58 protein-coding genes, 10 tRNA genes, 1 rRNA gene, 1 riboswitch and 1 other annotated feature (1 of these 71 running past the window's edge) are annotated in these 56,156 nt (G+C 51.6%); of the genes, 23 read left to right on the forward strand and 46 right to left on the reverse strand.

The genetic code is table 11. The features are described 5' to 3' along the window. The 19 genes from KNP64_RS08685 to acpS form a co-directional block, all read right to left on the reverse strand. Positions 1-67, reverse strand: a 16S ribosomal RNA gene (locus KNP64_RS08685); the annotation flags it as partial. 101 nt (positions 68-168) lie between these two features. Continuing rightward, positions 169-245 (reverse strand) — tRNA-Ile (locus KNP64_RS08690). A gap of 10 nt (positions 246-255) precedes the next feature. Continuing rightward, positions 256-332: transfer RNA gene (locus tag KNP64_RS08695), tRNA-Arg, on the reverse strand. A 4-nt stretch (positions 333-336) separates the two neighbouring features. Continuing rightward, positions 337-424, reverse strand: a tRNA-Leu gene (locus tag KNP64_RS08700). A gap of 31 nt (positions 425-455) precedes the next feature. After that, a tRNA-Lys gene (locus tag KNP64_RS08705) sits at positions 456-531 on the reverse strand. Positions 532-540: 9 nt separating this feature from the next. Then, positions 541-612: transfer RNA gene (locus KNP64_RS08710), tRNA-Gln, on the reverse strand. Positions 613-619: 7 nt separating this feature from the next. After that, positions 620-695, reverse strand: a tRNA-Asp gene (locus KNP64_RS08715). 23 nt (positions 696-718) lie between these two features. Next, positions 719-794 (reverse strand) — tRNA-Val (locus tag KNP64_RS08720). Positions 795-800: 6 nt separating this feature from the next. After that, positions 801-875: transfer RNA gene (locus KNP64_RS08725), tRNA-Glu, on the reverse strand. A 26-nt stretch (positions 876-901) separates the two neighbouring features. Further along, a tRNA-Ser gene (locus KNP64_RS08730) sits at positions 902-993 on the reverse strand. Between the two features lie 9 nt (positions 994-1,002). Continuing rightward, positions 1,003-1,077, reverse strand: a tRNA-Asn gene (locus KNP64_RS08735). Positions 1,078-1,285: 208 nt separating this feature from the next. Beyond that, entirely contained in the window at positions 1,286-3,421 is a 2,136-nt protein-coding gene (locus KNP64_RS08740; RefSeq protein WP_371815324.1) for a Tex family protein, read from the reverse strand. 66 nt (positions 3,422-3,487) lie between these two features. Then, positions 3,488-4,288 carry an RNA polymerase sigma factor SigB gene (gene sigB / locus KNP64_RS08745; protein WP_021068185.1) on the reverse strand — a complete coding sequence of 267 codons (801 nt, stop codon included), beginning with the start codon at positions 4,286-4,288 and terminating at the stop codon, positions 3,488-3,490. Continuing rightward, positions 4,254-4,730, reverse strand: coding sequence for an anti-sigma B factor RsbW (rsbW, locus tag KNP64_RS08750; protein WP_021068184.1), 477 nt, complete (start codon positions 4,728-4,730; stop codon positions 4,254-4,256). The genes sigB and rsbW overlap by 35 nt, the downstream gene beginning before the upstream one ends. After that, positions 4,727-5,053: an STAS domain-containing protein gene (locus tag KNP64_RS08755; protein ID WP_128123185.1), complete on the reverse strand. Its 327-nt coding sequence runs from the start codon at positions 5,051-5,053 to the stop codon at positions 4,727-4,729. The genes rsbW and KNP64_RS08755 overlap by 4 nt, the downstream gene beginning before the upstream one ends. A gap of 141 nt (positions 5,054-5,194) precedes the next feature. Further along, complete coding sequence (locus KNP64_RS08760; RefSeq protein WP_029596222.1) at positions 5,195-5,545, reverse strand: type II toxin-antitoxin system PemK/MazF family toxin; 351 nt, start codon at positions 5,543-5,545, stop codon at positions 5,195-5,197. Between the two features lie 5 nt (positions 5,546-5,550). Further along, positions 5,551-5,829, reverse strand: coding sequence for a hypothetical protein (locus KNP64_RS08765; protein WP_034780874.1), 279 nt, complete (start codon positions 5,827-5,829; stop codon positions 5,551-5,553). Between the two features lie 129 nt (positions 5,830-5,958). Further along, positions 5,959-7,035, reverse strand: coding sequence for an alanine racemase (alr, locus tag KNP64_RS08770; protein WP_214793038.1), 1,077 nt, complete (start codon positions 7,033-7,035; stop codon positions 5,959-5,961). Then, on the reverse strand, positions 7,013-7,390 hold the full coding sequence (gene acpS, locus KNP64_RS08775; protein ID WP_214709353.1) for a holo-ACP synthase: 378 nt from the start codon (positions 7,388-7,390) through the stop codon (positions 7,013-7,015). Before acpS ends, alr begins: the two co-directional genes overlap by 23 nt. Positions 7,391-7,453: 63 nt before the next feature. Between acpS and KNP64_RS08780 the strand changes: the two genes are divergently transcribed. Further along, on the forward strand, positions 7,454-8,179 hold the full coding sequence (locus KNP64_RS08780; protein ID WP_214793035.1) for a rhomboid family intramembrane serine protease: 726 nt from the start codon (positions 7,454-7,456) through the stop codon (positions 8,177-8,179). 153 nt (positions 8,180-8,332) lie between these two features. Here the strand turns inward: KNP64_RS08780 and KNP64_RS08785 are convergent, their stop codons facing one another. From KNP64_RS08785 to KNP64_RS08795, 3 genes are read right to left on the reverse strand one after another with little or no spacing between them, the layout of a single operon-like run. Beyond that, positions 8,333-8,650: a hypothetical protein gene (locus tag KNP64_RS08785; RefSeq protein ID WP_214709349.1), complete on the reverse strand. Its 318-nt coding sequence runs from the start codon at positions 8,648-8,650 to the stop codon at positions 8,333-8,335. 33 nt (positions 8,651-8,683) lie between these two features. Then, positions 8,684-9,166 (reverse strand): hypothetical protein, encoded by a 483-nt coding sequence (locus KNP64_RS08790; protein ID WP_235420248.1) that lies wholly within the window; start codon positions 9,164-9,166, stop codon positions 8,684-8,686. Further along, positions 9,159-9,434, reverse strand: coding sequence for a 4a-hydroxytetrahydrobiopterin dehydratase (locus tag KNP64_RS08795; RefSeq protein ID WP_214709347.1), 276 nt, complete (start codon positions 9,432-9,434; stop codon positions 9,159-9,161). The genes KNP64_RS08790 and KNP64_RS08795 overlap by 8 nt, the downstream gene beginning before the upstream one ends. Positions 9,435-9,576: 142 nt before the next feature. Here KNP64_RS08795 and KNP64_RS08800 point away from each other — a divergent pair, with 142 nt between their 5' ends. Both KNP64_RS08800 and KNP64_RS08805 read left to right on the forward strand, forming a co-directional pair. Then, positions 9,577-10,110, forward strand: coding sequence for a cysteine hydrolase family protein (locus tag KNP64_RS08800; protein ID WP_214710649.1), 534 nt, complete (start codon positions 9,577-9,579; stop codon positions 10,108-10,110). A gap of 22 nt (positions 10,111-10,132) precedes the next feature. After that, the gene (locus tag KNP64_RS08805; RefSeq protein ID WP_214793032.1) at positions 10,133-11,578 is read left to right on the forward strand and encodes a nicotinate phosphoribosyltransferase; all 1,446 of its coding nucleotides are present in this window, start codon (positions 10,133-10,135) and stop codon (positions 11,576-11,578) included. Between the two features lie 41 nt (positions 11,579-11,619). On the opposite strand, the gene KNP64_RS08810 is transcribed toward KNP64_RS08805, so the two are convergent. Further along, positions 11,620-11,922, reverse strand: coding sequence for a hypothetical protein (locus KNP64_RS08810; protein WP_034780857.1), 303 nt, complete (start codon positions 11,920-11,922; stop codon positions 11,620-11,622). A 115-nt stretch (positions 11,923-12,037) separates the two neighbouring features. On the opposite strand from KNP64_RS08810, the gene KNP64_RS08815 reads away from it, so the two are divergent. Then, complete coding sequence (locus KNP64_RS08815; protein ID WP_034780942.1) at positions 12,038-12,511, forward strand: YwpF family protein; 474 nt, start codon at positions 12,038-12,040, stop codon at positions 12,509-12,511. Positions 12,512-12,585: 74 nt separating this feature from the next. Here the strand turns inward: KNP64_RS08815 and KNP64_RS08820 are convergent, their stop codons facing one another. The 3 genes from KNP64_RS08820 to KNP64_RS08830 form a co-directional block, all read right to left on the reverse strand. After that, entirely contained in the window at positions 12,586-13,062 is a 477-nt protein-coding gene (locus tag KNP64_RS08820; RefSeq protein WP_034780856.1) for a DUF456 domain-containing protein, read from the reverse strand. Positions 13,063-13,072: 10 nt separating this feature from the next. Next, positions 13,073-13,672, reverse strand: a complete 600-nt coding sequence (locus KNP64_RS08825) for a histidine phosphatase family protein (protein WP_138860038.1) — start codon at positions 13,670-13,672, stop codon at positions 13,073-13,075. A gap of 66 nt (positions 13,673-13,738) precedes the next feature. Beyond that, a complete protein-coding gene (locus KNP64_RS08830) occupies positions 13,739-14,674 on the reverse strand; it encodes an alpha/beta hydrolase (protein ID WP_214793029.1) in 936 nt (311 codons plus the stop codon). 173 nt (positions 14,675-14,847) lie between these two features. On the opposite strand from KNP64_RS08830, the gene KNP64_RS08835 reads away from it, so the two are divergent. After that, entirely contained in the window at positions 14,848-15,858 is a 1,011-nt protein-coding gene (locus KNP64_RS08835) for a metal ABC transporter solute-binding protein, Zn/Mn family (protein WP_214793026.1), read from the forward strand. A 412-nt stretch (positions 15,859-16,270) separates the two neighbouring features. Here the strand turns inward: KNP64_RS08835 and KNP64_RS08840 are convergent, their stop codons facing one another. The 5 genes from KNP64_RS08840 to KNP64_RS08860 form a co-directional block, all read right to left on the reverse strand. Beyond that, the gene (locus tag KNP64_RS08840; RefSeq protein WP_214793023.1) at positions 16,271-16,489 is read right to left on the reverse strand and encodes a hypothetical protein; all 219 of its coding nucleotides are present in this window, start codon (positions 16,487-16,489) and stop codon (positions 16,271-16,273) included. A 275-nt stretch (positions 16,490-16,764) separates the two neighbouring features. Next, positions 16,765-17,220: a DUF1877 family protein gene (locus tag KNP64_RS08845; RefSeq protein ID WP_034780851.1), complete on the reverse strand. Its 456-nt coding sequence runs from the start codon at positions 17,218-17,220 to the stop codon at positions 16,765-16,767. A gap of 84 nt (positions 17,221-17,304) precedes the next feature. Then, positions 17,305-18,753 carry an alanine/glycine:cation symporter family protein gene (locus KNP64_RS08850; protein WP_214764032.1) on the reverse strand — a complete coding sequence of 483 codons (1,449 nt, stop codon included), beginning with the start codon at positions 18,751-18,753 and terminating at the stop codon, positions 17,305-17,307. 183 nt (positions 18,754-18,936) lie between these two features. Beyond that, a complete protein-coding gene (locus KNP64_RS08855; RefSeq protein WP_214788373.1) occupies positions 18,937-21,405 on the reverse strand; it encodes a CoA-disulfide reductase in 2,469 nt (822 codons plus the stop codon). Then, complete coding sequence (locus KNP64_RS08860) at positions 21,402-21,707, reverse strand: rhodanese-like domain-containing protein (RefSeq protein ID WP_214710656.1); 306 nt, start codon at positions 21,705-21,707, stop codon at positions 21,402-21,404. Before KNP64_RS08860 ends, KNP64_RS08855 begins: the two co-directional genes overlap by 4 nt. 285 nt (positions 21,708-21,992) lie before the next feature. On the opposite strand from KNP64_RS08860, the gene KNP64_RS08865 reads away from it, so the two are divergent. From KNP64_RS08865 to KNP64_RS08875, 3 genes are all read left to right on the forward strand, one after another. After that, on the forward strand, positions 21,993-22,259 hold the full coding sequence (locus tag KNP64_RS08865; RefSeq protein WP_021068154.1) for a metal-sensitive transcriptional regulator: 267 nt from the start codon (positions 21,993-21,995) through the stop codon (positions 22,257-22,259). 66 nt (positions 22,260-22,325) lie between these two features. Further along, on the forward strand, positions 22,326-22,757 hold the full coding sequence (locus KNP64_RS08870) for a type III secretion system chaperone family protein (RefSeq protein WP_016509669.1): 432 nt from the start codon (positions 22,326-22,328) through the stop codon (positions 22,755-22,757). Positions 22,758-22,847: 90 nt separating this feature from the next. Next, positions 22,848-23,792, forward strand: a complete 945-nt coding sequence (locus tag KNP64_RS08875; RefSeq protein WP_251126384.1) for a DUF4003 family protein — start codon at positions 22,848-22,850, stop codon at positions 23,790-23,792. A 21-nt stretch (positions 23,793-23,813) separates the two neighbouring features. Here KNP64_RS08875 and KNP64_RS08880 read toward each other — a convergent pair whose 3' ends face one another. From KNP64_RS08880 to KNP64_RS08895, 4 genes are all read right to left on the reverse strand, one after another. Beyond that, the gene (locus tag KNP64_RS08880) at positions 23,814-24,536 is read right to left on the reverse strand and encodes a YwiC-like family protein (RefSeq protein WP_214793019.1); all 723 of its coding nucleotides are present in this window, start codon (positions 24,534-24,536) and stop codon (positions 23,814-23,816) included. An 80-nt stretch (positions 24,537-24,616) separates the two neighbouring features. Next, positions 24,617-25,252: a YitT family protein gene (locus tag KNP64_RS08885; RefSeq protein WP_128123164.1), complete on the reverse strand. Its 636-nt coding sequence runs from the start codon at positions 25,250-25,252 to the stop codon at positions 24,617-24,619. Between the two features lie 253 nt (positions 25,253-25,505). Further along, a complete protein-coding gene (locus KNP64_RS08890) occupies positions 25,506-27,629 on the reverse strand; it encodes an MMPL family transporter (RefSeq protein ID WP_214793016.1) in 2,124 nt (707 codons plus the stop codon). Positions 27,630-27,730: 101 nt separating this feature from the next. Beyond that, positions 27,731-28,522, reverse strand: a complete 792-nt coding sequence (locus KNP64_RS08895; RefSeq protein WP_034780841.1) for a hypothetical protein — start codon at positions 28,520-28,522, stop codon at positions 27,731-27,733. Positions 28,523-28,662: 140 nt separating this feature from the next. Here KNP64_RS08895 and KNP64_RS08900 point away from each other — a divergent pair, with 140 nt between their 5' ends. Next, positions 28,663-28,827, forward strand: a complete 165-nt coding sequence (locus KNP64_RS08900; RefSeq protein WP_021068148.1) for a YycC family protein — start codon at positions 28,663-28,665, stop codon at positions 28,825-28,827. Between the two features lie 15 nt (positions 28,828-28,842). Here KNP64_RS08900 and pulA read toward each other — a convergent pair whose 3' ends face one another. Next, a complete protein-coding gene (gene pulA, locus KNP64_RS08905; protein WP_214793013.1) occupies positions 28,843-30,837 on the reverse strand; it encodes a type I pullulanase in 1,995 nt (664 codons plus the stop codon). A 70-nt stretch (positions 30,838-30,907) separates the two neighbouring features. On the opposite strand from pulA, the gene KNP64_RS08910 reads away from it, so the two are divergent. Together KNP64_RS08910 and KNP64_RS08915 are read left to right on the forward strand one after the other, a co-directional pair. Continuing rightward, positions 30,908-31,399 (forward strand): YajQ family cyclic di-GMP-binding protein, encoded by a 492-nt coding sequence (locus KNP64_RS08910; RefSeq protein WP_034780837.1) that lies wholly within the window; start codon positions 30,908-30,910, stop codon positions 31,397-31,399. Then, the gene (locus KNP64_RS08915; RefSeq protein WP_034780835.1) at positions 31,396-31,974 is read left to right on the forward strand and encodes a metallophosphoesterase family protein; all 579 of its coding nucleotides are present in this window, start codon (positions 31,396-31,398) and stop codon (positions 31,972-31,974) included. The genes KNP64_RS08910 and KNP64_RS08915 overlap by 4 nt, the downstream gene beginning before the upstream one ends. A 37-nt stretch (positions 31,975-32,011) precedes the next feature. On the opposite strand, the gene argS is transcribed toward KNP64_RS08915, so the two are convergent. After that, entirely contained in the window at positions 32,012-33,694 is a 1,683-nt protein-coding gene (gene argS / locus KNP64_RS08920) for an arginine--tRNA ligase (protein ID WP_034780833.1), read from the reverse strand. A 52-nt stretch (positions 33,695-33,746) separates the two neighbouring features. Further along, positions 33,747-33,959 (reverse strand) — a binding site (T-box leader). Between the two features lie 152 nt (positions 33,960-34,111). On the opposite strand from argS, the gene KNP64_RS08925 reads away from it, so the two are divergent. Then, the gene (locus KNP64_RS08925; RefSeq protein ID WP_251126385.1) at positions 34,112-35,791 is read left to right on the forward strand and encodes a GGDEF domain-containing protein; all 1,680 of its coding nucleotides are present in this window, start codon (positions 34,112-34,114) and stop codon (positions 35,789-35,791) included. A 96-nt stretch (positions 35,792-35,887) separates the two neighbouring features. Then, a riboswitch (SAM riboswitch) is annotated at positions 35,888-35,983 on the forward strand. A 52-nt stretch (positions 35,984-36,035) separates the two neighbouring features. After that, the gene (locus tag KNP64_RS08930; RefSeq protein ID WP_214793010.1) at positions 36,036-37,337 is read left to right on the forward strand and encodes a Na+/H+ antiporter NhaC family protein; all 1,302 of its coding nucleotides are present in this window, start codon (positions 36,036-36,038) and stop codon (positions 37,335-37,337) included. Between the two features lie 21 nt (positions 37,338-37,358). Here KNP64_RS08930 and KNP64_RS08935 read toward each other — a convergent pair whose 3' ends face one another. After that, entirely contained in the window at positions 37,359-38,009 is a 651-nt protein-coding gene (locus KNP64_RS08935) for a TVP38/TMEM64 family protein (protein ID WP_214788353.1), read from the reverse strand. A 222-nt stretch (positions 38,010-38,231) separates the two neighbouring features. Between KNP64_RS08935 and trhO the strand changes: the two genes are divergently transcribed. The 4 genes from trhO to ald all read left to right on the forward strand — a co-directional run bounded on the left by trhO (position 38,232) and on the right by ald (position 42,303). Next, complete coding sequence (trhO, locus tag KNP64_RS08940) at positions 38,232-39,173, forward strand: oxygen-dependent tRNA uridine(34) hydroxylase TrhO (RefSeq protein ID WP_034780826.1); 942 nt, start codon at positions 38,232-38,234, stop codon at positions 39,171-39,173. Between the two features lie 117 nt (positions 39,174-39,290). After that, complete coding sequence (locus KNP64_RS08945) at positions 39,291-39,716, forward strand: divergent PAP2 family protein (protein ID WP_034780824.1); 426 nt, start codon at positions 39,291-39,293, stop codon at positions 39,714-39,716. 101 nt (positions 39,717-39,817) lie between these two features. Then, positions 39,818-41,041, forward strand: coding sequence for a PucR family transcriptional regulator (locus tag KNP64_RS08950; RefSeq protein WP_214793008.1), 1,224 nt, complete (start codon positions 39,818-39,820; stop codon positions 41,039-41,041). Positions 41,042-41,172: 131 nt separating this feature from the next. Beyond that, positions 41,173-42,303, forward strand: coding sequence for an alanine dehydrogenase (gene ald, locus KNP64_RS08955; protein WP_034780820.1), 1,131 nt, complete (start codon positions 41,173-41,175; stop codon positions 42,301-42,303). Positions 42,304-42,392: 89 nt separating this feature from the next. Here the strand turns inward: ald and murB are convergent, their stop codons facing one another. After that, positions 42,393-43,313, reverse strand: a complete 921-nt coding sequence (gene murB, locus KNP64_RS08960) for a UDP-N-acetylmuramate dehydrogenase (RefSeq protein WP_138860055.1) — start codon at positions 43,311-43,313, stop codon at positions 42,393-42,395. A gap of 154 nt (positions 43,314-43,467) precedes the next feature. Further along, entirely contained in the window at positions 43,468-44,118 is a 651-nt protein-coding gene (locus KNP64_RS08965) for a diacylglycerol/polyprenol kinase family protein (protein WP_214793005.1), read from the reverse strand. A gap of 149 nt (positions 44,119-44,267) precedes the next feature. Here KNP64_RS08965 and KNP64_RS08970 point away from each other — a divergent pair, with 149 nt between their 5' ends. Further along, a complete protein-coding gene (locus tag KNP64_RS08970) occupies positions 44,268-44,891 on the forward strand; it encodes a DUF1836 domain-containing protein (RefSeq protein ID WP_034780815.1) in 624 nt (207 codons plus the stop codon). A 67-nt stretch (positions 44,892-44,958) separates the two neighbouring features. On the opposite strand, the gene KNP64_RS08975 is transcribed toward KNP64_RS08970, so the two are convergent. Both KNP64_RS08975 and KNP64_RS08980 read right to left on the reverse strand, forming a co-directional pair. After that, complete coding sequence (locus tag KNP64_RS08975; protein WP_214793002.1) at positions 44,959-45,438, reverse strand: LURP-one-related family protein; 480 nt, start codon at positions 45,436-45,438, stop codon at positions 44,959-44,961. Between the two features lie 217 nt (positions 45,439-45,655). Beyond that, entirely contained in the window at positions 45,656-46,156 is a 501-nt protein-coding gene (locus KNP64_RS08980) for a restriction endonuclease (protein ID WP_233005248.1), read from the reverse strand. Between the two features lie 119 nt (positions 46,157-46,275). On the opposite strand from KNP64_RS08980, the gene KNP64_RS08985 reads away from it, so the two are divergent. Together KNP64_RS08985 and KNP64_RS08990 are read left to right on the forward strand one after the other, a co-directional pair. Then, positions 46,276-48,450, forward strand: a complete 2,175-nt coding sequence (locus tag KNP64_RS08985; RefSeq protein WP_214792999.1) for a PAS domain-containing sensor histidine kinase — start codon at positions 46,276-46,278, stop codon at positions 48,448-48,450. Then, complete coding sequence (locus KNP64_RS08990; RefSeq protein WP_138860057.1) at positions 48,447-49,517, forward strand: SDR family oxidoreductase; 1,071 nt, start codon at positions 48,447-48,449, stop codon at positions 49,515-49,517. The genes KNP64_RS08985 and KNP64_RS08990 overlap by 4 nt, the downstream gene beginning before the upstream one ends. Before the next feature lie 17 nt (positions 49,518-49,534). Here the strand turns inward: KNP64_RS08990 and KNP64_RS08995 are convergent, their stop codons facing one another. Next, positions 49,535-50,914 carry a TrkH family potassium uptake protein gene (locus tag KNP64_RS08995; protein WP_214792996.1) on the reverse strand — a complete coding sequence of 460 codons (1,380 nt, stop codon included), beginning with the start codon at positions 50,912-50,914 and terminating at the stop codon, positions 49,535-49,537. Positions 50,915-51,067: 153 nt separating this feature from the next. On the opposite strand from KNP64_RS08995, the gene KNP64_RS09000 reads away from it, so the two are divergent. From KNP64_RS09000 to KNP64_RS09010, 3 genes are all read left to right on the forward strand, one after another. Next, entirely contained in the window at positions 51,068-51,307 is a 240-nt protein-coding gene (locus tag KNP64_RS09000; RefSeq protein WP_021068128.1) for a hypothetical protein, read from the forward strand. Positions 51,308-51,393: 86 nt separating this feature from the next. Continuing rightward, the gene (gene motA, locus KNP64_RS09005; protein ID WP_034780808.1) at positions 51,394-52,176 is read left to right on the forward strand and encodes a flagellar motor stator protein MotA; all 783 of its coding nucleotides are present in this window, start codon (positions 51,394-51,396) and stop codon (positions 52,174-52,176) included. Next, the gene (locus tag KNP64_RS09010; protein ID WP_214788341.1) at positions 52,154-52,930 is read left to right on the forward strand and encodes a flagellar motor protein MotB; all 777 of its coding nucleotides are present in this window, start codon (positions 52,154-52,156) and stop codon (positions 52,928-52,930) included. The genes motA and KNP64_RS09010 overlap by 23 nt, the downstream gene beginning before the upstream one ends. A gap of 35 nt (positions 52,931-52,965) precedes the next feature. On the opposite strand, the gene KNP64_RS09015 is transcribed toward KNP64_RS09010, so the two are convergent. The 3 genes from KNP64_RS09015 to KNP64_RS09025 all read right to left on the reverse strand — a co-directional run. Beyond that, positions 52,966-54,390: a dihydrolipoyl dehydrogenase family protein gene (locus KNP64_RS09015; RefSeq protein ID WP_034780806.1), complete on the reverse strand. Its 1,425-nt coding sequence runs from the start codon at positions 54,388-54,390 to the stop codon at positions 52,966-52,968. Next, positions 54,387-54,752 (reverse strand): DUF1499 domain-containing protein, encoded by a 366-nt coding sequence (locus KNP64_RS09020; protein ID WP_205729343.1) that lies wholly within the window; start codon positions 54,750-54,752, stop codon positions 54,387-54,389. Before KNP64_RS09020 ends, KNP64_RS09015 begins: the two co-directional genes overlap by 4 nt. A 64-nt stretch (positions 54,753-54,816) precedes the next feature. Further along, positions 54,817-56,156 carry the 3' portion of a sensor histidine kinase gene (locus KNP64_RS09025; RefSeq protein WP_214788338.1) on the reverse strand. Its footprint extends 40 nt past the window's final position, so only the last 1,340 of its 1,380 coding nucleotides appear in the window; the start codon falls outside the window, past its right edge; it ends in the stop codon at positions 54,817-54,819.

Genomic DNA, 56,156 nt, shown 5'->3' on the forward strand with positions numbered 1-56,156 from the left:
GCTCGACTTGCATGTATTAGGCACGCCGCCAGCGTTCGTCCTGAGCCAGGATCAAACTCTCCAAAGAATTTGATATAGCTCTTTAAAAATGACGAAGCTTGCGCTTCATTCAAAAATTGTAAAACATTTTTGCCTCATCGTTCAGTTTTCAAAGTTCGTCAGTTAAAATGGTGGGCCTAAGTGGACTCGAACCACCGACCTCACGCTTATCAGGCGTGCGCTCTAACCGGCTGAGCTATAGGCCCATAATAAAAATGGTGCACCCTGAGAGATTCGAACTCCCGGCCTTTAGATTCGTAGTCTAACGCTCTATCCAGCTGAGCTAAGGGTGCATATTGGTGCGGTCGAGAGGACTTGAACCTCCACGGTGTTAACCACCACTAGGCCCTCAACCTAGCGCGTCTACCGATTCCGCCACGACCGCAGCGTATTAAGGTGTTACGAGGGATAAAAAATGGTGAGTCATGCAGGGCTCGAACCTGCGACCCTCTGATTAAAAGTCAGATGCTCTACCAACTGAGCTAATGACTCAAATATAAGCTGGGCCGGAAGGGATCGAACCTTCGCATGTCGGAATCAAAATCCGATGCCTTACCACTTGGCTACGGCCCAACGTAAATGGCGGTCTTGACGGGATTTGAACCCGCGATCTCCTGCGTGACAGGCAGGCATGTTAACCCCTACACCACAAGACCGTTATACGTGCTTAAATTTGAAATGGTGGAGGATGACGGGATCGAACCGCCGACCCCCTGCTTGTAAGGCAGGTGCTCTCCCAGCTGAGCTAATCCTCCGTATGATGGTGACCCGTACGGGATTCGAACCCGTGTTACCGCCGTGAAAGGGCGGTGTCTTAACCGCTTGACCAACGGGCCAGATGTATGTGTTTTCTAAAAATAAGTGGCGGAGACGGAGGGATTCGAACCCTCGCACCGGTTTCCCAGCCTACTCCCTTAGCAGGGGAGCCCCTTATAGCCTCTTGGGTACGTCTCCAAAATAAAATGGCTCCGCAAGTAGGATTTGAACCTACGACCTACCGGTTAACAGCCGGTTGCTCTACCACTGAGCTATTGCGGAACGTTGCTTGAATTTATCGAAGTAACGATTTAAATTGTAACCGCAAACCAGAAACCTGTCAATCACTTTTTTAGAAAAGCTTTAATATTCCATGCCGTCTCTCGGCGACTTCTATAAGATAGCACGGGCAGAAAAGACCGTCAACACTTTTTCGTAAAAAAATCGAGCAAAATGAAAAACATTTCGCTCGATGCTAGTTCTCTCTTATTTAATTGCGTGGCTCAAGCATCGTGAGACTGATTCGTCCACGATTGGCGTCAACTTGTTCGATCCATACGGTGACGATGTCACCGACCGCGACAACGTCGAGCGGATGCTTAACGTAGCGATTCGACAACTTCGAAATGTGGACGAGTCCGTCTTGCTTCACCCCGATATCGATGAACGCCCCGAAGTCGATCACGTTTCGCACTGTTCCTTGGAACTCCATACCGACCTGTAGATCTTCCAAGTTCATAACGTCTGTCCGAAGTAACGGCTTCTGAATGTCTTCGCGTGGATCACGTCCTGGTTTCGCGAGCGACTTCAAGATATCTTCAACCGTCGGCAATCCGGCATCTAGCTTCTCACTCAGCACTTTGGCGTCAGCCGTCTTCAATCGATCTCGCAGTTCAGCCGTACCGACCGCTTGCTTCGAAACACCGAGTTCCTTCAATAGAGAGAGCGTCAACTTATAGCTCTCCGGATGAATCTCCGTTTGATCGAGTACATCGCTTCCGTTCGTAATTCTTAAAAAGCCAGCTGCTTGTTCATACGCCTTCGCTCCAAGACGCGGTACTTTCTTGATTTCTTTGCGTGTATCAAAGCGGCCGAACTCATCCCGATACGCGACAATATTTTTAGCCATCGTCTTATTCAACCCAGATACATATGTGAGCAGTGACTCCGAAGCCCTGTTCACATCGACACCGACCATGTTGACGACACTCTCGACGACAAACTCGAGTGAACCCTTTAACTTGTTCTGGCTCACATCGTGCTGATACTGTCCAACCCCCACCGATTGCGGGTCGACTTTGACGAGTTCAGCCATCGCGTCTTGGATACGTCGGGCGATCGAGACAGCCGAGCGTTCTTCTACTTTCAATTCCGGGAACTCAGACCGTGCAATCTCTGACGCCGAATAGACACTCGCCCCCGCCTCATTGACAATGGCGTAAGCAATCTCGCGTTCAGCTTTCTTCAGCCAGTTCGATACGAATTGCTCCGTTTCACGGGATGCGGTCCCGTTCCCGATGACAATGACCGAGATCGGATAACGTTTCACGAGCGACGCTAACACTTTTTCCGATCCGGCGACATCGTGTTTCGGTGCCGTCGGATAGAAGACACCGACTTCTTCGACTTTCCCGATTTCATTGACGACGGCCCATTTACATCCTGTGCGATAGGCCGGGTCAATCCCGAGGACGACGACCTCACGAAGCGGCGGTTGCATGTAGAGTTGCTTCAAGTTTTTCGAGAACACGTCGATTGCCTGTTCTTCGGCCGTCTCAGTCAATTCGCTACGAATCTCACGTTCGATGGCCGGAAATACTGACTTCTTGAACGCGTCCTTCACGGCGAGCGTGACGAGTTCGCGTTTCTCTGTCGGCAAACGGTCAAACTTGCCGAGCGCTTGTCGCATGAAGCCGGCTTCGTCGAAGACAATCTTCACTTGCAACACGTCCGTGCGCTCTCCCCGGTTCAAAGCGAGAATCCGGTGCGGGACGATTCCTGCGATTTTTTCTTCATATTCATAATACTGGGCGAACACTTTTTTCTCGTCTTCCGCTTGTTTTTTCTTCTGCGAACGAAGGAGCGCCTCTTTCCGGACTCGTGTTCGAAGTGATTGTCGAAGCGTCGCCACTTCGCCCCACTCCTCCCCAATGATTGATTGGATGAACGGAAGTGCTTCTTCAAGCGAAAGGTCACCCGCTAACGACTGCGCTTCTCTCAGCGAATAGGGTGTCGGTTGACGATACCAGTCAGCGAGGGCTTGTAGTCCTTTCTCCCGCCCTTGTTCGGCTTTCGTCCGTCGCTTCGGACGATAAGGGAGATAAATATCATCGACTTGTTGCAGGCTCGTCGCCGCTTCAAGCGCCCGTGTCAATTCCGGCGTCGCCTTCTCGAGTTCTTCAAGTTTGGCGAGGACGTCCGTCTTACGCTTGTGCAAACTCTCTTCATATTGTAAGGCGTCGAGAATCGCTTTGATTTCGACTTCATCGAGATTACCGGTCATTTCTTTACGGTACCGGGCCATGAACGGAATCGTCGCTCCGTCCGCGGCAAGTTGTTGCACCGTCTCGACTTGACTCGTCTTCAACTTCAACTCTTTTGCGACTTTCGTAATCAATCGAATCACTTCCTTTTCTCTTCTCTCTAGAAGTGTAGCAAACTCACGCCTAGACGACAAAAAAACGATGACCATTTAGTCATCGTTTGAAAATACTTCGTTGAGCGGGACTTTGATGGCTTCACGTAACTTCTCAAGCGCTCGTCGCTGCAAGCGCGATACGTGCATCTGCGAAATCCCGAGGAGTTCACCCGTCTCTTTTTGGCTCATGTTTTTATAATAAGCACATTCTAAAATCGCCTGTTCCCGTTCGTTCAGCACACTGAACGCTTTTTCAAGGATGAGGCGCTGGTCGACCGATTCGTAGCCACGTTCTTGGCTTCCGACAAGGTCGAGGAGCGTGACGGTCGAACCTTCGTTGTCCGCTTCGATTGAGCTGTCGACGGAAAGGGCTTGGTAGCTCTTGCCCATCTCGAGTGTCTCGAGAATCTCTTCATCGGAAACGCCGAGGTGATCGGCGATCTCATCGATGCGCGGTGAACGTTGCAACTCGGTCGTCAATTCTTCGACCGTCTTCTTGATTTTCGGTCCAAGCTCTTTAATCCGGCGCGGAACGTGGACGCTCCACGTCTTGTCACGGATGAAACGCTTGATTTCACCGATAATCGTCGGAACGGCAAACGACTCGAAACTACGACCGAACTCAGGGTCGAAACGACGAAGGGCAGCGAGAAGTCCGATCATCCCGACTTGAACGAGGTCATCGTGGATAGCCCGGCCGCGTGAAAACTTTCGTGCAAGTGCCTCAACGAGGTCCGAGTATCGGTTAATGAGGAGCATCTGGACTTCTTCATTTTGATCGTCCTGTTGATAACGCTCAATCCACTCTAATACTTCATCATCACTGTGATGGCGTTGTTGAGATTTTGCTGGCACTCTGATCCACCTCGTCCCTGTTAAGGAGTTTCGTCATCGTCACCTTGACACCATTGTCCTTGTTGATCGAGACGTCATCCATTAAGGCTTCAATGAGGAAAAGACCGAGTCCTCCTTCGTGAAGCGATTCAATTTCAGCCGTCTCTTCGACTGGCGCCGCTTGGCGTTTCACGTCGTCGGCAAACGTTTTGCCCGAGTCCTCGATTGTCATTTCGAGACGATCTTGATGGACGCCACACGTGAGTTTCACTTCACCTTCTTGGTCTTCATAAGCATGTTGAACAGCATTGCCACAGGCTTCCGAGACCGCGATTTTAATATCTTCGATCTCGTCGTACGTATATCCCATACGGTTAGCGATTCCTGAGACGACTAAACGGACCACACCGACATACTCCGGTTTGGCCGGGAACGTCATCACCGTCTGTTCGATGTTACTCATTGCGTGCCACCTCTTACGTTTGTATTGATCGAAAGCAACTTGTGCAGTCCTGTCAATTCAAAGAGACGATTGACGCGGTCGGTGACGCCGACGAGCGACAACTCTTTCTCATTACGTTTGGCTATTTTAAGGGCACCGACAAATACGCCGAGACCAGTTGAATCCATATAGTCCACTTCATCCAAATGAACGGTGACGTCTTGGTCCGTGATTGCCGGGTGCAAGACTTCCTTCAATTTTGGTGCGGTATATGTATCCACTTCTCCGGATACGTAAAGGTGTAATTGTTCTCCAATGACTTGCTCGCGAATCGCTAAATCCATCGTATATTCCCTCCTAATGTGCGTACAGAAAAATTGAGTACGATTAAACTAAATTCCCGTTTCACAGAATTCTAAACTATTTTTTAAAGATTTTTTTGAAAAAAAACCGATACCCATGTATCGGTTTCTTTAATATGTAAGCTAGAGAGGGATTAATCCCAGACTAATCTCTAGCGCTCGGTCAACTTTGTGCATCGTCTCATCATCAAGATGAGTGACTTTATCCGTCAGACGACGCTTATCAATCGTTCGAATCTGTTCAAGTAAAATCACGGAATCTCGTTCGAGACCATGTTTGACTTGATATACCTCTACATGAGTCGGCAGTTTTGCTTTCTGGATCTGAGCCGTAATCGCAGCGACAATGACGGTCGGGCTAAAGCGATTGCCGATATCGTTTTGAATGACGAGAACCGGACGAACTCCACCTTGCTCTGAACCGACTACGGGCGACAGATTCGCATAAAACACGTCACCACGCTTTACGATCACTCCGCTCACACCCCGCTTACTTGACGTAAGAGAGCATGTTCGGCTTCCGTCTCAATCATCAGCATCTCTTCTGCCATATTCAAATTAAACGCGGCCATCTCTTGATAGCCTCTCGCCAATTCTTCGCGCAGTGTTTGTTGTCGATCAGCAATTTCTTTGGACAAGTACGTCACTACATCGTTCAATGACAATGATTCACGGTCTTTCATCGAAATCGGACCCCCATGCTGCGAGAACCGATCTGGAACGGACGCTAAAGCACCCGCAGTTCGCTGTTTTAACATCTTACACCTCCAGAATCGTTTCAATGACTGGCGGAAATATTCCCGCGTTCTTTACCAATATAACACGCGAGTTTGGGAAAATATAGAGAATTCCCGAAAGAATTCAGATAATTTCACACGTTTTCCGCTTTACACATAACGTCGCGGGAGGCGATTCGTTAATTGACAGACGACCTCATAGTTGATTGTCTCGAGATGCGTGGCCAGTTCGTCAATCGCGACTGGTCCGCCGATGAGCGTGACCACAGTTCCGACCGGCAGCTCTTTAGGAAGCCTCACCATGAAGCGATCCATGCAGACACGACCGATAATGGGGCAGCGCTCTCCATTGACGTCTACTTCGAAGCCGCTCGCTTTACGAATCCAGCCGTCGGCATATCCGACCGGCACGGTACCGATCCACTCATCTTCAGTCGTCGTATACGTCGCCCCGTAGCTGATCGTCTGTCCAGCTTCGAGTTGCTTCACTTGCATGAGCTTGCTCTTCAACGTGAAAACCGGACGTAAAAATGAATAGAAGGAAGCCATTTCAGCTGACGGGTAGAGCCCATAAATCGCAATTCCGACCCGCACCACGTTGTACGGTACGTCTTGTCCGACCATGCGGATCGCTCCGGCCGAGTTTGACGTATGAATGTAGCGGAATCGCGAGTGGAGTCCATCCATCAACTGACCAAATCGCTCCTGCTGCTCATAGTAAAGCTCACTGTCAGGCTCATCCGCTGTCGCAAAGTGCGTATAGATCCCTTCGACGATAAAACGGTTATCTGCCGCTTCTAAAAGGGCATCAAGTTCGGCGCGGGTCCGCAGACCGAGGCGCCCCATTCCGGTGTCGACTTTCACATGAACGGTGAGTGGACGGTCAGAAAGATGTGTGCGCGCCTCACGCAACCAGTCGGCCGAAAAGACGGACAACGTCACATCGTGTTCGGCTGCGACGCCCGCATATTCTGGGAACTGGGCCTCCATGACGAGAATCGGCGCTTTAATCCCGGCCTCTCGGAGCTCGATGGCTTCCTCGAGTAAGGCCACGCCGAGCATCGTCGCTCCGTTATCAAGCGCAATCTTTGCCACTTCGACGGCACCATGCCCGTAAGCGTTCGCTTTGACGACGGCCATGAGCGCTTGCGGGATCCGTTTTTTGATTTCGATTACGTTATGTTTGATCGCCGCCCGATCGATTTCAATCCAACTTGGACGAAACATCGTGATCCCCCTCTTCAATGATGACTTGTGCCACGGCATATTGCTCGCTGTGGCTGATACTCATATGAATCCGGCCTGAGTACGGCGCCGTCATATACGGCCGTCCGGTCTCATCCGGTAAAATTTCGATTTGTTGCCACGACAGGCCCCGAGCAATCCCGGTCCCGACCGCTTTGGCATACGCTTCTTTCGCCGCAAATCGTCCGGCGACGAATTCGATGCGCCGTTGTTCTGGATAGGCGTCCGCAAGCGCCCGCTCGGCTTCGGTCAACAGACGTGCGACGAAACGGTCATTTTTGAGCGAGTGAGCAATCCGCTCGAGCTCGACGATATCGATTCCGATTCCCACAATCACAGGACACTCGCTCCTTTCCTTTTTCACTCGTTTCCTTATACAATTAAGGAAAGAGGTGATGTTATGTTTAGTCGTACTGAGAATGTTCAAACGTTCGTCCGGGCGTATCCACTCGTAACGCTGTTCATTGTAATCCAACTGCTCGTGTTTGTCATCGATTCTTTGGTCCCCGACCTCCGGATCGTCGCACTCGGCGGGTCATTCCATCTCGCACTCGCCCAAGGGGAATGGTACCGTCTCTTGACGGCCAACTTCATCCATTTAGGGCTCGGTCATTTGCTGTTCAACTCGTTCGCTTTGATTATATTCGGACCTGCCATGGAACGCATGGTCGGTCACATCAAGTTCGCCGTGTTCTATATCGTGGCCGGTGTGCTTGCCAACTTGCTCACGTTCTTCACGGTGAGTGAACTGTTCTACCTGCAAGCCGGTGCTTCAGGTGCGATTTTAGCGATTCTTGGCTTCTATGTGTACATCGGTCGGTTCCGCCGGACGCTCATCTATAGCCAGGACGCGCGACTCGTCTATATCTTCGTCGCCATTAGCGCCGTGTTCACGCTCATCGGGGCGAACGTATCACTTTGGGGACATGTGTACGGCTTCCTTGCCGGGTTCTTGCTTGCGGTCCCGCTTGCCCGGTTCGCGGTCCCATACTCGCGTCCGCTCCGTTACGGGAAGTACAAGCCACGCAAGTATTCCCCGCCGATCATTCATACGGGTGAAGGCAAATGGATTTTTTACGTAATTGTCGGACTGGCCGTGTTCGGCCTGTTCGCCCGCTTTTTGTAATCACAAGTGCTCCTGAAAAGCAGACGGGTTTCGTCACGTGACCGATTTGTTTTCAGGAGCTTTTGTATTCGTGAAACATTTATCATATAGGGACAGCGATGAAGACAACATAAAAAACAGCCCGGCGCAACAGCACCGGACCGTGAATATGAATTAGATTTGATTTTTGTGACGAGCGTCTTGGAGCGCGTCGACCAAGTCTTTCACATCTTCGACGAGATTTTGAATCGTGTCTTGGTTCTCTTCGTAGAGCGCCTTCAAATCCATGACGCGATCTTTCAAGCTCCCTTTCGATGAGGCTTGAAGGCCGACCGAATGGCTTTGTGTTGACGCATCCTTCGACTTGAGTCGTGATTTCATATGTTTGAGCTGTCTGACTTGTTGTTCGCGCGTCTCTCTGTGGAGAAGCGATGCCCCGGCTCCGATGACGGCACCTGCGGCCATTCCCATCCAGAAGTAGTTCTTGTTCATAAAAAATCCTCCCCTAACATGACGTTATATTTATTATAAATCATCCGCTTCATCGACGACATAGTGTTTTATGATTGGACCGGCTCCTTTTTGTTCGACGGCTTCTTTCAGCCATTCTTGGAACAAGACATAGTCGGTCGAATCACGGAAACGATTTCCGCCCTCGGTGAATTGGATGAAGATAATCCCGTGGTGATCGTCCGGGTCGACACCGAGCCGATAGGCGGCAAAACCGCTATGGCCAGACCCAAGACGTGATTTGTCTTTCAACAAGCGATGGAACAAGAGCGACCGGGCGTTCGAATCGACCGGAATGTTCGCATAGACAATATTCCCTTTCGAGGCGAATTGTCCTTCCGCTTCTTCGATTTGAAACGTCTTCCCGCTTTGGAAGGGAGACTTGTCGCCTTCTGCGAGCAAAATCGTCTCGGTCCCGTTGGCGACAAGGATACCGGGTTGTTGACGCAATCGTTCAGCGACAGTTCCTGAGGCAAACGTCATGAACAGTTTAGACAAGCCTCTCACACCCTTTCGCGAGCATGATGTCTTTCTCCGTGATTCCACCTTCGTCATGCGTGGACACGGTCAATGTGACGTTCCGATACTCGATCAAGATGTTCGGATGATGATTGAGCTCCTCCGCCAAATCAGCGACGAGATGGACGAACTGAATCGCCTCTGGAAACGTCTCGAGCCGATACGTCTTTTGTAATTCCCCTTCAACAACATCCCAGCCATTTAAGCGGGATAGTTGCTCTGACAGTTCGGATGATGACAGCAGCATGTGCTGATTCCCCTTTCGCAAACGGTTCTTCTTACACCTAGTACCCGACCCCGATCAAAAATAATCTTTTTCGCATCACGCAAAATGATTTAGAATAAGAAGGATAGCCAACTATTCTTCACATGAGAGAGGAGATCTCGCCATGCGAGCATTGATTGTGATCGACTACACGTTTGATTTTATCGCAGATACGGGTCGTTTGACTTGTGGAAAACCAGGGCAAGACATAGAAGAACGAATCGTCCAGTTGATCGAGGAGTTTGCGGACGAGAATTATGTCGTCATCGCGAACGATGTCCACGACGCCGGCGACACGTATCATCCTGAGACGACGCTCTTCCCGCCCCACAACATTCGCGGTACAGAGGGCCGTGAATTATACGGTGCCGTCAAAACCGCGGCAAGCCGGGCCGATCATTGGATCGATAAGACACGCTATAGCGCCTTTGCCGGCACAGACCTCGACTTGCGCTTGCGCGAACGGGCCATCACAGAGATTCATCTCGTCGGTGTGTGCACAGACATTTGTGTGCTTCATACCGCTGTCGACGCTTACAACCTCGGCTATACAATCGTCGTCCACGCCGACGCCGTCCAAAGCTTCAACCCAGTCGGCCACGATTGGGCGCTCGAACATTTTGTCACGACACTCGGGGCCACTGTGACCGGGAAGTGACGTAAAACAGAAAGGAACGATTATGTTACATCGCAACTTAGCGCTTCACACCGACCTATACCTCCCACGTTGGATGTATATCTATTGGAAACAAGGCCGTCACAACGAACGAGTCGTGTTCGACCTCTATTATCGCTCGAACCCGTTCAGCGGAGGTTACGTCGTCTTCGCCGGCCTCCAAAATATCGTGCATTATTTAGAGAACGTCTCATTCACGGAAGAAGATATCCGCTACTTGAAACAGCAACTCGACTTCGAGGACGAGTTCGCGGATGTACTCCGTAACTTCAAGTTCACGGGCTCGCTCTACAGTGTCCGTGAAGGAGAAGTCATCTTCCCGAACGAACAAGTCGTCCGCATCGAATCGACGATCTTTGAGGCGAAGCTGTTCCAGACGGCGCTCTTGAACATCGCCAACCACGAATCACTCATCGCGACGAAATACGCGCGCATCCGCCAAGCTGCGCCGAACGAGACACTACTCGAAGGCGGTGCTCGTCGCGCCCAAGGCGTCGATGCTGCGTACTATGGAACACGGGCCGCCTATATCGCCGGTTTCGACGTCACGAGCTTGGTTTCGGCCGGACGTGATTTTGACGTCCCAACCGGCGGAACGATGGAGCACGCCGATATCCAGTTCCACGATGACGAACTCGAGGCATTCCGCTCGTTCGCCTCGATGTACCCGGACAATACGAGCCTGTTGATCGACACGTACGATACGCTCAAGTCAGGTCTCCCGAACGCGATCACGGTCGCCAAAGAACTTGAAGCGAAAGGCTACCGCTTGAAGTCGGTCCGACTCGACTCGGGTGACTTGGCCTACTTGTCGAAACGGGCCCGAAAAGCATTGAACGCGGCCGGACTCGATTACGTCAAAATCGTCGTCTCGGGCGACCTCGATGAGTACGTCATTCAAGACTTGCGGATGCAAGGAGCTGAAGCCGATACGTTCCTCGTCGGGACGCGCGGTATCACGGCCTATGAGCAACCTGCACTCGGTATGGTGTACAAACTCGTCGCCCGCGAAGGCGTCGACGGGAAGCTGAAGCCGGTCATCAAAGTGTCGTCTTCGAAAGTGAAAACGACGACTCCGCACAAGAAAGAATTGTATCGCATCATCGATAACGAGACCGGGAAGTTCAAAGGTGACTATATCGCCCTTGCCGACGAACCAGTCGAGTCGTATAACGAGATTGACTTGATTGACGTGCGAGACCCCGCGTTCCGCATCAAGACACGTAACTTTAGCGTCAAACGTTTGCTCGTCCCGATTTTCCAAGACGGCGAACGCGTATATGAGTTACCGAACGCGACAGAAATCCGCACGTATCATCACGAGCAGATGAACGGTCTGTGGGAAGAGTACAAACGCCTCCGCTTGCCGGAAGTGTACTCGGTCACATTCAGTAAACCGCTCTGGGACTTGAAGCTCGAAATGATTCGTCAAACTCGGATTCCGAAATAAAAACAAGAGGCTACGGATTTTTTTCCGTTAGCCTCTTGTTTTTATGCCGTCGTCATCTCATTCGCATGGATTTTATCTTCTTTTCTCCGAAAGTAAAGGGCGATCGAAAGAGAGATCAAAATCAATATGAAGTAAACGGTCCGTTGCCAAAACGTCGCTTCCGTATCCCCTCGGAACAACGCGATGATATAGTCACTCCCGCTCACGAAGAACAAGCCCGCGAGCAAGAGGAAGATTCGATATCCGGCCCGACTCCGCTCCTGCTTTACTTTGAAGAAAAGGACACCATAATAACCGATTGCTAGAATCGCGATATACCCGATTATGCCAACAACCCAACTCATCTTGATGCCTCCTTGTCCTCTATTTTTTTTACGTCGCTTCCCCGCTATCGTAACACAATCTTCGAATCAGACTGTGTTAAGATGAGTTAAAGAAAATGTGGAAGGGATCGATACGATGAAAACGTTCCGCCTAGTCCAAGTTCGCCTCGTCCAAGACGAGTACGGCAACGAATTGAACCTGCCCGTCGAACTGCTCGATGGGTTGATCATCTCAAAAGAGCACGACAACGAATGGCTCCTCGAGATGCTCGTACCGACTGAATTCGCCGTCACGCTTCATCACTATTTGAATAAGCGAATCCTGCTTCTCGCCGAAGCCGTCATCACGTCTCCATCGAACCGGCCGGCCGCCCTCGCCTTGACGTTCACGAGTGAACGGTCGCTAAGCGACCATCACACGTTCGTCGCCGAAGGGCTCATGTTGTTGCCAAAACAAGACACGACGAAGCAAGTACTCGATTCGTTGATTTCCGAAGGCGTGGCGAACGCCGAGCTCAAACCGTCCTTCTTCGAAAAACAAATGGAGCAACAGCAGTCGTTCAGCCGCTCCGCCTTCACTCAGCTCGTTAAGACAGGATCGTTCGAATAAGTCGAACGGTCTTGTTTTTCTTTCCCCGTTTTTTCAAATATCTCAACCCAAAAAGGCGAAGAAATTTCTCCGCCTCAAATGTAGATGAAAAACAAGATGACCATCATCGTCATTCCGACGACTTTGAGCATCGTACTTCCAAGGAAAGCAAGTACCGTCCCGACACCGATACTCCACGCCTCACGCGTCGATTTACCGAGCGTGAGCTCCGCTAGAAACGCGAAGATGAACGGGAAGATGAGCACGCCGACGAGCGGGAAGATGAACGGACCTGCGATCAATCCGATCGTCGCTCCCCACTTCGCCCGTTCGGAACCGCCTCGTTTATCAACCGTCGCCCGAGTGACGATATAGTCGACTACGAACAAGAAGATCAAAAATACGGTTTGCCAAAGCCAAAACGTCCATGTGAGCGGCTCGAACGAGAATCCAAAACCGTAAATCATATAACCGATGAATAAGAACAAGACGCTCGGGATGACCGGATAAATCAGACCCGCGAACGCGACAACAAATGATGCGATGATGAAAATCCAGAGCAATGTCGTCATGAGCTTCTCCTCACTTCGCGACGATCACATTCGTAATATGGTCGGCGACATTGACCGCCTTGACCACGAACTGACCATCTTGATATTCGATATAGTTCGAGCAGGCGTTGCGCATGGCGTGGCGGAACGTATACGTGTCGTCAATCGCCGATAAGGCGGCTTTAATTGCATGTGAATGACAGACGACGATGATACGTTTTCCGGCATGTGCCTCGACGATGTCTTCCATGCCGCTCAAGACCCGGGCCCGCATCTCATCTTCTGACTCGAGACCCGGGACGCGGTCTTGATCATCGGCTTGGACAGCTTCGTAAATGCCAGGCACCGGTTTTCCCGACGCATGACCGAACTCACGCTCGATGAACCGTTCGTCCTGAATAATCACGCCTGGGTCAATGCCGCACGCCTCTGCGATGTAGCGGGCCGTATCCATCGCTCGCGAAAGTGGGCTCGCGACGATCACGTCCCATGATTCTTGGCTTAAAAAGGCCGCACTCTCTTCGGCCTGCCGATGTCCGAGTGCGTTGAGCGGGATATCTTCCCGCCCCTGAATGATTTCTTGAAAATTCCAATCGGTCTGACCATGTCGGACCAAACAAAGTTCTGTCACGCGAGTCACTCCTTTTTGATTCCTAAATCCTACCCCATCGTACCATCTTTGAAAAAAAGCGCAACGTCACATCATCGCGTCATCGATGAAACGATCGATGCGGGCCATGAGTTGCGTTTCTTTGATCGGGTTGTCGGATTGGAGAAAGCTCGCTAACGAATGCGTACCGTTCGGGAAGGAAATCAGCTGCACGTTCGCACCGACTTCGCTCGCATGTTCCACGAAATGGAGCGCCTGTCCGAACGGGACGATTGGGTCTTTCTTTCCGTGCAAGATGAGGATGGGCGGGGCGTCGTCATAAAGATGCGTGACCGGGGAACACTTCACCATCAGTTCGCGCCACGCCTCACGACTACCTTCGTAAAACTTCAAATGGGCGAGCCACGTCTGGATGAACTTGAACAACAAGAAGTTCGTCGGCGGATAAAGGGCGATGACACCTTTCACCGGCGGCACGTCATCGCCGAGTTCTCCTATAAACTGCTTGCTTCGGTCGAGTGCTGTCGCAAGGACAAGGGCCGCGCCTGCCGAGTCGCCCCAGACAATCAATTTGTCGATGTCAAGATTGAGCAGACCGTCGTGTTGTTTGAGATAGCAAAGCGCATCGGAGACGTCGATGATGTTGTCCGGGAAATAGACCCCGTCCTCGAACAGACGATAATCGATGCTGATGACTGCGAATCCTTTGGCGAGGAAGTGATCGAGCAATGGATGGAACAACGTCACCATGCCTCGATTCCCTCGAACGAATGCCCCGCCGTGTGCATAGACTGCGACCGGGAACGGTCCTTCGCCGGGCGGGTAGTACACATCAAATTGGAGCGGACGGTCATTGACAATCTTGTACGTGTGAGTCCGGCGTTTACGGGTCGAGGGACGCACCGGCAACTCGGGCTCTTGCCAACGCACGAGCGATCCGTATTGGTTCCATACGCTTGCCCCGGCTGCGGTGGCGGCCGCGAGCGCCGCACCACCGACGAACCAGGCGGTCTCCTTTCTCATATACATCCACTCCTCGTTCTTTTTTTAATCATATTCCCTTTTTCTCGAAAAACCATCCATCTGAAGTCGAACTTGACGTGTTCGCATTCGCCCCCTATAATATAAAACGCAGTCTCAGAACGTAACGGTTACGATTTAAAGGTTTTATATAGAGAGGACAGGTGGAGAGGGTTATGAACAAAAAACTGTTAGGTGTCGCCGCTGCCGGGACACTTTTATTAGGTGGTTGCGCAAGCAATGAAGAGGGCGGTACCACAGAGGAAGCCAACGACCAGTTGACCGTATATGCGTCGACGTTCGCGTTGAAATCATTCGCCGAGGAGATTGGCGGCGACCGCGTCCGCGTCGAGATGGTCATCCCACCTGGTGCCGACCCGCACACATATGAGCCGACCTCAAAACAAATGACAGACATCGCTGAAGCGGACTTGTTCTTGACTGTCGGCCATGACCTCGAGCCATACGTGGAGTCGATGGAGAAGAGCTTGGCCAATGAGAACGTCACATTCGTGAAGACAGCCGAAGACATCACCCTTTTATCGGCTGATGACACGGTCCACGTTCACGGTGAGGACGAGCATAGTGAAGAAGACGAGCACGGACATGAGGACGATGACCATGCTGAGGAAGAAGCCGGTCATAGTGAAGATGACGGCCATAACCACGGTCAGTATGACCCACACGTCTGGCTCGATCCAATGAATGCCGTCTCGATGGCCGAAGCGGTCGAAGCGGCCTTCAGCGAACAGTCCCCTGACTATAAAGATGAGTTTGCGGATCGCTTGAGCGTCTTCAAAGAAGAAGCCGACACGCTCGACGCCGAGCTGAAAGCGGCAGTCGAGGGCGGTTCGAAGTCAGAGCTGCTCGTGACGCACGCCGCCTATGGCTACCTAGCGGAGCGATACGGATTCGACCAACTCCCAATCGCAGGTCTCACGCCTTCGGAAGAACCGTCACAACAGGCGTTGAAGCGCGTCATCGAAGAGGCTCAACTTCATGATTTGAAATACATCGCCTTCGAGGACACGGTTACCCCGAAAGTGGCCCAGGTCGTTCAAAATGAGATCGGCGCGGAGACGGTGACGATCTATAACTTGGAATCGGTCACGAAAGAACAGATGGACAAGAGTTACTTCGATCTCATGCGCGAGAACGTCAAAGCGCTTGAGACGGCATTGAAATAAGACAAAAACTCGGCGCTGCGGCGTCGAGTTTTTTTGTCTAAATGGTATGACTAGCGTTTGGCGTTGTCCTGTAGAAGTCGTTCCGCGACCAAGACGTAGACTATAGAAACCAAAACGCCTACGGTACCTGGTAGAACGGCGACAATTGGGTCGGCCAAATATGAGGCCGGGATTAGGTAAGTGAATAAGGACTTCACACCATAAAGTGCCAGTAGAGCCGTAAGGAGAATGACGATTCTAGTTTTTTTCTTCACATTCCCAAAAAACTGACGTTCAGTTTGATTTGTCTCATCTGCATTCGTTATACCTAACCAAGATAACATTCAGGGAACCTCCATAAAATAATAAAATACTTTAGAAGAATGCCATTTAAACAACTTACCCACCGCTCGACGCTATGTCGTCGGACTTTTTACATGTCCGGCTGACGATCGATTTGTCGCAGCCTAATCCAGATGACGCTTGTGACAAACAGTACGACTGTCGTCATACTCGCTTGTAGCATCATCTCCCATAGCACATCACGTGAATCAAGACTGTACGTGACTAATAAGCTTCCTAAAAAGAAACTAGTCGCCACGGCACCGATACGCAACAAAGAACGGTTTGGCCAACGTTCATATAGAAACATCGCGCTATTCATCACAGTCAATAAAAGATTCAGGAACAGCAAGACGCCCCAAAGTATCGAGACAGGATGGTCGGAAGGCGTCCCCGCACCAAGAACATATCCCCAACTCACGATATAAAGCAAGAGCGCTATCATATTCAGTCTTGCAACGCGTTTTCGACCGATTCGATATGCAAACACAGGGCTAACTATCATATAGAATAAAGCCAAATTAACAAGGAAATTACTCACTTATCCCACCGCCATTTTTTCAATATTATACCATTTAGACGATCTTACTCATAATAAATCAACACGAGCTCATCTCGTTCAATCGCTTCTTCGCAGAATCGTTTCAGCAACGTCCATTTGAGCCATACATCATCGAGGCCTTCATGGTCGACGAACGCCATGTCGGCGACATCCTCTTTCGTGAACGCGTTCATCGCGTCTTTGACGATGTGGAGCAGTTGCGGCGTCAAAATCCCGACGACGACCGCCTGCTTCTCGTTGACGATCAACTCTTCCCCAATGACCGCCATCTCCAAGTTATACGTGTCATCCCCATCGATATAGACTTCGATTTGCCCGAGAATTTTTTGGAACCGTTCAATGTTCGGGAGCGTCAACGTCTCATACGTGTCACGCTGTTGAGCGTGAACGTGCAACAGCCAATCTAAAATCATTTCCGGGTCTTGCCCGAACGAGACCCATACTTCTGGGGAAATGCGTATATAATGTGTCGTCTCCATGATTGAACGCCCCCCTTTTCTTCAGTTTACCCATCTTTTAGGCGCAAAAAAACCGCCTACGTGTTTTCGTAGACGGTTTGTCGCTTATGAACGAATCGTGCCTGTCTTGACTTCTTCCTCTTCTGCCGTCTCCCAAGCCTCGATGTACTCGCGGCCTGGCAAGTTGTCGATCGAATCGGCGTAAAATACCGGGTCATCACCTTGACGGCGTTGCTCCAAGTAATCGTCGAGGACGAGACGAGCGACTTTCGCGAGACGGAAAATCGCATACAAGTTGACGAGCGCCATAAGGCCCATGAACACGTCCGCAATCGACCAGACGAGACCGGCCGAACGGACGGCTCCGAAGAGGATCATACCGACGACACCGATGCGGTAGAGCGTGACGTAAATCTTTTTATCCGAGATGAACTGGATGTTCGTCTCGCCGTAGTAGTAGTTTCCAAGAATCGAGCTGAACGCGAACAAGAAAATCGCGATCGTGAGGAACGATGTCGCCATCGGACCAATCTCAGCCGTAAGCGCCGCTTGTGTCAATTCAACACCTGCGAACGACTCCGATCCGGCTACACCTGACAACAAGATGATCATCGCTGTCGACGTACAGACGAGAAGCGTATCAACGAAGACGCTGAACGATTGAATCAAGCCTTGCTTGACCGGGTGCGATACTTCCGCTGTCGCCGCCGCGTTCGGGGCAGAACCCATTCCGGCTTCGTTCGAGAAGAGACCGCGACGAATTCCTTGGAGCACCATCGCTCCGATGGCACCGCCGAACAGTTGCTGCAGACCGAACACGCCTTCTGAGAAGATCAAACCGAACACTTCCGGCAATAATGATGCGTTTGAAATCATGACCCATCCTGCGAGCAAGATATAGCCACCGGCCATGACCGGGACGATGATACTCGAGAGCACGGCGATCGACTGAATCCCACCGAAGATGACGATTGCTGTGACGACGGCCAAGACGAGACCGACTGTCGTCGTGCTCACGCCGAACTGATTGCTCATCGAGAGCGAGATTGTGTTCGACTGCACCGAGTTGAAGGCGAATCCGAACGAGAACGTGATGAGAATTGCGAACAAGATCCCCAGCCAACGTTGACCGAGGGCGCGCTCCATATAGTACGCCGGGCCTCCACGCCATGTGCGTCCGTCCCGAATCTTGTAGACTTGTGCGAGCGTGCTTTCTACGAACGCCGAAGCCGATCCGATGAGGGCGATGAGCCACATCCAAAAGACGGCTCCTGGACCTCCGAGCGCGATTGCTGTCGCGACACCGGCGATGTTACCCGTTCCGACGCGGGCTGCTGTCCCGATCGCGAACGCTTGGAATGACGAGACTTGGCCTTTTTCACGTTTCATGCCGTCTTTGAACAAGAGGCGGAACATTTCAGGCAACATCCGGAACTGGACAAACCCCATCCGGACGGTGAAGTACAAACCTAAGGCGACAAGGACAACGATTAGTACTGATGACCAAAGCAAGTCGTTGGCTGATGAAACGAGACCTTCTACGAATTTCTCCATCTTTAAATCCTCCGTGTATGTATGAGTTATAAGAAAAAGTTATGTCAACTTTCTTTACATGAGTAGAATTATAGGAAAAACGTCTAAGAATTGCAATCTTTTTTCGACAAATTTCACATGAGCTGTCGAACAACAGAAAAAGCGACCGGTCAAGTGACCGATCGCCCATCCTGCATCATTTGATTAGATGAAGAGGTTCAAGTTGCCGCCTTCAGCCGCCCCGAGGTATGCTGCCACACCACCGAGATCGATGCCGTCGATCAACTCTTCTTCTTTGATTCCCATGACGTCCATCGACATCGTACAAGCGACCATTTTGACGCCTGCTTCTTGAGCCGATTTGATCATTTCGTCAAGTGATGGTACATTTTTGTCGCTCATCACTTTTTTCATCATCTTTTGACCAACTCCACCGAAGTTCATGTTCGAGAGTGGAAGTTCACCCGCATGCGATGGCATCATCATGCCGAACATCTTCTCGAGACCTTGTTTCTTCACTTCCGGTGCATCTGGCTTACGAATGACGTTGAGTCCCCAGAATGTGAAGAACATCGTCACGTCTTTGCCCATCGCCGCCGCACCTTGGGCGATGATGAACGAAGCGAGCGCGCGGTCGAGATCTCCGCTGAAGACGACCATCGATGCGCCGTCTGTCGCTGGTGCCCCTGCTTGTACAGCCGCAGGACCATTACCTTTTTGAAGAATTGCTTCCACGCGACCGTTCACGAACTGTTTCGAGACGAGCTTGTTGCCGGTTTTCTTAGCCCATGCTTCGATGTCTGCAAAGAAACCAGGGTCACTCGCGAGGACACGAAGCGTCTCGCCTTCGCCGAGCTCGGCTACTTTTTTATTTACTTCTAAAATTGGTCCCGGGCATTGCAGACCGCATGTATCTAGGAAAATCGGTTCCCCGACTGGTTCATTTGTCATTGCTGGCGGTGCCTCCTCCGTTACTGTTGCGGCAGTCTCACTCTCTGCCTTCGTGCCTGCCTCAATGGCATCAAAATCACGTTTTACTTGTGACCATGTTTTGTAGCCACCGCTCAAGTTTTTCACCTTGAAACCGTTTTGACGCAAGATACGGGATGCGAGATATCCGCGAAGCCCGACTTGGCACGTCACATAAATCGTTTCGTCTTTGCTGTAGTTGTCCAAATGATCGCGTAGCGAGTTGAGCGGAACGTTGATTGAACCAGGAATTTTGCCAAGTTCATGTTCTGACTCGTCACGGACGTCGAGCAATGTCGCGCCGTTTTGGACCAACTCGTCAATCTCGTTCCAGTGCACGACTTCGTTATCGCCGAGAACGACGTTCGACGCGACGTAACCGATCATGTTGACTGGATCTTTCGCTGAGCTGAACGGTGGTGCGTAGCTGAGTTCAAGGTCTGGAAGGTCAAGGACCGTCAAGCCACCTTTCATCGCTGTCGCAATCACATCGATCCGTTTATCGACGCCGTTCATCCCCACGCCTTGCGCGCCGTAGATTTCACCTGTCGTCGGATGGAACAAGAGTTTGAGTGATACCGGTGTCGACCCTGGGTAATAACCCGCATGTGAACCCGGGTGCACGTGAACGGCTTCGAATTCTTTACCAGCTGCTGTTAAACGTTTTTCGTTCCAACCTGTCGAAGCAACTGTCATATCGAATACTTTGGCAATCCCAGTCCCCATCGTTCCGTTGTATTTAACGTCACGACCGTTGATGATATCGGCGACAAGACGGCCTTGGCGGTTGGCCGGCCATGCAAGCGGAACGACCGTCGGCTCTTTAAAGATATAATCGAGTACTTCGACAGCATCTCCAATCGCGTAAATGTTCGGATCTGACGTGAGCATCTTCTCGTTGACGCGGATGGCGCCGCGGATGCCTGTTTCAAGTCCTGCTTCCGTTGCGATTGACGATTCTGGCACGACGCCGATTGACAAGACGACCATATCGGTATCGATGACGCGACCGCTCTTCAAGTGGACACGTTTCCCTTTCTCAGAGAACGAATCGACACCGTCAGAAAGCTGAAGGTCGACGCCATGGAGACGCATGTGTTCGTGAACAGGTGATACCATCTCACGATCGAGCGGTGTCATAACTTGGTCGGCCATCTCGACGAGCGTGACCTCGACGCCGCGCTCACGTAAGTTTTCAGCCATTTCGATCCCGATGAAACCGCCACCGATGACTGTCGCGTGTTTCGGCGCTTTGTCGTCAACGTAGCTGCGGATTTTATCCGTATCCGGAATGTTGCGGAGCGTGAAGATGTCTTCTGCTTCTTCAATTCCAGGGATGTTCGGACGAATTGGTTTCGCTCCTGGTGACAAGACGAGTACATCGTACGACTCATCGTATGTTTCGCCCGTCTTAACGTTTTTCACCGATACCGTCTTCTCGGCACGGTTGATTTTTGTCACTTCCGTCAAGTTGCGGATGTCGAGTTGGAAACGTTTATTCATGCCCTCGACCGTTTGGACGAGCAATTTTTGACGATCTTGAATCACGTCACCAATGTAATATGGAAGACCACAGTTCGCGAACGAAATGTATTCGCCCCGGTCGAACATGACGATTTGGTTCTCTTCGTTTAAGCGACGAAGGCGTGCGGCTGCTGAAGCGCCACCGGCGACTCCACCGACGATTACGATTTTTTTACTCATTGCTCATTTCCTCCTTTGACGACTTCACCAGGCCAGCTCATCAAGCCATCTTCTATATTGATCACTTTATAACCTTTCGCTTCCATTTGCCAAGTTGCTTGCGTGCTGCGAGCACCTGAACGGCAGAGAACGATGTATTCTTCTTCAGGGTCGAGTGTCTCGATCCATTCCGAAATTTCAGATAGCGGATAATTGCTCGCGCCAGCAATGTGCGCTTCTTGGAACTCGTCACGTTCACGAACGTCGACGATGTTCACTGGTACTTCAAAATCCATTTGACGTTTTAAAGCAGATGCTTTCACGTTATTTACCCATCCTTTTAATCTATGATGTTTCACTTATTTATTCGTCATCTTGGTAGCGGGCGTCCGACGAAAGTTTGTGATTCATTGAACATATCGCTTCCACGTCATAAATATACCCCCTATGGTATTTGATTGCAAGGGATTTGTTTGACGAAATGGTAAACTTTCAAAAAATCTTTATCTCAAACGTTGTGGCTCGACACATACTCCCCCACGTATTAAGATGAGACTACACAATAAATAGTTGGGTTACTGAACGATTTGAATATAGAGGTGAATCTAATGGAACAGTATCAATACGATGCGAAAGTATTGAACCGGATGAAACGAGTCGAAGGACAAATCCGGGCCATCATCCGTATGATGGAAGAAGGGAAAGAGTGCCGCGACGTCGTGACGCAGTTGAGTGCGGCTCGTTCGGCACTCGACCGTGCTTCGACCATCATCGTCGCGAAGAACTTGGAGCAGTGCATCATCACCGCCCAACAAGATGGCGAAGATACGTCAGAAACCGTCGAAGAAGCCATCAAAATGTTGATGAAACGCTAGTTCCCCTTGCTTTCCCTCCGCAAATGGGAGAAAGTTAGAGTAACGACTTTTAAGGGGGACTTGTTTGTGAACTTCGAAGAAAAAGTAGAATCATTTAAAGCGCTCGTCGCTGAACGCAATATGACGTTTAAAGAGAGCGAGACTGAAACGCACGTCACATTCTTGACGCGCGAAACGACTAAATCCGGGGCTCAGCCCGTTATGATTATCGCCTTCAATAAAAAGACGACGGATGCGGAACTTTATGCCGCGACAGTCACACACGTGCCGGACTACGTGGAAGACCTACCGATTCTTAACGCCTTGAACGAGTTCAACCAAGAGTTCAAATACTTCCGTTGCGTACTCGATAGCGACCGTGATGTCACGCTCGCCTCGACGCTCGACCTCGACCTCGGCTTCTCGCCAGAGATCATCTTGCAACATTCATTCATGATGTTCCAAGCGGCCGATGAAGTGAACGAGTACATGCAGAAGTTGTATACGCAAGTCCAATAACAAACAGCCGCCCCGGACGAATCCAGGGCGGCTGTTTTTGAATCATTCTTTCGATTGTACTCGTATAAGGAGCAAAAGGAGGAATTGCTGATGATGACACGTTACACCCGTTACCTCGAAGCACTCGAAGGAATCAGGGGAGCGACAAAGTGGTTCACCGATGATTTCCGACGTTTGATGGCCATCAACTATGCCATGCACGATACCCCGTTCGATTCGGGACGGTTCGAACACGCTCAAGCGGTTCTGAAACAGAAGACCGGCATGTTCTCGAAATTTCGCGGCAGTAATAATTTTGTCTGGCTGTCGTTTCTCGATGCCAAGTATGAAGACATCGAACCGGCCATCGACGAGGCGCTCCGGCTCGATACGTTACTCGACCGGAAGCACTTCCGCTTCAGTATGTTACGGCCCTTTATCGCGAGCCAACTGATCAACGTCGATGAGCCCGAGCGCCGGCTCGATGAGGCAAGCGCACTCTATCAAACGTTCAAACGAAACCATCCTTGGCTGACGAGCGAAGAAGATCTCTTGTCTGCCCTCGTCCTCGTTCAAGCGTTCGATGACCATGTTGCGCTAAATGAACGAATCGAGACGTATTACGAAGCGTTGAAAGCCGAGTTGCCCCGCTCAAACGAGCTCCAACTCGTCTCCCATCTACTTGCTTTTAGCGACTTGCCTTCAGACGAGGTCATCAACCGCCTGCTCGAGTGGCGCACGCGGCTCCAAGGACAAACAATCGCTGTCAAAAACGAGCATCTGCCAGCGCTCGCCCTCTTGGCCATCGTCGCGGCTCCGAACGACAACGACGAGCGCGACCTGATCGAAATCACGAACGCCGAGAAGGAAAAGCATCGCTGGTTCCACACCCACGCGTTGACGGTCGCCCTGCAACTCGTCGCGGCAAACAACATCAAGGAAGACGCGAGCGATTTACTGTTACACGGGACGTTCGCCCACCTGCTCGCCATGCAACAGGCAGCAACGGCCGCGACGACTGTCGCCATCATCTCTAGCAGCGCTTCAAGCGATTAAAAAAAGAAGGGTCGCCCCTTCTTAAGAAAATAAATACCAGCTGAGACAACCGAGCACGAACACCGAGTTGGCGATTTCGACGATCCCGATCTTCATGATGGGGATCTTTTTGCCGTAGAACGCGACCGCCCGGACGAGACTTGGCGCGTAAGCGAGTGCCAAAACCGGATAGCCGAACGCGATGAAGATGGCGACAAGCAAGGAGTGATACCCCCATGATACGTTTCGATAGAATAGACTTTTTTTCTCTCGAATCATCGTCTTGACGAAAAAGATACTTCCGAGGAAATATAAGTACGGCAAGACGAACATCCACATCATTGTCTCGTCCAAGACCCGTGCCCCGAGATAATAACTCGCCATCCCGCCGATACAAAATGAAGTGACGGCGCTGACGTCGTTCCAGACGTTGCGCTCGTCTTTGATTTTGGCGAAATAGGCGTTGACGAGTCCGAACGGGATCATCGCGAGGACGAACCAGACGAGACGCCACTCGGACAGAAACACCGGGACGGCGGCGACGGTGGCAATCGTCAAATACGTCACGACCGTACGCAACAGTTCCTTAGACTTCTTCCGTTGCTTGATGTATTGGAACAAGAAAAACGTGCCCATATAAACGAACAACCAGGCGATGGCGAACGGGATGTGCGCGAACGTCCACCCTCCGACGATACCGCCGAGTAAGAACGGTAAGATCAGCATCGACCAAGCGCCGTGCTGTTTTGGAATCATCCATTTCATGTGACTCCCTCCTTCTATATTTAGTGTAGAAGAAAGATGACTGTAAAACTGTGATAAATTTTACAAAACAAAAAACGATCTCACGCGAGATCGTTTTTTGTTTTTAGTTTGGTCACACTTGGCACGGCTACTTCGACCACATCGTCCGTCAACATTTTCGTGACGACACGACCTGCGATCGAGACCGCGAGAAGCGTGTAAAGCGCGTTCGACAGCGGCAAATAGATGAGCGAGATCGCCAAAACGATGACATCAAATATGATGAGAATCGTCCCGACCGATACGCCGGTCCATTTCGATAGGCCGAGGGCGAATAAATCGTCGCCTCCGGTCGCCCCGCCTGACTTCAAGACAAGACCGAGACCGTAACCGGTCACAATCCCGCTCGCGATGGCGGCAAACAACGTTGCCGGCCAGACTTGAATGTCGAATGTGAGTAAATCCAATCGGTCCCACATCGCATAACTGAGCGATAACGACGCGGCGGCAAGCACGGCTTGTCCGACGAAGCGCCAGCCTTTCCACCAAAGGGCGATTAAAAAGAAGGGGATATCGAGCAAGATCATCGAGATCGCTGGATCGATATCAAATAAATAGCGGCCGAGCAATGCTAGCCCGACGAAGCCCCCTTCTGCCAAACCAAACTGTTCATTCAAATAATAATAACCGAACGCCATGATTAGCGTTCCGAGCACTATGGTAGCAACTCGTTTCATTCCGATTGTCCTCCCCGTTTTCAACGGAGAGGAGGATCCTCAGTCGTAGCCGCGGTTCCATCTGTTCCATCTCCGATCTTCCGTTTGTTGATTTTTACATTGATGTCGCTTGTAAAAACTCAACGCTAGAAGTCCGGCAATTGAAACAGAGGCCATGTCCTCTCGGTATCCATAAAGACCTTCCTTTCCCAAATTGCGCGTAATCATGAAACTATTTTAACACATTTTCACGACTATTTCATTAAATGTATATTTAGTGTAGATTACGTTTCGGTAAATCTTTCTTCCCGAACCACCACCAGTTCCAGTCCCCGAACATTTTCATCAAAGATGGTACGAGCAAGATGCGTATGATTGTCGCATCGATGAAGATGGCGAGCGCGATCCCGACCCCGAGCTGTTTGATCGGGCTGACGCCGGTGAAGGCGAACGCCCCCGTGACGACGATCATGATGACCGCGGCCGACGTGATGATTTTACTCGTCTTGGCGAGTCCCATCTCCGTCGCGTAATCGTTATCCCCGGTCTCCCGATAATATTCCTCAATCCGCGAGACGAGGAACACCTCGTAGTCCATCGATAGGCCGAACACAAGTGAGAAGATAAACACCGGGGTCAATATACTGATCGTCTCGGCGTCATACACGTAACCCGATTCGAAGATGATGACGAGCAGCCCGAACGTCGCCCCGAGACCGAGCACGTTCATGATGATCGCTTTGATTGGGATCAAGACGGAACGGAACGCCCACATGAGGATGAACATCGTCGCCAAGATCACGGTCACGACCGCATATGGGATGCTGTCATAAATCTCTTCATAAATTTCTTCGTTGAACGCGGCTGGTCCCCCGACGTCAAAACCGTTCTCGCGCCAATCTCGGACGAACGCCTGCGCGTCTTTATCACTTGGCGGGACGTCAAAGCTGACGTTGACGAGGGCAAGGTCTGTATTTCCTTCAAGCGTGACGAGACGTTCGAACGCCTCAAGTTGCTCTGGTGCCGCTTCAGCGAGTTGTTGGAATTCGGCTGGTTCGAGACCGGATGCCGTCAAGAACGTCGTGACGTTGTCGACAATCGGACCCTCGGATAGCTCATCAGTGAGTCCGGTCAATTCATCGAGAATCATCGAATCGGTCAAGTCATTCGTCTCAAACAAGAGCACCGCATCGGTCGACGTCTCTCCGAACACGTCGTCCCACCGCTCAAGGGCGGCCCGTGACTCGTACGAGGTCGGGAGCGCATCGGCGTCCGGGATGTTCAGTTCGAGGTCACGGACGAACCAGAGGCTTGGCAATAGCAGCAAGAGCGCGACGAGCGTCATCGTGACGGGACGTCTCATGACGAAGCGGGCCAACTTCTGCCACCGCACTTCAGAACGTGTCTCATTCGTCTTGACGAGCCGTCCTTTATTGATCGTGTCTCCGACGATGTACAGGGCAGACGGCAACAACGTGAGCGCGGACAAGACCGCACCGGCGACGGCAATCAACGCACCGAGGGCAATCGCTTGGAACACATCGACTTGGATGAACAACAACCCAGCCAGTCCGACGAAGACGCAAAGTCCTGAGAATAGAATCGATCGTCCAGCCGTCGCGACCGTTCGGACGATGGCCGCCTCACGTGACTTCCCTTTCGCGAGCTCTTCCCGGTACCGGTTGACGAGCAATAAGGAGAAATCAATGCCGAGCGCGATGGCAATCATCGCGACCGCATTCAACACGAAAATAGACAGTTCCATCGTTTGGGCAAAGAAGAATAGCGAACCCGCTGCCACGATGAACGTGATTAAACCGACGAATAATGGCATAAATGCGGCGAGCGGCGTCCCGAAGACGAGCAAGAGCACGAGCAGCGCGACCGGGATCCCAATCAACTCGGCCCGAATCAAGTCATTCTTTGACGCCTCGTTCAAGTCATCCGCGAACACCGGCTCTCCGGTCAATCGCACGTCTGTATCCGTATCTCGAATCAAGGCGCTGCGGACGTCTTCAATCGACGTCTCGGCCGTATCGTAGTCCTCGAACTCGAGCAATAAATAGGCGACGTCCCCATCGCGTGCCTCCGGATTCTCGGCTGGCGTGATCACGCCATCGACCCCATCGACTTCGACGAGTCGATCGCGTTGCTGCTCGATGACCATATCAAGGTCACCACCTTCCAACAAGACGATCATCGAGGCACCGGCCCGGTCGAACCGGTCGTTCAACTTGTCTTCCACTTGGGCGAAACGCCCGTCTTGGATTGCGAACCCGTTGCCGCGCAGTTCACTTGGCAACTGTAATCCGAAATACACCGATACCGCGAGCAATACCGTCCAAATCAACACGACAGCGTAGCGCCATCGGACTAACGCTTGTCCTAATCGTTCCATCCCTGTCCACTCCTCTCCATCTAAGAAGACTGTTCCCGTTTTTTTGGGGATTCACCAAGTCTTCGTAAAAAAATCCTGAACCATGGTCTGGTCCAGGAGCGTCAACGCTCGAACACTTGAAGCCAACTATGGCAAAAGCGACGTGGCGTTGACAAGACGACAAGTCGGTCGCCCGGTTCGTCCAATAAGACGACTTTCAGTAATTCAGTTTCAGCACACACTTCAGACGAGAACACTTCGCGATCGCGTTCAAACAGTTGGAACGACGTCATCGATGTGATCGCGGTCGTCTCGCCGATTTGATCGACGATGGCCAGATCGCGGTCACCTCCGTATGGAATCATCCAAGACGCGCTCGACGCAACATTCTCGACCACGAACTGTTGATTCGGTTCGTCGTACAGCGTCACGAGGCCCGGTGCCGTGAATCGTTCGAAATCATAGGTCGGCTGATAGGCAAGTTCGATGATACTCCCGAACTCGGGGACCTCTTCGTAGCGGCTATACCGGAACGTGTGGTCGTTCAAGTTCAAAGCGACAATGTCTGATTCGGCCGAGTAAAGAAACAGGTCGTCTCCTGACCAGTGGTGCAGGTTACTGAACCAATCGTCATGAAACGTCCGTGGGATCGGATGACGTTCCATCGTCCCGTTTGTTAAATCCATGACTCCGTATGTCTGTAAATCCCGAAACAGCGCGACGGCTCGTCTACCATGAGGCTCAATATATAGTGCGCACGGTGCCCATTTCCACTCGAGTTCCCATCGGATTTGGAACGTCTCGTCAAAAAACAGAAAACCGGTTTGCGCCAAATACAACATCCATCCTCCACCAACGCGCTCCAACCATTCAACCGTTTGATGAAATTGATAGTCAGCTACCTGTTTGTACATTTGATCACTTCCTAGTTTCAGCTTAGCAACGCCCCACGCATTTTTCGATTTTGAATGTGTTCACAGAACACATTCTCCATGCACCTGATTTTCCTGTATACTGGCATTAGCATACCCTGAATGTGAAAGGAGGAACCTCAATGCGCCCACTTCAACTCTCTCCCGAGACGGCGGTCGAGCTTGCTAAAAAGCTGAACGTTCCGCTCGAGGAGCTCATGCATATGCCAAAACACATCATCGTGAAGAAGATGATGGAACTGGAGGCAGCCAAAACTGAAACGAACGAGGAAAAGGAGACGGAATGACGTCTCCTTTTTTGGTTACTGCTGTTTGTTCTTGAGTTTTTTCGCGACGTACCAGAGACCAAGCATCGCAAGGGCAGCCCCGCCAGCAACCGCATATTTGCTGTAATCCGGGCGGCGTTCCGTCACGACGAGCGTCGAGAGCGGTGCCACAGTGACGTGTCGTTCTTCAAGGAGGCGCGGCGCTGTCAAATTGACGGTATGGTCTTCAACGTGGACCTCGAACTTACCGGCCGGCAGCTTCACCTCGACCGCTTCCTCGAGCCCGTTATGGTAGACGAGGTGACGTTCGACATACCCTTCGACGTGGCGACTCAGTTCAAAGGCGATCACCCCTTCTTCTTCATCGAAGAAGCGCAAATGTTTGCGAATCTGCTCCGTGTTCTCGAGACGGAACAACGGATATTGTTTCCGCAGACTGATCAATCCCTTCACGTATTCGACGCTCGGCGTCTCCTGCTCGGCCCGTGTCCAGTCCAAACGGTTGACGACCTCACCTGAGTTGAAGCTGTTCTCGTCCCCATCTTTTGTTCGGAAGAACTCTTGACCGCTATGCAAGAATGGGATGCCTTGACCGAGCATGACGATCGTTGTCGCGAGGCGATGCCGGCGACGACGTGTCGTCTCGTCATCGTCCGGGTTCGTGACGGCGAGCTTGTCCCAAAGCGTCAAGTTGTCATGACACTCAACGTAGTTCACGACTTGGTTCGGTTCATCGGCAAAACTCTGACTTGTCACCGCGCCGGCAATGCCGCGCTTGACGTCCGCCGTCATATCCGCGTTGCCGCTGATCCAGCCTGGCAAGTCCTCGATGAACACGTCCCCACGGACGCCGTCGCGAATCGCGTCGTTGAATTGGGCGATACGTGGCATCTTATGGGCGTTATGCTGGTTCGCTTTCTTGCGGACCGAGAGCGGCGTGTCGAGATCCCAACCTTCTCCGGTGACGAGAATCGATGGGTCGATGCGATCGAGTGCTTTCCGGACTTGGTTCATCGTCTTGACGTCATGGAGCCCCATCAAATCGAAGCGGAAGCCATCGATCATGAACTCTTTCGCCCAGTATGAGACACATTCGACGATCAACTTCCGCATCATCGCGCGCTCTGAAGCCGTATCGTTCCCACACGCCGAACCATCGGCGAGCGTTCCATCCTCGTTCAAGCGGTAATAGTAATCGGGCACAAACTGACCGAGCGGTGTCGTCAACGCATCATACGTATGGTTGAACACGACGTCCATGATGACACGAATCCCACGGTCGTGCAGTGCCTGGATCATCGCCTTCAACTCGATGATGCGAGCAGCCGGATCATCGGCAGACGAGGCGTACGAACCTTCGACGGCGAAGTAATGGACCGGGTCATAACCCCAGTTATAATTCGCCTCACTCTCACGCGACTCGTTCACCGAACCGTAATCGAAGAACGGCATGAGTTGGAGGTGCGTGACGCCGAGCGCGGTGATATAGTCGAGCGCGGTCGGATAGCCGTTCGGCGTTTTCGTGCCGACCTCGGTCATCCCAAGGAATTTGCCACGATGCATGACGCCGCTGTCGGGATGGCTCGTCAAATCACGGACGTGCGCTTCATAAATGACCGCCTCTTGTGAAGAGTGGAAGAGCGGACGTTCTTTGACCCAATGGTCCGGGTTGAGCGCTGACGGGTCGAGCAGACACCCGCGCTTCCCATTGACACCGACGACTTTCGCATACGGATCGAGCGACTCGACACGTTTGCCTTCGACGGTAGCTTCAAACACGTAAAAATATCCTTCGAATGAAGCGCGGTCGAGTTCAAGGACCCACGTCCCTTTCTCGGCCCGTTCGAGCTCAATCCGTTCGAACTTTCGTGCCCGCGGCGTCCGGTATAGTTTTACGGTCATCTCTTCGGCGACTGGCGACCAGACCCGCAACCGGATGATATCACCTTTAAACGTCACCCCGAGGTCTTTGCCGTGATACGCCATATGGTCTAAATCTACATTTGTCTGTTGATCGATAGTATGTTCCATCTCTTTCACTCCTTCACTACTTCAAATCTGCTATCATTATAACAAAACCCTTGTAAAGGATGGATGAAACATGGCAAAAGACAATTCTTTTGATATTGTGTCAGAAATGAACCTGGAAGAAGTGAAGAACGCGATCCAAATCGCCGAGAAAGAAATTTTAAACCGTTACGACTTTAAAGGATCGAAGAGTGAGATGTCACTCGACAACGGCGACCTCGTTCTCGTATCGGATGACGACTACAAGCTCGAGCAATTGAAGGACGTCATGATCTCGAAATTGATCAAGCGCGGCGTGCCGACGAAAAACCTCGACTACCAAAAAATCGAGCGCGCCCTCGGTGGCACCGTCCGTCAGCGCGTCAAGTTGAAGAGCGGCATCGATAAAGACGATGCGAAAAAAATCAACAACGCCATTAAAGAATCAAAATTGAAAGTGAAGTCGCAAATCCAAGACGATCAAATCCGTGTGACGGCCAAGTCACGCGATGACCTCCAAGCCGTCATGCAGCTCGTCCGTGAGCTCGAATTGTCTGTCGATGCCCAATTTACGAACTACCGATGAAGCTCGCCATCATCAGTGACCCGCACGGTTCGTTTGATGATTTGAAGGCCGTCCTCGAGTCGGTCCGGCGTGAGACGGAGCATATCCTCTGCCTCGGCGATTTATATGAATGCCACATTGGCAAAAAGCGACGGAACGAACGGTTCCACGAAGTGTCCGACGTCGTGACGTACGATCCCGATTACGAGGCGCTGCTCACGTTCCCGAGCCTGCGTGGCAATCAAGAAGAACGGATTGACGAGGTGCTCGTCGTGTCGCATCCAGTTAAGACGCGGATTTCATTATTACCGGAACAGACGACGCTCGATGAGGCGTTGTTCTTGCATGGCCATCAAGTGAATTGGAGTCCGGACTGGGAACCGATTGTCGAGAAAGGCAAGTATCCGCTCGTCTTTATCGGCCACAGCCATATCCCGGGGATTTACCGGAAAGGCCGTTCGATTCCCTGGGAAATCGGGAAACCGTTCACATTGAAGAAAAAACGGTACGTCATCAACGTCGGCGCTGTCATCTTCGACCGGGAATGGTGTTTGTACGATACAAAAACCCGGACAGTCACACGAATGAAGGCATAGGAAAAGGGACCCCCTCAAAAGGGTCCCTTATTTGTGCTTACATTTCTTCTGGAGCTTGAACACCGATCAGACGGAGTCCTTCTGTCAATACGATCGTCACCGCTTTGACGAGGGCGAGACGCGACTGTTTACCAGCATCTTCTTCGAGTACACGGACATGGCCGTAATACTTGTTGAACGATTGCGCCAAGTCGAGGACGTAACGGCTGATGATCGACGGTTCACGGCGCTCATGGGCACGTGTGATCACGTGTGGGAACGCGTTGAGCATCGTCACGACGCCCCACGTGTGGTCATCATCCGCACCCGTGAATGTCGAGCCGTCGTAGTTGCCCTTACGGAGGAGCGAGTTCGCACGCGCGTTCGTGTACTGCACGTACGGGCCTGTCTCGCCTTCAAACTTGAGCATGCTGTCGAGGTCGAACTCGATGTTGTTGATGCGCTCGTTCTTCAAGTCGTGGAAGATGACTGCGCCGACACCGACCATACGTGCCACGTCGTCCGCGTTCGCAAGTTCTGGGTTCTTCTGGGCGATGTTGCCTTGAGCTTTCTCGATCGCTTCTTTCAGCACTTCCTCGAGCAAGACGATGCGACCTTTTCGTGTCGACATCTTTTTCCCTTCTTGCAAAATCAAACCGAACGGCACGTGGTGCATGCCATCGACGAAGTCGTAGCCGAGTTTACGGAGGACCGAGAACAACTGCTTGAAGTGAAGCGCCTGTTCGCCGCCGACGACGTAGTTCGCTTGAACGAAGTTATACGTCTCATGACGATAAACGGCCGCTGCCAAGTCACGTGTCGCGTAAAGCGTCGCGCCATCTTTCTTTTTAATCAAGCATGGCGGCAAGTTCTCGTCTTCGAGTGAGACGACCATCGCCCCTTCACTTTCGACGAGAAGGTTCTTCTCTTCGAGCATGGCGACGATGCGGTCCATCTTGTCGTTGTAGAACGCCTCCCCGTGGAAGCTGTCGAACTCGACGCCGAGCAAGTCGTAGACTTTTTGGAACTCTTTGAGCGACTCGTCACGGAACCATGTCCATAGCTCTGTCGCTTCTTCGTTGCCGTCTTCAAGTTTCTTGAACCAAGCACGGCCTTCGTCCTCAAGTTCCGGTTGCGTCTTCGCCTCTTCATGGAAGTGAACGTAAAGCTTCAACAATTCGGCAATCGGATGCTCACGTACCGCTTCCTCGTTGCCCCATTTTTTATAGGCGACCATCAGTTTTCCAAACTGTGTCCCCCAGTCCCCAAGGTGGTTGACCCCAACGACGTCGTAGCCGTTTTTACGGGCGATCTGGTTAATGGCGTTCCCGATTACCGTTGAACGGAGGTGTCCCATCGAGAACGGTTTGGCGATGTTCGGTGACGAGAAGTCGGTCACGATTGTCTCGTTGCGTGTCGCATGCGTCGCATAGTCCGCTTTTTCGTCGAGCACCATGTTGATGATTTCTTGTGACACGACGTCACGGCTCAAGAAGACGTTCACGTATGGTCCAGCCGCCTCGACTTTTGTGAACAATTCATCGTTCAAATCGTTCGCGATATCAGTCGCGATCATGACCGGCGCTTTCCGGTAGGCTTTCGCGAGTTGGAAGCAAGGGAAAGCAAGGTCCCCGTGTGCCTCATGTTTTGGTTTTTCAATTAGAGCTTCAATTTGGTCAAGCGTCAACTCGTCCCCGATGACACGGGACAAGGCTTCCGCATATTTGCGTTCATAACTCATTACAATTCCTCCTTATAAAATTTTCATAAAAAAAACGCCCTTTGCACAGATGCAAAGAGACGGGATGGCCCGCGGTACCACTCTTCTTGCCTGCTTGACGCAGACCGCTTTATCGGTGATAACGGGGGTCCCCCGGCTACGCCTACTAAGGTTCGGGCAGCATCTCAAAAGTGCGTTTCGCGATGTTTGTCAGCCTAGGCTCTCACCAATCCCTAGGTCGCTTTGTTGACGGAACGATCGTTACTCTCTTTTTCATCGACTTTCGTCTATGTGGTTGAAAAGCAATTTCATTATAGAGGATATTTCATATAGACTCAATGCTAGAATTCCGCCATTATGATGAATAGGCAGGACTCGGGCATGATTGTGCCGAATCTCCTACCATACATATCGAATTTTCCCACATAGGAGGGAACCATGAACCATTTTCGCAAGATGTCCGTCCTTGGTTGGAGCATATGGAGTGTTTTACTCATATCAACGATCACCTTGTTCGCTACAGGCGTATTAAACATGCCGGCCATCGAGCCGTTACCGTTCATCTTGATTGCGTTGCTCGTCATTACTTTTCAAATGGACTCCATTGAACGGAAAGGCGTCTACTTTACCTTTTCGGAAAGCATCGTCTTAATCATTTTCTTATTCTTCGATTTCGAGACGGCACTGTTCGTCAATCAAATCGGGCTAATCGTCTTTCAATTCGTCAACTTAAAACCGCGTGTCGCGCTTCGGCGCTTCCGCTTCACGTATCCGTGGAACGCCATCACATCATTTTTGGAAATCGCAATCCCAGCCAGCGTGTACTTGGCACTCGGCGGTGTGACTGGTCTTGGCTTCTATTCCCAAGACTCGTTTCTGCCGCTTGCCGGCTTGATTGTGGCCATCATCTTAAACACGGTCGTACAAAAGTATCAAGTCGGTTGGTGGTTCCGTGTCGATATCCCGGTCCGCGACTTTCTAAACATCGCGTTTTACACGTATATCGTCAGTCTCGTCTTCATTTTAGCAGCCTCGCTCTTCCGTGAGACGAACTTGCTTGTCGTCAGCAGTATCGCCGCCGCACTCACCTTCTTTATTAAGCGGCTCATCATCCAGAAAGGTCGGCAAGACGCCTTCAAATCGTTGATTGAACAATATGATGAGGCAAAAGAAGCCGTGTCGTTGTCGCAAAGCGAGGCGCAAGCCATCGAGGTGTTCCTCAGTCAATGTGAACGACTCAACGAGTACGACGAAGGGTTCGTCGAGTTCAAACTGTTCGACCGCACACTTTACTTTGATTTAAAGACGCGCCAGCCGATCGATCGCCACGTCGTCTTTGATTTACTCGATGCAACCTATCCGAACGAAGCCACGGTCGAGTATGAGATGCGCTTTGAATGGGACGCCCCGTTATCGAACGAGTTCGATGAAGACTATCATAGCTTCATCTCGGTCCGTTCCGAGGAAATCGAAGGCATCCGCACGTGGCTCGTCATGACCGGCGAGCACGTCTATGGCTATCCGCCCATCATTCAACGCGAAATCGTCAAACTGCTCAAATCGTTCAATCGAACGATCAGCCGCTGCCATGAACGCGACCGCCTCTATACCGAGAGCCGGACGGACAGTTTGACACTCCTTGCCAATGCCCGGGCTTTTTATGAATACGGGATTCAGCAAATTTCGGACGGGTCGATGTATCCGATTTCCGTCGCGATGCTCGATATCGACTTTTTCAAAAAAATTAACGACACGTACGGACACCAAGTCGGAGACAGCGTACTCCAAGAGTTCGGCCGCCGCATCCGGCAAGTGCTCCGCACCGATGATTTCGCAGCCCGTTATGGCGGGGAGGAGTTCATCTTGCTGTTGAACCGGTGCGATGTCGAAGCAGCCGTCGAGATTGCCGAGCGCATCCGTCAACAGATCGAGACGAAACCGTTCCACGTCGACGGAATCGACATCCCCGTGACAGCCTCGATCGGGGTTGATACGATTCAAGCGTTCGGGGACAAACGTCTCGACGATACGATTCGCAACGCCGACCGGGCACTTTACGTCGGCGGAAAGTATGCCGGACGCAACCGCGTCGCCCATTATAATTTCTTGACGTCCTGATTCGCCCCCACGTTCATCACGTGGGGGTTTGCTGTTGACAAGCAGATTTGAAACAGGTACGTTAGGGAACGTGTCTTATAACTAAATATCACAACTTTTTTATCAAGAGAGACTGAGGGACTGGCCCGTCGACGTCTCGGCAGCGGGTAACCTGTGCCAAATCCAGCGAGCAGTCTGCTCGAAAGATGAAAAAAGTGTTTTCTTGTAGAGAGAGCCTTTTTTCAGAAGGCTCTCTTTTTATTTTATGAATGAGGTGAATCGATTGGAACAACCGACAGCTAACAAATGGGCACTATTGCCTTTGCTCGTCTTCCTCGTCTTCTTTATCGGGGCAGGCATCTACTATAACGACTTTTATAAATTCCCGGTCCTGATCGCGGCGTTGATCGCGGTCATCGTCGCGGCGATGATGACGAAAGGCAGCGTCACTCAGACGGTCGAGCGTGTCGCCCAAGGTGCGGGGAACCCCGGCATTTTAATCATGGTCTTCATCTTCTTGCTCGCCGGAGCGTTCTCGAGTGTCGCCGAAGCAATCGGCGCAATCGACGCGACCGTCAATGCGGCGCTGACATTTTTACCGTCCTCGCTTCTACTGAGCGGTTTATTCGTCATCGCGGCTTTCATCTCGATGGCGATGGGAACGTCGACGGGCACGATTGCCGCCCTCGCCCCGATCGCGCTCGGTATCCACGAAGAAAGTGGCGTCAATATCGCCATCGCGGCGGCTGCCGTCGTCGGTGGTGCCATGTTCGGGGACAACTTGTCGTTCATCTCGGACACGACAATCGCTGCCGTCCGGACCCAGCGTACCAATATGCGTGACAAATTCCGAACCAACTTTTGGATTGTCCTCCCGGCCGCCCTTATCACAATCGTCCTCTTATCGGTGTTATCGAGTGGAGAATCGACTGTCGATGCAGCCGCGTTCGAATGGTATAAACTCATTCCATACCTCGCCGTCATCGCTCTCGCCTTGACCGGGTTGAACGTCATTCTCGTTTTGCTTGGCGGGATCGCCTTGACCGGCATCATCGGTTTGATCGATGGGAGTTTGGCTGTCACTTCATACGTCACGGCTATGGCAGACGGGATGATGGGTATGGCCGAGATTTCGCTCTTGACGCTCCTCATGGGCGGACTCGTCGGACTCATCTCACATAACGGCGGGCTCACTTACTTGCGTGACGCGCTCACGTCGCGGATTCAAAAACGTGCCGGTGCCGAATGGAGCATCGCCGGGCTCGTCAGCGCGACCAACGTCGCGACGGCGAACAACACGATCTCGATTCTTGTGGCCGGTCCGCTCGCCGCCAATATCGCCGATACGTATGACATCGAGCGAAAGAAATCAGCGAGTGTGCTCGACATCTTCTCGTGTGGCGTCCAAGGCCTGTTGCCTTATGGGGCACAGTTGCTCATCGCCGCCGAATTGACGAATACGGCGTCACCAGCGCTCGTCCCGTATATGTTCTATCCATTCCTGCTCTTCATTTGCGGAGGGCTGGCCATCGTCTTTAACTTCCCGCGTTTCAAAAAGCGCGCCTAACCAAAACGACCCTTTGAAGCACTAGCTTCGAAGGGTCGTTTGACGTTTCGTTTCACGTTCACGTTGAAGTTGTTCGTTGCGTTTTTTGAAGGCGCGCCGCTTGAGCAATTCCTCGAGACCACGGCTGATCGCCCAAAGGATAAACAGTAACAGTCCAAGCATCGATAAGCGGAACGGACTTTGAATAAACTCTTCCCACTGGTCACCAATGACCGAAAAAATCAAGACGACAAGCAGTTTCCCGAACCCCGCCGCCATGATGAATGTCCGAAGCGGCATTTGAATGAGGGCGAGTAAGTATGTGATCAAACTGACCGGGATGAACGGGAGCGAATATAAAAACCCAAGCGAGATCGGGCTCATATGGTTGATGCGTTCCAGCCAATATACCCCTTGTTTATGTTTTTCGAGCCACCGTGTCATCGGTTTACGGAATACGTAACGGACGGCTGTAAAGACAAGAATCGTCCCTAGTAAACTACCGACCCAAGACAATAACGTCCCGAGCAAGAACCCATACGTGGCCGCGTTCGCCGAAATGATGAGGACGAGCGGAAGAAATGGAAAGATCGCCTCAAGGAACGGCGCCCCTAGTCCCGCCCATGGGCCTCCCGGAAGCTCTTGCAGCCATTCAATCAGTTGGATAATCCATTGTTGGAGTGATGTGAGCATATCAGTTTCCACCTTCGACTTTCATTAATACCTTTTACCCGATTTCGCTCAGGAAGACGCATCCCCCTGCACGCCAGTAAAAAAAATAAAAAGTATTTGCGAAATTTCGCTGTGATATCTATCATATAATATGGACTTGTGGTTGCAGGCAAGTCCGCTCGTCGAACGACACAACCCAACGTTCGTTTTCCTGCAAAAAACTGAACACAGGGGAGTAATAACATGGAAACAAAACCAATGCGGGTCTTGCTGTACTATAAGTACGTCAACATCGAAGACCCAGAAACGCTCACACAAGAGCACCTCAAGTATTGTAAGGACCTTGGCATCAAAGGACGGATCTTGATTTCTTCCGAAGGAATCAACGGAACGTGCTCTGGGACTTGGGAACAGACCGAGCAATACATGAACGACTTGAAAGCGAACCCGCTTTTCAGCGATATCGAGTTCAAAATCGATGAAGTCGAAGAGCATGCGTTCAAAAAAATCTTTGTCCGTCATAAGAAAGAGCTTGTGACGTGGCGCTTTGATGGTGAGTTCGACGTTCCTAAACAGCACGGTGCGTACCTCGAACCGGCAGAATGGAAAGAGATGATGAATCGCGACGATGTCGTCATCCTCGATGTTCGTAACAACTACGAGTACGATCTTGGTCACTTTAAAAATGCGATCAAAATCGACGTAGAGGCTTCTCGTTACATGCCAGATTGGCTCGAAGAGAACAAGGACCTCTACGAAGGGAAAACCTTACTCACGTACTGTACCGGAGGCGTCCGTTGCGAGAAATTTACCGCATATATGCGTGACCAAGGTCACGACAACATTTTCCACCTAAAAGGCGGCGTCGCCATGTACGGCAAAGACGACGCCACGAAAGGCGAAAATTGGGAAGGCGAGCTCTACGTCTTTGACGAGCGCATCAACGTCCCAGTCAACACGGTCAATCCGTCGGTTGTTTCCGAGTGCATGCACTGTGGGACGAAGACGGTCCGTTACGTTAATTGTGCTAACCCGGTGTGTAATGCTCAACACTTCTGTTGTGAAGAGTGTGAACCGAAACAAATGCGTTCATGCTCGAAAGAGTGCCAGGAGCATCCACGTAACCGCTATATCATCGAGAATATCGCGGACAAACTTCAGGAGACTGAAGGCGTCGTCGGGTAACAAAAATCGACCGAGAAGCACTTCGAGCCTACGCTCGAGGTGCTTTTTTTGACAAAAACTTTACGTCTAGTGCCGGAAAGAATCGGGTATAGTGTAGATACCATTGTCAGACAGGAAGTGAATCGATTGCTCTTTAACGAACCTTTACTCGCCGCCTTGCTCGCGTGGTTCATCGCCCAAGCGGCCAAGCTCGTAACCGAACTCATTAAAACACGAGATTTTGAACTTGAAATCATGTTTGCCTCAGGTGGGATGCCAAGTTCCCACTCCTCGACCGTCGTCGCATTGACGACCGTGATCGGGCGTATCGAAGGAATCGACTCCAGCATGTTCGCGCTCGCCCTGATTTTCGCGACGATCGTCATGTACGACGCGACCGGTGTCCGGCAAGCGGTCGGGTTCCAAGCCCGTTTGTTGAACGACTATTTCAAAGGCATCAAACATGAGACACCGATTTTAAATGAGTTGGTCGGTCACACTCCGTTCCAAGTCATCGTCGGTGCCCTGCTCGGTCTCGTCATCGGATTATTTTTCCCGATTTAAGCTGAATTTTAGAGGCATGTCGCCCCTTCTTCTCAAAACACTCTATCTTTTTGTGAACTTTCACAACAGAGACGGTATAGTGAGAGAGAGGAGGAATCGACATGCCTTTTTTGCAGAAATCTTATGAATCGCTCGATACGCTCGCCGAAGCAATCGGACAAGCGATTCGGGCCCCAATCACGATTGAAAATCGCCACCATCAGTTGCTCGCCTACAGCACCCACCCCGACTCGACCGACCCGGCCCGCATCGCGACCATCATCGGCCGTCGTGTGCCGGAAGCGGTCATCGAGGACTTATGGGAAAGTGGAATCCTGCAAGAAGTGATCGACCGAGACGAACCGGTCGTCATCCCAGCCCGGATGGCTGTCGGTTTAGGCGAACGTGCCGCTGTCGTTATCAAACAACAGGACGATGTGCTCGGTTATATTTGGAGCCTCGCCCGAACGACCCCATTCTCGGAACAAGAGCTCACTGTGTTAAAAGAAGGCGCGAGCATCGCTAAAAAATTGCTCATGACCATCGCCATGCATGAGCGGCGCATCGATGCCGAGCTCGAGCGTTTCTTTTTAGAAGTGTTAGCCAGCCCCAATTTGTCGTCCGCTCATCGCGATCGTTTGAATGAACTCGCTCCGATTGCTGTCGCCAGCCGACTCACCATCATCGAGTGCAGCCAACCGATCACCCCACAGCTGGCGGAGCGATTGTTTTATGTTCTCGCGACCCAACAAGCGATCGAGGTCGTGCTGCACGCCATCGATGGTCAACAGCTCCTCGTCTGGCATTATATGAAATCGGAGTTAGCCGAGGAAGAGACGGCACTTTTGCAGTGGGCCAATCGCTTCGAGACACAGCTCCGAGAGAAATTCACGGAAGTCGATCCACGTTTAGGCGTCAGCCGTCGTTTCTTTGAGAGCGACATGCTGTATGCCGCGCTGGAAGAAGCACGACAGGTCACGTCGCTTCGTCGGAAGTTCCCCTATGAGCTTGCCGCGACGCACACGTTCGAACAAATCGGGATTTATCAGCTCGTCCCAGATCTCGCTCGCCGAATCGGGCTTCGGCTCGAAACGCATCCGACCATCGAGCGTTTGCAGGCATATGATGTCGCCCATCATACCGAGCTCGTCACGACGCTCGAGTGGTATTTCTATTTTGATGGGAACGTCAAACGCGTCGCCGCCCATCTTCACATCCACCCGAACACCGTGCTCTATCGGATTCGCCGCATCGAGGAACTGACGAATATTACGCAAGTCTCACTGCCCGAACGAGCCGCTGTTTACCTCGCCATCAAGGCAGGCCAATACCGACAAGATGATTGATGCCCACTTTGTGATTTTTCACAAAGTGGGCATTGTCATTTTTAGAATCCATGCTAAAGACAGCGTTTTCGGATGGGTCTATACTAGAGGTGTGAACAAATTGTGTCAGTAGAGAGAAAGGGGAACTTTACATGAAAATCGGGGTATTGAAAGAAATCAAAAACAATGAAAACCGCGTCGCCTTGACGCCGATGGGTGCAGCCGTATTAACTGAGCTTGGACACGAGGTTCTCGTCGAGACGGAAGCCGGTGTCGGGAGCGGCTTCACGAACATGGAGTATGTCGATGCAGGGGCGACAATCGTCGACACAGCCGCAGACGTTTGGGGAAACGTCGAATTAGCGTTGAAAGTAAAAGAACCGCAACCGTCTGAATATCGTTATTTCCGTCCGGACTTGACGCTCTTCACCTACTTGCACTTGGCAGCCGAACCAGAACTCACGAAAGCACTCGTCGATTCAGGCGTGACGGCGATCGCTTACGAGACGGTTGAGATCGACCGCACGTTGCCGCTCCTCACGCCGATGAGCGAAGTGGCTGGACGGATGGCCGCTCAAATCGGGGCCCAAATCCTTGAAAAACCGCACGGTGGAAAAGGGATTCTCTTGTCAGGCTTGCCTGGCGTACCACGTGCGAACGTCACCGTCATCGGGGGCGGTGTCGTCGGGATGAACGCAGCCCGCATCGCCATCGGCCTCGGTGCCAACGTAACAATCATGGACATCAGCCCAGCCCGTCTTCGCCAAATCGACGACCAATTCGGCAACACGATCAATACGCTCATCTCAAACAGCTACAATATCGCCAAACAAGTGGCGGACAGTGACCTCGTCATCGGTGCCGTCCTCATCCCAGGCGCGAAAGCACCGAAACTCGTCACAAAAGAAATGGTTCAACAGATGTCACCTGGGTCGGTCATCGTCGACGTCGCCATCGACCAAGGCGGGATTTGCGAGACGATCGACCATATTACGACGCATGACGCACCGACGTATGAGCGCTACGGCGTCCAACACTATGCCGTCGCCAACATGCCAGGTGCTGTCCCACGGACGTCGACGCTCGGTTTGACGAACGCGACGATGCCGTATATCGTCGAGTGCGCTCAAAAAGGGATTTTCCCGGCGCTTCGTGAAAACGCGGCGTTACTCAAAGGCTTGAATGTCATCGACGGGACAGTCACGTATGAGGCTGTCGCGCGTGACCTCGGCTACACGTTCGTGGCGCCTGCTGAAGCGGTCACAAAACAATTACAAGCGTAAGGACCAAACCGACAGAATAGTTCTGTCGGTTTTTATGTCGTCACATCATCAAAAAACGCTCGAACCGGTTGGTTCGAGCGTTTTCGTGCTTATGCGTTTTCGACGGCGATATCCTCACCAATGATTTTGACTTCTGGTTCAAGCTCAATCTCGAACTTCGCCTTCACCGTCGCTTGGACGTGACGGATGAGCGAGATATATTCAGTCGCCGTCGCTTCATCGATATTGACGATGAATCCGGCGTGCTTGAGCGAGACCTCCGCCCCGCCAATCCGCTTCCCTTGCAGGCCGCAGTCTTGAATCAATTTACCGGCAAAGTAACCAGGCGGTCGTTTAAAGACGCTACCACACGATGGGTATTCAAGCGGTTGTTTCGACTCGCGCTTGTGCGTCAAGTCATCCATCACTTCTTTGATCGCCTCATAGCCGAGCGGCTCGAGTTCGAACGTCGCTTCGAGGACAATCAGCCCGTCTTTAGAAACTCGGCTCGTCCGATAATCGAGGTCGAGCTCTTCTTTCGTGAGCGTCATGAGTTCGCCTGCTGGTGACAAGACGACCGCGCTCGCGATGACGTCTTTCGTCTCTCCACCGTAGGCGCCTGCGTTCATGTAGACCGCGCCACCGACCGTCCCCGGGATGCCACAGGCGAATTCTAAGCCTGATAGTTCCTCGGTGAGCGCTTGGCGTGACACGTCGATGATGGCCGCGCCGGCTTGGGCGATCAATTGATTCCCATCGCGACGAATCGTTTTCAACTCGTTCAAGTTCAAGACGATTCCGCGAAGGCCGCCGTCACGGACAATCAAGTTTGATCCAAAGCCGAGAATCATGAACGGGACGCTCTCGCGATGAGCAAGTTCAAGCACGGCTTGTACTTCCTCGTACGTGTGCGGGGCCACGAAATAATCGGCCTTCCCGCCTAATTTTGTATACGTGTGTGCCGACAGTGGTTCGTCTTGGTTGACGCGATCGGCCGGAATGATAGTAAGTAGTTGGTCTAAAAAGCTCATGCGTTGCCTCAATCCTTTACGTTCTATTTTAAGCATGCCTCGGTTCGTCAAGAGAGAGGCAAACACGTCACTGAATGATTTCAGTACGAAACACAGTATACAAATCTTTGACAGGGGTGACAAGCAACGTTTTCTTTACAATGAAGGAATTAGTTTAGAGCAATAATGATGTAGCCACCGCTACCACAATTGGAATTGTAAAGTTATCCCAGTCTCGATATGAAATCGCTTCTGTTAGAGTAGCGATGATAGAAATAATGAATCCATATGTTACCACTTGCCAAAGTGGAACATCATCCCACAAAAACAATAAAAAGAGGACAGCGTACGAACTGAGGAACATGGCCATGCTCCCTTGAAACGAACGTTTCTGCCCGTATAAGTCGTACGTCACTGTACCATATTTACGTCCGATCAGAGCGGCCAACCCATCTCCCCACGCCAAAACGAGCGATCCGGCAAAAAAAGCGAGCGGCTCCGATTCGAAGAAAAAGTACAGGATGACGAGCAAGGCGATCGGATAATAGACGGTACCGAGTGATTTGCGCTCCGTCTGGTGGACCGGTGACGGACTCTTATAAAGAAGCAATGCGTTCGCAAACGTGAAGAAGACGAGCGGGACGGCTGCGACGTACCAAGTCTCCATTAACCAGACTGCAAGCAGCGACCAATGGCCGACCGCGATATGTACACTCTTTCGAATTGTCTCATCCGTCCAGCCGAGGCGTTTGCCAATCTGTTCAAGAACGACGAGAAACACCAGGACAATGACGATGGACAGGATGGAACTGACCCATTCATTCATCGTTGGACCACCTTTATCTACATTTTTTTATACGTTTCCATTATACCTTAATCAGGCGATAGCCTAGCTTCCTTTTCAAACATTTGGTAGAATGAGGTCAAATGACTGTATAGCCAACGGACGTAGGTGGCTATAGAAAGGATGCCTGTATGCGCGACGCAATTTCGATTCAAACTTTGGCTGATTGCCTTCATTATATGCGGGTTGGCGACGTAGACCGGGCCATCTCTCTCTTCCCAGAGGACGTGCGTGAGCATTTCCCGAAAGAACTTCGCAAAATTCATTTGTTTCATATTGAAAAGAACGGATTGTCGATCAATCAAATCGTTGCTTTGGCGAACACGTTGACGGGGGAACACTTATCCGCCACCACGATCCAAAACTGGACGAAACGAGAGGTCCGGAAAATCATCGGAGTGCCCCGGGTCGGTAAAAAGTACTCGCTCCAACAAGCGGCCATCATTTATTTACTCGATGATTTGAAGCACTTGTTCTCGCTAGAAGAGACGAGTTCGCTCCTGGCGCTCATCTTCAACAACCCTGACCGTGATGAAGACGACCTCATCTCACCGATCGACTTTTATCGTCTCTACGCCGAGTACGCCAAGTCGACGAGCCCGATCGAGCTCCTCGACACCCGTGCGAAGCGTTCAATCGAGAAGATGGGCTATACTCACCCGAACATCTTGCACGTCCTTAAACTCTGTTTATACGCGCACCGCGTGACGACCCTCGAGATCGAGGCCAAACATTATTTGAACCGCTTCATTTGACCACGTCGAATGGAGCTTTTTTTCATAAAAAAACACCAGTCGCCGTGACTGGTGTTCGTCATATTGGTCACACCGATACCGAGATGGGCATCCGTGATTTTACTGTCAACGTTTTAAGGACAGACAACAACTCGAACATCGAGAGTTGGTCGGCCTCTTTCGTCAAGCAGAAGCAGTCATCCTCTTGTTTGCGGAGTTCCGCCACAAGCTTGCCTGCTTTGTCTCGAACGCTGAACTTATAGCGCTCGACATCGTATTGAATCGTATAGAGACCGCGTTCATAGACGTTGTACTCACACTTTTTCCCGAATAACGAGAATTTGTCCTTCAACTGACCAATCGCCTGCCCGTCGTGGTTCATGACGACCCACTTTTGACAGTTCGGGATGTACTTCCCGTGAGCGATTTGACGGCCTGACAAGTTGTGCACTTGAACACTGCCCTCCGCGTCGCGGTGAACAGATCCGATCGCATCATTTGTCTCGTCATAAATGGTTGCTTCGCCTTGCGTAAAGACACAACCTTTTACATAAATTAATTTGCGCACCGCTTTTCCTCCTAATACGTTCCAACCTTGGATTTGTGTGTGTTTGGTTGGTCTTTCTATGAAACCCCCAAATTGGTACTGCTAGCCGCCTTTCCTCGTTTCAGCGACTACATATTTCATATGACGAAGATGATTATTGCATCGATTGATGAAAAAGACAACCCCTTTTTCTTCGACACAATCCGCCATTCTGTCAAAGTTGTGAACACGCCTGATTTTATCGCTTAAAACCCGCCTCTTTTAGCAACTGTTCGAGCTCCATTCTTGCAATCAGACGAACTTGATTCGGTTCCGCCAATTCGTATGCACTATCGGTATACGATGAGTTCGTCACGACCCAGCCCTCGTTCACGCCATAGTATGGAACAGACGCCGCGACTTGCTGGACGGCTTCGAGTCCGACCGCCTTTTCATAGCGTTTCGCTTGGACCGCGATCGACCATCCATCTTCTGCTTCAAGGAGCAAATCCGCCCCGAAGTCACGTGACGCCGGGGTCACCGTCACGGTATACCCGAGCGCGGTGAACACTTCCTCTAAAAATAGTTCAAATTCTCGGCCGTCCATCCGGTCGATGCGGTGGATCGTCGAGAGACGCATCCGCCAAATGAGCCAAAGCAGGCCGACTGCCACGCAAGCGATGATGCTCCAAATCGGTGCATCCCACCACCATAACCCGAGGGCAATCATTAAGCTGAGCCCCATTCCTTTCACGTCCATCGCCCTCTCTATGTGTTCTTATCTTCACTTTACCGTTTGAAGGCAGGAAAACAAAGGGGGAGCTGTCGAATGTATTGAAGATGTACCCGTTTGATATAGAGAAGGAGGGATCATCGTTAATGGAGAACCGAGGACATCTCCAAAGCGAACTGCTACACGCCTTACCGTACGGTGTAGCGTTAATCACGACGGATGGGACAATCGTCCAAGCAAACCGTCCGTTTTTAGAGCAATTCCCTGAAAACTTACAAACGCGATCAAACATCTTTCATATGGTCAACCAGTCACCGATCACGATGGAGCTGTCACGACGGATGGAGCAAGGACTATCTTGGACGTATGAGATGCCGACGATCCGGATTCACGCCATCCCCAATGGTGACGTCTACATCCTCTCAATCGAGCCGCTTCCGCTCGATACACGGGTGACGGTACAACATAACGCGTTCGAAGCCATGATGCACACTGAGCTTGATATGGCGATGATCATGACCGATGCCAATCTGTTGATCAATCGCTTCAATAAAGGGGCGACCGAACTGTTCGGATATGCGCCGCACGAAGTACTCTATGAAATGACCCCGTTTGGTCTGTTCGAGTCAAGAGAACTGAGCGAGAAGCGGACCCACTATCAAGACGAGACGGAGCGGCTCTTGTCATTCGAACAGATGCTGCGTGTGGCGTTAGACCGAGGCGACCGTGAATGGAAGTTCCAACGAAAAGACCGGACCCATTTCGTCGGAAAACTGTTCATGCACCCTGTCTATGAGCAGGCACGCGTCATCGGATTTTTCTTTTTCGTGTTCGATGTCAGTCCTGAGATCGCCTTGAAAGGCGAATTGCTTCATAAAGAACAACGCTATCGCATGTTTGCCGAATCAGTCATCGAAGCCGTGCTATTCCATGAAGGCGGGACGATCTTAGACGCGAACAAGGCGGCCGAAACGATTTTTCGCATCCCGGCCGAACAGATGGTCGGCCGTCAAACGATCGAGTTCATCGCCGAAGGCTACCGGGCCGATGTGTTGCGCCGCATTCGCAATCATATCCAGACACCGTATGAGGTCATCGGCCGTCGTGAGGACGGGACGTTCCTCGAGATGGAAGTGTACCCGAAAGAAGTGACGTTCCAAGGCCAGACGCTTCGTGTCGCCGTCATGCGCGACATCAGCGACCGAAAGAAAGTCGAGCGCATGCTCGAGCGGGAGAAGAACGCCATCGCCCGGCAACGGGATATCATCCAATCGATTTTACAGGCGTCCAATGAAGCGTTCGTCTTGACCGAATCGAATGGCAGCGTCCTCTTCATGAACGTGCACGCCCGTCGTCTGCTCGATTTGCCGGGTATCGCCCCGAACAAGATGCAAGAGCGAATTCCGCTCCTGACGACATTCCGCGCGCGTGACCGCACCGAGATGTTGAAAAAAATCGATTTGTTGCTCGACGGATCGGCGCGAGAAGTGTCAATGCGCTTCTCGATTCCGCAACCGAATGATCGGGACGAGCAATATTACGAGATGTATGGGACTGGTATGGATACGAAACGCCAAATCGGAATGGACAGTGGGTTCTTGTTTGTGTTTCGCAACCGGACCGAAGAAGAACGGATGGACCAAATCAAGAACGAATTGGTCAGCACCGTGTCCCACGAACTGAGAACCCCGCTCTCGTCACTGTCGGGATATATCGAATTGATGCTCACTCGCGACTTGAACCCGGAGAAGCGTGAGCGCTACTTAAAGACGATGGCGAAGGAAGCGAAGCGTCTGACCGACCTGTTGAACGATTTTCTCGATATTCAACGAATGGAAGACGGCAATCAAGAGTATAAAAAAGACCACTTCATCTTGAACGAACTCGTCCGCGATGTTGTCGAACGCTTCCGCGAGACGAGCAATCACTCGATTCATTTCGATGACGCCGATGAATCGCTTCACCTCATCGCCGACAAAGACCGCATCGAGCAAGTCATCATCAACCTGCTCTCGAACGCGATCAAGTACTCGCCTCATCACCACGAAGTCGAGGTACGCGTCCGCCATGAACGTAACCAAGCCCACGTCTCCATTCAAGACTTCGGCATCGGGATTCCCGAGCATGCGTTCGAAGAGTTATTCAAAAAGTTTTATCGCGTCGACAACTCGGACACACGTCAAATTGGCGGGACGGGTCTTGGGCTGTCAATTTGTAAGGAAATCATCGAATCACACGGCGGTAGTATCGAGGTCGAGTCGAGCGTCGGCGTCGGCTCGACATTCACGTTCACGTTGGACTTAGCGGAGGAGACACTATGAACCATTACGCTTTCACCGGTTTCCCCGGCTTTTTAGCCGGAAAGATGATCACGCACCTCGCAACCTTGCCGAATCAAATCGGAACGATTTACGCGCTCCACCTCCCGACCGAACGTTCCGGGGCACTCGCTTTAAAACAGGAGCTGTTGGAAGCGACATCGTTACGAGATGACCAACTCGTGCTCGTCGAGGCCGATATCACGCTGCCTGAAGTCGTGCTCGACCCGATCATGCGCTCGGTCATCGAACGTGAAGTGAATTACGTGTTTCACTTGGCCGCTGCGTACGACTTGAGCATCCCTTATGATGTCGGGTATCGCATCAATCTGCTTGGGACGAAACACATCACCTCGCTCGCGAAACGGGCCCCGCACTTGAAACGATACGTCTACTTCAGCACCGCCTATGTGTCCGGACGCCGTCAAGGAACCGTTTATGAGAACGAGTTATGGCACCGTGTCCGCTTTAAAAATCATTACGAGGCGACGAAGTATGAAGCCGAGGCCATCGTCTCGCGGGAGCTCGGTTCGATGCCGGTGACCATCATCCGTCCCGGCATCGTCATCGGCCATAGCGAGACCGGCGAGACGAAAAAGTTTGACGGGGTCTACTTCGTCTTGAAGCTGATGGACCAACTCCGCCAAGCCGCCCCGCTGCCTTACATTGGACGACAGAATATCGAAGTGAACCTCGTCCCGTATGATTATGTCGTCGAGGCGACCGCTTATCTCGCCCACGCCCCGGTCGGTTTAAAACGGACGTTCCATTTGACGGACCCGTTCCCGCACGGCGCACGTGAAGTGTACCGGATGATTCATGAAGAGATGTTCGGTCGTCCTCCACGCGGGACGATTCCACACGCAGTCGCGGAGACCGGATTCTCGGCGCTGCATCTGTCGGAACGTTACGGCGTTCCGCGCGAACTACTCGCCTATTTCAAACATCAAGTCCATTTCGATACGACCCAGACGTTGCGGGCACTGAGCGGGACGGACATCGTCTGTCCTGACTTGAAAGACTACTTGCCGAAAGTCGTCGCCTATTACGAGACACACAAAAAGCCCTGAACAGGGCTTTTTGTGTGTCATCCGATTAACAACTTCTCTTTTGGATAGCGAATCTTCCGGTCCATTTGTCTCGCGACCGTGAATAGAATCGTCAACGAGCCGACGCGGCCGAGCAACATCATGAACATGATAAAGCTTTTTCCGGCATCGTTCAGTTCTGCCGTGATTCCAAGCGATAACCCGACCGTGCCGAACGCCGAGACCGTCTCGAATAGGAGCGCGGTCGCCGAAATGTGGCCGTTCGTCAAGATGGTCAGTGCGGTAATCAATAAAATAAAGATGAAACTGGTGATGGCCACCATATACGCTTTTTTGATTTGGAACGCGTCAATCGTCCGCTCCAAGATGACCGTCTCCTTTTTACCAACGATGAACGCCCACATATCCGCCAAAATGACAGCCACGGTCGTCACTTTAATCCCGGACCCGGTGGAAGCGGCCCCTGCACCGACGTACATGAGAATCAAGACGACACCGATCGACACAGGCGCCATCGTCGAGATGTCGACCGTGTTGAAACCGGCCGTCCGTGTCGTCACCGCCTGGAAGAAAGTAACGTGCAACGCTTCACCGAACGGGCGTCCATATAAACTCCCTTCCGTCGACACCCATTCAAACAGCATGAGCGCGAACCAGGCAATGCCGTTGACGATGGCGAGTGACACAATCATGATTTTCGAATGCAGCGCGAGCCGTTTCCAGCGCTTCACCTCGGTCGCGTCCGCAATCGTCGTGAAGCCGAGCCCTCCAATCATCAAGAGGACGGCAATCGTGATGACGATGGCCGTATTCTGTTCAAATTGCATCAAACTGTCTGGCCAAAGGGCAAACCCCGCGTTATTGAACGCTGATACCGCATGGAAGAAGCCATAATACAATGCCTCGCCGAAGCGATAATCACCGGTGCTGTACAGTTCGAACGTTAAAAACAGCATGCCTAGAAACTGAACGATCAGTGTCGTGAAGACGATGTTGCGGACGAGCCGGACCGTGCCGCCAGGCCCCGACAAGTTGAGCGATTCTTGAAGGAGAATCCGCTGTTTCAAGCCGATTTTCTTCCCGAGCACGCTGAGTAACATGAGAGCGACCGTCATGAAGCCGAGACCTCCGATTTGAATCAAGGCGACGATGACGAGCTCGCCGAACGTGTTGAAGGAAGAGCCGATATCAATCGTCGATAACCCGGTCACCGTACCGGCCGACGTGGCGATAAAGAGACAGTCAATCCACGACACGGGTTGCGTCTGTGCAAACGGCATGTAGAGCAGGGTCGCACCAGTCAAGATGGCGAGTAAAAATCCAGTCGCGATAAAACGGGCCGGCTTTTCAAACACGAGCCGGTAGAGCGCTTCAATTCGTTTTATGCGCATTTCCCGCACGGTCAATCGATGTCGCATCTCGCTATCTCCTTCATATCTAGTTTTCTAAGGCTCATATTACTCCTCACTTTTAAAATTGCCAACTAGAAAAATGTATCGCTAACTGTTTGTCGATTTTTTTGGTAATATGAGAGATAGACTTTAAGAATGTTGAGGAGGTTGAATGAAACCGTGGACCCTAGTACGGTAGATCATTCGCTAACGGATGTCTCGCGAAGGTTGGAGCGTCAGTCACAATGTATGCCCGCCCATCTTTATTTCCAACTTGAAGAACTGCTACATTGGTCACTCGATCAAGAAGTTGTGAATCAATTGTACGCATTATTAAAAAAATACGACGTGTTAACCGATATAGAGCGTGAAGAACGCAATATCAGCATTCAAATGCTGATTGACGAAAACGGCGCTTAACCATCGGGAACGCATTTGCGGGAGACGAGTTAAGTCTCTCGCTTTTTTTGTCTCCCGATCTCTTTAGAAAGGTGGAAAACATAGACATGGATGTCGTCACTTTAATAGGACTTTTACTCGGTTTCTTCACGCTTATCGGCGGTATGATTTTGAAAGGCGCGGGGGTCGCCCCGCTGATCAACCCAGCAGCACTGGTCATTATTTTTGTCGGTACAGCTGCCGCGGTCAGCATCGCCGTATCAAAAGAACAGTTACAGACGGTTCCCCAACTGTTCAAAATTTTATTCAAGAAGCAAGAGTTGCCGAGTAAATCGGGCCTGTTGACGCAATTCGTCGATTTATCGACGCAAGCGCGTAAAGAAGGTTTGTTATCGCTTGAAACAGCCCTTGAACAAGTCGAAGAACCGTTCTTGAAGCAAGGCATGATGATGGTCATTGATGGCCAACCGTCCGAGTACATCGCCGAAGTGATGTCTCGTGATATCGAGAACATGGAAATACGCCATAAAGCGAACGCTGACGTGTTCACGCAAGCGGGGACATATGCGCCGACACTCGGTGTACTCGGGGCCGTAATCGGACTCGTCGCCGCATTAAAAGATTTATCGGATATCGACAAACTCGGATATGCCATCTCAGCTGCCTTTGTCGCGACACTGTTCGGGATTTTTAGTGGCTATGTCCTTTGGTTCCCCTTCGCTAACAAGTTGAAGCAATATTCGAAGAGCGAAGTCGTCGTCAAGGAAATGATGATTGAAGGAATTTTATCCATCCAAGGCGGAGAATCACCAAAGACGCTAGAAGATAAGTTGGCCGTGTATTTGTCTCCAAAGGAGCGAGCGAACTATGAAGCGCAAAAAGAAGCATGATCATGAAGAACATATCCCTGAAGGCTGGCTCATTCCTTATGCCGATCTCCTGACGCTTCTGCTCGCTTTGTTCATCGTCTTGTTCGCCTCGAGTAACGTCGACCAGACGAAGCTCGAAAAGATGTCCCAGTCCTTTAATCAAGTGTTCTCAGGCGGGACGAGTGTGTTTCAAGCCTCGACCGCCTCGAACAGCGATATTAGCCGCACGAACAAAACGGACACGACGGCGAATCCACGGACGTACGAACTCGCCAAGCTCGATGAGTTGAAAGAAGAGGTCAATCAATACATTCAAAAGAATGGACTCGAGGATGAAATCGAAGCGACCATCAATTCGAGCGGTCTCGTCCTGACGATCCAAGACCGGGCTCTATTCAGCATGGGTGAAGCGACGCTCGATGGCGATGCTAGAGCAGTCGCCCGCTCCATCAGCGGTATTCTCGAACAAGCCGGCAATCGTGAAATCGTCGTATCGGGTCATACGGATAACATCCCAATCAACACGGCCCGCTTCCCGTCGAACTGGGAACTCAGTTCAGCCCGAGCCACCGCCTTCATGCGCGGCTTGTTGACGAACGACGCCTTGAACCCTGGGCAGTTCACACTTGCGAGCTACGGGGAATACAAACCGATTGCGACGAACGACACGGAAGCCGGACGTTCGAAAAACCGCCGCGTCGAAGTGTTGATTAAACCACTCGTCGATTTGTCAGAAGGATCGCCCAAAATGATTGATACGATCGTTTTGCCATAAAAAAATCCCACTCGATCGAGAGTGGGATTTTTTCGTTACCGCGTCCATTCAAAATATTTACGAGCGAGCTCAGTGAGCGGACTGTTGAACAAACGTTTCCGCCAGTACAAGTCGGCCGCCTTCTTGACCGCTTCGCTACGCGATGGGTACGGATAGATCATCCGGGACAGTTTACCGATCTTATCGCCCCGCTGCATCGCATAGACGACGATTTGCATCCAATCCCCGGCCGTCATTCCGACCGCGTGCCCACCGATAATCTTACCGTTCTTCCGGGTGATGATTTTGACGAATCCTGTCTCTTGACGGTCGGCGACGAACCGATCGACCTCAGACAGTTTCGCTTCAAAAATCTCGACGTCATCGCCGTGACGCTCACGTGCCTCGGCCTCGGTCATGCCGACGTGGAACACTTCCGGGTCCGTGAACGTGATCCACGGCATCTTCGTGTAGTCGACCTTGTTCCATAGTCCGAACAAGGCGTTCGCCACGACGGCTTTCCCTTCTTCTCCGGCCGCATGGGTGAACGGTAACGTCTTGATCGTGTCACCGATCGCGAAAATGTGCGGTTGGGACGTCCGGTATGTCGAAGTGACATCAACGTACCCGTCTTTCACGTTCACATGCGCCCGGTCGAGCCGTAGTTCATCAATTCTCGGTTTACGGCCCGTCGCCATGAGCAGTTTGTCAGCCTCATACGTCACGGTCTCGCCATCGACTTCAGTCGTGACGTGAATACGTCCGTCCTCTTCCGCAATCTGCTTCACTTTCACCCCGATTTTCAGACGCATCGCCATCTCGAGCTGGGAGCGGAGCAATTTGCTGACAGACTCATCTTCTTTCGGTAAGAACGTGTCCTGTGCCTCAAGCACGGTCACTTGGCTTCCAAGACGAGCGAACGATTGGGCAAGTTCAAGCCCGACCGTGCCGGCACCGATGACGATGATACTTTCTGGCAGCGTCTCTTCTTCAAAAACTTGTTCGTTCGTTAAGTACGGAACACTGTCCAATCCATCAATCGGCGGTACGGTCGGTTTCGATCCGGTCGCGATGACAAACTTTTTCCCAATCAATAAGTCGTCTCCGACTTTAAGCTCGTACGGGCTTTGGAATGATGCCTCGCCGATATACACATCGACACCAAGTTTTTCGAAACGCTCCGTTCCGTCATGATCTTGGATGATGGCACGGGCACGATCGACACGCGCCTTCGTCGTCTGGTAATGGTCGCGGCCATCAAACTCAGCTCCGAGCACACGCGCCGCCTGCATCATGCTACTCGCTTCTTTCGAAGCGGCAATCAGCGCTTTCGACGGGACACACCCGACGTGAAGACAGTCTCCACCAAGGTGTTTTTTCTTCTCGACCAAAGCGACTTTCGCCCCTAAATTTGCGGCACCGGCCGCGACTGTCATCCCGGCCGCACCCCCACCAATCACAATCAATTGATAATCCTTCATCTCATCAACCTCCGATAGCGTTCACTCACATCCTGCATCCGTTTCCGGTTCACCCCAAAGTCAGAGTGACCGAGTCGTGATGCCGAGCGGAATTCAATCTGTCTTGTCTCATCGTCGAATCGGAATTCAACGTCATCCTTAAAGCGCATCATTTTCGACGTGACGACATAATGGAGCGTGTCATCCGTCTCCTTGACGAGCTCGGTCCGAGGCAGTTGCCCCATCACCATCTTCATTGTCTCGATGCTCTCAGCGCGGTCTTGCCCGTATGGGAGCGGCTCCATACGTAGCGCCTCAATTTCTGTTTCGGTCGAGACAGCGTTCGGACTACCTGACAATGGCTTCAATGATTTCGTTGCCACGAAAAAAACCTCCCTCATTCTACATACAATTACATGTATCCTGAATTCGGAAGGTTTAACCCTTTTAATGCAGTTCGCTCGGATCGAGCGGCAACAAAACAGTCACCGTCGTCCCATGACCGACCTCACTTTCAATGACGAGCTTTCCTTCGTGCGCCTCGATCAACTCCTTCGCAATCGCGAGACCAAGACCACTGCTGCCTTTCGTCACTTGCGCCTGATAGAACATTTCCGTGATGCGTTGCAGGTGATCCCGTGAGATACCAGGCCCCTCGTCAATAATCGAGATGAACGCGACCCGCTCGGATTGCACGAACCGTACGGTCAACGTCCCACCTTCGGGTGAGAAGCGAATGGCGTTCTCGAGTAAGTTTAAAAATACTTGTTTCAACCGGTTCTCATCAAACAGTCCAATCGATTTTTGGGGGTACCGTTCGATGAGGGTGATCTGTTTATCCTCGAGCGACTGTTTCAACTGAATCGTCACTTTCCGTAACAGCGATACGAGGTCGAGTTCTTGCCGATACAAGACGAGCCGGCTCTCTTCAATTTTCGTGTAATCGAGCAACTGCTCGACGAGCCCAATCATCCGCTCCGTCTCCGAATGGATGATGCTCAAACCGAGCTCGGTCTCCTCCGACACTTTCTCGTCCCCGCCGCGAATCGTCTCGGTCCACCCTTTGATCGAAGTGAGCGGCGTCCGCAACTCGTGCGACACGTTTGATAGAAATTCATTTCGCGTCGACTGATGCTGCTGCACTTTCGCTCCTAAATACGTCAGCGTCCGGGCCAGTGCCCCGAGCTCATGTTTTTCATTGGAATAGACTTCGACGTCAAAATCACCTTGCGCCATCTCATCAGCCGTCTCAATGATGTCTCGAATCGGTCGGACGAAGCGGTCTGCAATCCGAATGACGGCATAGAGCGCGACCAGCCAAATCAAGACGCCAATCATGACGACAGCCATCCAAATCTCGCGAATCAACGTATCGAGATCGGCGAGCGGCCGCGTGAAACTGATGGCGAATTCACTCGTGCCGTCCGTGATGATGGGACTCGTCACCGACAAATAGTGGTTCCCTTCCGCATCGTAATCTTGGACGATGGACTCACCGCGGGCGAGGTCTTGCAGTTGTTCCGGTGTGAAGGCCGCCTGCTGCGCCCTCTGTCCCGTCGTTTTAATGATTTGACCGGTCCGGTCGACAATCGTCAAATCGGTGCCTGGATACCCGAACGTCCGGACGAGAACCGAGAACGCGCTCGGTGTTTCAAAACCGACCTGCGCCTGGGGATAGAGATAGGCACTCGTCGTCGCATGGCTAAGTAAGGCCTCTGATTCATATTCATAGTAGTAGCGGTACGTTCCGTACGACAAGACGCTCACGAGCAAGACGAGCACGAACG

This window comes from Exiguobacterium sp. s64, from assembly GCF_018618035.1.
GTDB classification, from domain to species: Bacteria; Bacillota; Bacilli; order Exiguobacteriales; family Exiguobacteriaceae; genus Exiguobacterium; species Exiguobacterium mexicanum_A.

What these genes read in the sequence shown, in the direction of transcription:
- KNP64_RS08950 (WP_214793008.1), top strand. Translation starts at nt 39,818, where the DNA reads ATGCCTTTTTTGCAGAAATCTTATGAATCGCTCGATACGCTCGCCGAA.
- KNP64_RS08885 (WP_128123164.1), bottom strand. Translation starts at nt 25,252, where the DNA reads ATGAAACGAGTTGCTACCATAGTGCTCGGAACGCTAATCATGGCGTTC.
- KNP64_RS08850 (WP_214764032.1), bottom strand. Translation starts at nt 18,753, where the DNA reads ATGGAGAAATTCGTAGAAGGTCTCGTTTCATCAGCCAACGACTTGCTT.
- KNP64_RS08800 (WP_214710649.1), top strand. Translation starts at nt 9,577, where the DNA reads ATGCGAGCATTGATTGTGATCGACTACACGTTTGATTTTATCGCAGAT.
- KNP64_RS08855 (WP_214788373.1), bottom strand. Translation starts at nt 21,405, where the DNA reads ATGAGTAAAAAAATCGTAATCGTCGGTGGAGTCGCCGGTGGCGCTTCA.
- KNP64_RS08935 (WP_214788353.1), bottom strand. Translation starts at nt 38,009, where the DNA reads ATGCTCACATCACTCCAACAATGGATTATCCAACTGATTGAATGGCTG.
- KNP64_RS08820 (WP_034780856.1), bottom strand. Translation starts at nt 13,062, where the DNA reads ATGACGACATTGCTCTGGATTTTCATCATCGCATCATTTGTTGTCGCG.
- trhO (WP_034780826.1), top strand. Translation starts at nt 38,232, where the DNA reads ATGGAAACAAAACCAATGCGGGTCTTGCTGTACTATAAGTACGTCAAC.
- KNP64_RS08970 (WP_034780815.1), top strand. Translation starts at nt 44,268, where the DNA reads ATGCGCGACGCAATTTCGATTCAAACTTTGGCTGATTGCCTTCATTAT.
- KNP64_RS08810 (WP_034780857.1), bottom strand. Translation starts at nt 11,922, where the DNA reads ATGAGTTGGGTTGTTGGCATAATCGGGTATATCGCGATTCTAGCAATC.
- KNP64_RS08845 (WP_034780851.1), bottom strand. Translation starts at nt 17,220, where the DNA reads ATGGAGACGACACATTATATACGCATTTCCCCAGAAGTATGGGTCTCG.
- KNP64_RS08780 (WP_214793035.1), top strand. Translation starts at nt 7,454, where the DNA reads ATGTTTAGTCGTACTGAGAATGTTCAAACGTTCGTCCGGGCGTATCCA.
- KNP64_RS08995 (WP_214792996.1), bottom strand. Translation starts at nt 50,914, where the DNA reads ATGCGACATCGATTGACCGTGCGGGAAATGCGCATAAAACGAATTGAA.
- KNP64_RS08875 (WP_251126384.1), top strand. Translation starts at nt 22,848, where the DNA reads ATGATGACACGTTACACCCGTTACCTCGAAGCACTCGAAGGAATCAGG.
- murB (WP_138860055.1), bottom strand. Translation starts at nt 43,313, where the DNA reads ATGAGCTTTTTAGACCAACTACTTACTATCATTCCGGCCGATCGCGTC.
- KNP64_RS08895 (WP_034780841.1), bottom strand. Translation starts at nt 28,522, where the DNA reads ATGTACAAACAGGTAGCTGACTATCAATTTCATCAAACGGTTGAATGG.
- KNP64_RS08755 (WP_128123185.1), bottom strand. Translation starts at nt 5,053, where the DNA reads ATGGATTTAGCGATTCGCGAGCAAGTCATTGGAGAACAATTACACCTT.
- argS (WP_034780833.1), bottom strand. Translation starts at nt 33,694, where the DNA reads ATGAGTTATGAACGCAAATATGCGGAAGCCTTGTCCCGTGTCATCGGG.
- KNP64_RS08925 (WP_251126385.1), top strand. Translation starts at nt 34,112, where the DNA reads ATGAACCATTTTCGCAAGATGTCCGTCCTTGGTTGGAGCATATGGAGT.
- KNP64_RS08880 (WP_214793019.1), bottom strand. Translation starts at nt 24,536, where the DNA reads ATGAAATGGATGATTCCAAAACAGCACGGCGCTTGGTCGATGCTGATC.
- KNP64_RS08805 (WP_214793032.1), top strand. Translation starts at nt 10,133, where the DNA reads ATGTTACATCGCAACTTAGCGCTTCACACCGACCTATACCTCCCACGT.
- KNP64_RS08815 (WP_034780942.1), top strand. Translation starts at nt 12,038, where the DNA reads ATGAAAACGTTCCGCCTAGTCCAAGTTCGCCTCGTCCAAGACGAGTAC.
- KNP64_RS09010 (WP_214788341.1), top strand. Translation starts at nt 52,154, where the DNA reads ATGAAGCGCAAAAAGAAGCATGATCATGAAGAACATATCCCTGAAGGC.
- KNP64_RS08835 (WP_214793026.1), top strand. Translation starts at nt 14,848, where the DNA reads ATGAACAAAAAACTGTTAGGTGTCGCCGCTGCCGGGACACTTTTATTA.
- motA (WP_034780808.1), top strand. Translation starts at nt 51,394, where the DNA reads ATGGATGTCGTCACTTTAATAGGACTTTTACTCGGTTTCTTCACGCTT.
- KNP64_RS08915 (WP_034780835.1), top strand. Translation starts at nt 31,396, where the DNA reads ATGAAGCTCGCCATCATCAGTGACCCGCACGGTTCGTTTGATGATTTG.
- pulA (WP_214793013.1), bottom strand. Translation starts at nt 30,837, where the DNA reads ATGGAACATACTATCGATCAACAGACAAATGTAGATTTAGACCATATG.
- KNP64_RS08990 (WP_138860057.1), top strand. Translation starts at nt 48,447, where the DNA reads ATGAACCATTACGCTTTCACCGGTTTCCCCGGCTTTTTAGCCGGAAAG.
- rsbW (WP_021068184.1), bottom strand. Translation starts at nt 4,730, where the DNA reads ATGAGTAACATCGAACAGACGGTGATGACGTTCCCGGCCAAACCGGAG.
- KNP64_RS08980 (WP_233005248.1), bottom strand. Translation starts at nt 46,156, where the DNA reads ATGGACGTGAAAGGAATGGGGCTCAGCTTAATGATTGCCCTCGGGTTA.
- ald (WP_034780820.1), top strand. Translation starts at nt 41,173, where the DNA reads ATGAAAATCGGGGTATTGAAAGAAATCAAAAACAATGAAAACCGCGTC.
- KNP64_RS08900 (WP_021068148.1), top strand. Translation starts at nt 28,663, where the DNA reads ATGCGCCCACTTCAACTCTCTCCCGAGACGGCGGTCGAGCTTGCTAAA.
- KNP64_RS08910 (WP_034780837.1), top strand. Translation starts at nt 30,908, where the DNA reads ATGGCAAAAGACAATTCTTTTGATATTGTGTCAGAAATGAACCTGGAA.
- KNP64_RS08930 (WP_214793010.1), top strand. Translation starts at nt 36,036, where the DNA reads ATGAATGAGGTGAATCGATTGGAACAACCGACAGCTAACAAATGGGCA.
- KNP64_RS08830 (WP_214793029.1), bottom strand. Translation starts at nt 14,674, where the DNA reads ATGAGAAAGGAGACCGCCTGGTTCGTCGGTGGTGCGGCGCTCGCGGCC.
- KNP64_RS08985 (WP_214792999.1), top strand. Translation starts at nt 46,276, where the DNA reads ATGGAGAACCGAGGACATCTCCAAAGCGAACTGCTACACGCCTTACCG.
- KNP64_RS08840 (WP_214793023.1), bottom strand. Translation starts at nt 16,489, where the DNA reads ATGTTTCTATATGAACGTTGGCCAAACCGTTCTTTGTTGCGTATCGGT.
- KNP64_RS09015 (WP_034780806.1), bottom strand. Translation starts at nt 54,390, where the DNA reads ATGAAGGATTATCAATTGATTGTGATTGGTGGGGGTGCGGCCGGGATG.
- KNP64_RS08765 (WP_034780874.1), bottom strand. Translation starts at nt 5,829, where the DNA reads ATGTTAAAACAGCGAACTGCGGGTGCTTTAGCGTCCGTTCCAGATCGG.
- KNP64_RS08865 (WP_021068154.1), top strand. Translation starts at nt 21,993, where the DNA reads ATGGAACAGTATCAATACGATGCGAAAGTATTGAACCGGATGAAACGA.
- KNP64_RS08890 (WP_214793016.1), bottom strand. Translation starts at nt 27,629, where the DNA reads ATGGAACGATTAGGACAAGCGTTAGTCCGATGGCGCTACGCTGTCGTG.
- KNP64_RS08795 (WP_214709347.1), bottom strand. Translation starts at nt 9,434, where the DNA reads ATGCTGCTGTCATCATCCGAACTGTCAGAGCAACTATCCCGCTTAAAT.
- KNP64_RS08965 (WP_214793005.1), bottom strand. Translation starts at nt 44,118, where the DNA reads ATGAATGAATGGGTCAGTTCCATCCTGTCCATCGTCATTGTCCTGGTG.
- KNP64_RS08785 (WP_214709349.1), bottom strand. Translation starts at nt 8,650, where the DNA reads ATGAACAAGAACTACTTCTGGATGGGAATGGCCGCAGGTGCCGTCATC.
- alr (WP_214793038.1), bottom strand. Translation starts at nt 7,035, where the DNA reads ATGTTTCGTCCAAGTTGGATTGAAATCGATCGGGCGGCGATCAAACAT.